Source organism: Mesorhizobium sp. M0768 (genome assembly GCF_040320195.1).
GTDB lineage: Bacteria > Pseudomonadota > Alphaproteobacteria > Rhizobiales > Rhizobiaceae > Mesorhizobium.
On sequence record NZ_JAMYPD010000014.1, the window covers coordinates 110,390 to 156,603 of the forward strand.

The following is a 46,214-nucleotide window of genomic DNA, read 5'->3' on the forward strand; positions in this document are numbered from 1 at the left end:
GAGCACGGCGATGCTCGGCTCATGGCGCACTTCTTGTGGCATTTTCGTCTCCGGATGCCTTGTGAGGCCCCTGACCGCTCAAACGCCGGCCTCGCTCGGGCGGCTTTACTATTTATTGAAGCTGTTAAGGCTAGGTTTAAACCGCACCGTATTCCTTCCAAAGGTCCCGATATGAGCACAGCCGACGATGGCGCCTCCATTTGGAGGTCCGATATCGCGCTGGCGCTGCTCGCCACGGCGCTGGCGCTTGCCGTCAATGCCTTTGCCGGCTTCCCGGCACTGACCAATGCCGGCGGCGACAACGACAATCTGCTGCGCCTCGTCGAAGTTCGCGACATGCTGGCCGGCCAAAGGTGGTTCGATCTCCACCAGTACAGGATGGGCCTGGAAGGCGGTTTCGTCATGCATTGGTCGCGGCTGGTCGATGCGCCGATCGCCGCCATCATCATCGCCGTATCGGCCCTGACCGGCAGCGCGGCCTTTGCCGAGAATGTTGCGCAAGTGCTGTGGCCGGCGCTGCTCTTCTGCCTGACCGTATTTTTCACGGCTCGCGCCGCGCGCAGCTTTGCCGGTGACAGCGCCGTGCTGCCCGCTGTCGTGATCGGCGCTGCCGCACTGTATTTCCTCGGCATTTTTTCGCCTGGCGCGCTCGATCACCACAATGTCCAGCTGATGCTGAGCATGGCCAGCCTGAGCCTGTTGCTTGAAGCGCCAACGCGCAGGCCGGCGGCATTGCTCTCCGGCCTGTGCACCGGATTGATGCTGGCCGTCGGCATGGAGGTCGCGCCTTATGTGGCCACCATCGGCGCCTCTGTTGCCATGCTGTTCGCCCTCGGCGCCAATGGCGAGAGGCTGATCGCCAGGGATTTCGGCCTCGGCTTTGCCGGCGTCTCCGCTCTCGTCTTTGTCGCCACCATTGCGCCGTCGGCCTGGGGTCAGGCGCAATGCGACGCCTTCTCGACCGTGCAGTTCGTCGTCGGGTCGATTGCCGGAACCGGCCTTGCGGCGATAGCGTCGATCGAGCCGGCCGGCCGCACGCGCCAACGGCGCATCGCCTCGCTTGGCCTGCTTGCCCTGGTATTGGCCGCTGTCATCGTCTTTTTGTTCCCACAATGCCTGGCAGCGCCCTACGCCAACCTCGATCCGCGCCTCAAGGAGCTATGGCTTGATCACATCGACGAGGCGCAGTCGCTGTTCAAGCTGCTCGCTGAAGATCCGGCCGGGGTGGTGGCGCGCTATGCCACGCCGCTCATCGCGCTCGTACTGATGGCGCTTCGCCTTGGCCGTGGCGGCTGGCGGCGGCAGGACAGCCTTGTCGGCGCGCTGCTTGTCGTGGCCTTCATCGTCAGTGCCTGGCAGGTGCGCGGTTCGACATTCTCGATCGCCTTCGCCGTCATCCCGCTTGCCGCCTGGATTGCCAAATGGCGTCAACGGGCAGAGGTCAGCCCGTCGCGCGGCGTGGCGCTGCGCATGGCCGCCGTCTGGCTGGTTTCAGTGAATGCCGTCTGGACTGGGGCTGCCGCGGCGACCTCGGTAGCCTTCGACGACAGCAACACCATGGCGGATAATGGCGACGGCGCCGATGTCGCTTGCCAGCGCATGGCCTCCTTTGCGGCGCTTGGCCGCCTGCCAGGCACCACCATACTGGCAATTTCCAATCTCGGATCGCCGATCCTGGCCTATTCCGGACATCGCGTCTTCGCCGGGCCCTATCATCGCAACGTCGCCGGCAACCTGTTGGCGCTCGATGCCTTCCTTGGGTCCGATGCCGATGCCAGGACCATCCTGGCGGATCATCACGTCGGCATCGTCGCGCTGTGCCCCGGCAGCGCCGAAAGCAAGCTCCTCGCAGCCAAGGCGCCGGCAGGCTTTCTTGCCGGGCTGATGCGCGGCAGCGTGCCGGAATGGCTTGAGCCGGTTGCCGGGACCAGCGGAGCCGCCGTCGAATTGTACCGCGTCCGGCTGGGCAGCTGATCGATCGGCGGCCCGTGCGGCCTTTTGTCGGACATAAGTCCTGACAATCCACTCTTTCGCCCTTGCCCGCCCGACACGGCTGGATAGGATGCGCGCCGGCCGACCGAGATCATTGGACCGGGAGAGAATTTCATGATGCCATCGGCACGCTTTGCCGACCTCGAAGGCGCTTCGGTGCTGATCACCGGTGGCGGCTCCGGCATTGGTGCTGCCTTGACCGAAGGTTTTGTCCGCCAGGGGGCAAAGGTCGCCTTCATCGATATCGCCGACCGTCCGAGTGTGGCGCTGGCCGATCGGTTAGACAAGGAACTGGGCCGGCGGCCGCTTTATCTCAAGACCGACATACGCGACATCGAGGCGTTGCGGCTATCGGCGGCTAAAGCCGCCAAGGCGCATGGCGACGTGACCGTGCTGATCAACAATGCCGCGCAGGATGACCGCCATGCCGTCGAAGACGTCACGGTGGAGTTCTGGGACAACAACCATGCCATCAACCTGCGCCCGCATTTCTTCAGCGCACAGGCGGTGGCGCCGGGCATGAAGCGGGCCGGCGGCGGCTCGATCATCAACTTCACCTCGACCTCGTTTCTCATCAACCATCCCGATATGCCGGCCTACACCGCCGCCAAGGCCGGCATCGTCGGTCTCACCAAGGGTCTTGCCGGCAAGCTCGGCGTCGACGGCATCCGTGTCAACGCGATCGCGCCCGGCTGGGTGATCACCGAGCGGCAGAGAAAGCTCTGGGTCACCGAAGAAGCGCTCGCCGCTCATGTCGCCAAACAGTGCATCAAAGAGGTGATGCAGCCGGAAGACATTGTCGGCACTGTGCTGTTCCTGGCGTCGGATGCCTCACGCATGCTGACCGCGCAGATGCTGATCGTCGATGGGGGATTCCTGTGATCTCATCGAGCAAGGCAGCTTCCGTCGCGGCCGTCGACTGGGGCACCACCCGCATGAGGGTCTGGCTGCTCGACGGCGCCGGCAAGGTTCTCGCCGAGCGGCGCGGCGATGACGGACTGATCACCGCCCAGGCTAAAGGATTTTCGTCCATTCTCGAAGGGCATCTGGCTGCCTTGGGCGCAGCCGAGGCGCTGCCGGTCATCATTTGCGGCATGGCCGGTTCGCGCCAGGGCTGGCTGGAGGCACCCTATGTCAGCGTGCCGGCGCCGATCGGCGCTATTCTCGCCGGCGCTGCCCGCATTCCCGGCCAGCGCCGCGACATCCGCATCGTGCCCGGCCTTGCCCAGCGTCTGGCCGACGCCCCGGATGTCATGCGCGGCGAGGAGACGCAGCTTGCCGGCGCCGGCTTGCCGGCAAAGGGACGCCATCTCGTCTGCATGCCTGGCACCCATTCGAAATGGGTGCTGGTCCAGGACGGCTCTGTTGCCGGTTTCGGCACCTGGCCGACCGGCGAGCTGTTTTCGGTACTGGCCGCGCACTCGATCCTGCGCCATTCGCTGGGCGAGCCGCCGAGGCCGGTTGCCGCCGAAAATCCATTTTTCCGGGAGTGGTGCCTGAAGGCGTTGGCCGAAGGCGGTGACATCGGTTCAAGACTGTTCTCGATCCGCGCCGCCAGCCTGCTGCAGGATCTGAAGCCCGAGGATGCCGCCGCCTGCCTGTCCGGCCTGCTGATCGGCGGCGAGATCGCTTCGGCAAATCGCCGTTATGGGGCGAGTGCCGTGCCCGTCGTGCTGATCGCGTCGGGCGCACTCGGCAAGCTCTATGCCGACGCCCTCGGCCTTGCCGGGCTCGCGGTCAGGGTGGTCGACGCCGACGAGGCGGTGCGTGCCGGTCTTGCCGAAGCCGCGCGCGAAAATGGCATGATCGCCGGAAATGGAGTTGCCGCATGACCGAAACCGCACCTTTTCCAAAGCTCGAGCGGGGTCTGGTCGCCATCCTGCGTGGCCTGAAACCAAACGAGGCGGTGGCGATCTGCCAGGCGATCTTCGGCGCCGGTATCGAAGCGATCGAGGTGCCGCTCAATTCGCCCGAGCCCTTTGTTTCAATCGCCAGCATTGTCGAAGCGCTTCCTCCGACGGCGCTGGTCGGTGCCGGCACGGTGCTCAGCGCCGCCGATGTCGACGGCCTGCACAAGGCCGGCGGGCGGCTGCTGGTCAGCCCCAATATCGATGCCGAGGTCATGGGCCGTGCCAAGCAGTACGGCATGGTGATGATGCCCGGCGTGTTCACGCCGACCGAGGCATTCCAGGCAATCCGGCTCGGCGCCTCGGCATTGAAATTCTTCCCGGCTAGCGTGCTTGGCGCGGCAGGCATTTCGGCGATGCGCGCGGTGCTGCCGGCCAGTGTGCTGGTCGGCGCGGTCGGCGGCGTTTCAGATAAGGATTTTGCCGGCTACAAGGCAGCCGGCGTCAGCGTCTTCGGTCTTGGCTCCAGCCTCTTCAAGCCGGGCATGAGCGTCGACGAAGTGGCAGCGCGAGCGAAAGCCGCAGTTCAGGCCTGGGACGCGGCGTTTGGAGTGGCATGATGAGCGAGACCATTGTTTCGGTTTTTTCCGACCATGTCTGCCAACTCGGCGAGGGACCAAGCTATGACCCTGCCACCGACACGCTCTACTGGTTCGACATCGTCAACGGCCAGCTCCTCGAACAGCGCCTGTCGGGCGGTGCCGTCAAAATCCACGAGCTCGGTCAGAGGGCCAGCGCCATCTGCATCATCGACGACCAACGCCAGCTGATCGCCACCGAGACCGGTCTGCATGTCCGCGACGTCGCGACCGGCAAGCTGACGCTGCACACGCCGATCGAGGCCGACAATACGGTCACCCGCTCGAACGATTCACGCGTTCACCCTTGCGGCGCGCTGTGGGTCGGCACCATGGGCAAGGGCGAGGAGAAGGGTGCCGGTTCGATCTACTGGTTCTTCAAGGGCGAGCTGCGCCGGCTCTATGCCGACGTCACGGTGCCCAATTCGATCTGCTTTTCCGAGGATGGGACGATCGCCTATTACACCGACACCAGCACCGGGCTGTTGATGCGCGTCGGCTGCGATCCGGTGACCGGACTGCCGGTTGGCGAACCGAAGGTCTTCGTCGACCACCGTTCGGCCAAGGGCTATATCGATGGTTCGGTGCTCGACCGTGACGGCATATTGTGGAACGCCTGCTGGGGCGGCAGCGTCGTCGAAGCCTATGGACCCGACGGCAAGCTCGTCCGTTCGGTGGCGATGCCGGCGACGCAGCCTTCCTGTCCGGCTTTCGTCGGCAGGAATGCCGACCGGCTGGCGGTCACCTCCGCCTGGTCGGGCAAGAGCGAGAAGCAGCGCCTGCTCGACCCGCAAGCCGGCATGACGTTCATGCTCGACATTCCAGTCAATGGTCGCTTCGAGCCGCGTGTGCTGATTGGCTAGACCCATATCTAGCACTGTCGTGCAGGCGTCCAGCTGACGTCGGTTCCGCGAAAGCCGAATGCGCTCGCCGTGCGATGCTTGAACGCTTCATCGTTTCGCAGGAACGCTGAACCGCTCTATCTCTTTGTTTTGACGCAATTCCGGACGGAAAACCGTTTCACGCTTTTCCTAGAATTGCTTTAGGCAATCGTGCTGCCGGGAAATCGTTTCGATCATGTCAAGCCGCGAGCCGAAGCTGATCCTTGTCTACGAGCCGGAAAAGGCTTGCTTCGATCGGCTGGTCGCCGATAATCACGTGCCGGAGCATGCCGCCGAAATCGCCTCCTATCTGGCGCAATCGACCGATATCGCTGCTGAATTCGACGCACTTGCCGCCGCTTGCCAGAAGCGCGGCCTGTCATTTGCGCCGGTGACGCTCGACGACGCCGCAAGCGTTCTCGGCGGCGAGGACCCGAAGACCACGCTTGTCTGGACGCTGACCGACGGCGTCGCCTATTTCCGCGGCGGCGCCGCACCGGCTCTGGTACGGCTGAATTGCCTGAAGGCGATCGGCGCCGACGATGCGCTGTTCGCGCTCTGTCAGGACAAGTTCCGGTCCGGCGCCGTGCTCGGCGCGCTTGGCCTGCCGGTGCCGCAGGCGGGCCTTGCCCGTGACGGCGCCTGGCTGGTCGCGCCACCGGCCTCGCCCGCCGGCTGGTTCGTCAAGCCGAACCGGCTCGGCGCCAAGATCGGCATCTGGCCGGATTCGCACTGCCACGATCTCGGCCACGCGCTGGAGCTTAGCCGACGCGTCTTCGCCGCCTATCGCGACGATGTCATCGTCCAGCCCTATGTCGCCGGCCGCAACGCGCGCGCCAGTTTTCTCGGATTGAGGACGGATACCGGCGTCGAGGCGCTGGGCATCGCCTTTGTCGATTCGGGCGGCGATTTCCAGACCATGCAGGACAGCCTGGCGCTTTACGGCGATACCGGCGCAGCGGCGAAAGCTGCGGGAAAATATACCGAGCCGGTGCTGCTGCCGGTCGCCGGCAGCCAGCCTGAAGCCGATGCAAGAATCCGTCGCATCGCCGAACGCCTGATGGTCGGGCCTGGCCTGCGCGACGTCTTTTCCATCGACCTCCGGGTCGAAGCCGACGACAGCGTCCACCTCATCGAGTTCGAGGTCTGCCCCGGCCTGCCCTGCTTCGATTTCCGCGATTACTGTCGCCAGCAATGGGGCTTGAGCCTCGCCGACGCGATGGCGGAGGCAGCGGCGAACCGGCTTCTCGCCTAAATCCCCTCGACCAGCACGATTTCGCCCTCGGCCACCTTCTGGCGGATCGCGACGGCGCGCTGGTATTCGGGCGAGTGGTAGCAGTCATGCGCCGCCGCAAGCGACGGAAACTCGATGATCACGTTGCGGTCGCGGCCCGGCCCCTCGGCCTTCTCATGCGCGCCGCCACGCGCCAGGAACTTGGCGCCGAAGCGGTCGAAGGCCGGTTTGGCAGCTGCGACATAGTCCTTGTAGCCTTCCGCATCGCGCACGTCGACGCGAGCGATCCAGTATCCCTTGGGCATGCTATTTCTCCTGGTTTTTGGCCGTGCGCGGACCGATTTTGAAAGTCGCTCCGGTGAAATGGCGGGGGGTGGTTTCGGGAACCGGAGCGGAGCGTACTTAAAGTACGTGAGCACCGGAAGCGGAGAAAACGCCGTCAGACGGCCGCCGGAGCAAGTTTCGGAATTGGTCCTCAGGCCGAGCGCATTTCATCGAGGATCGCTTCCGCCGCCGCCCGCCTGTCGGCCGCTCCGACGATCGGCCGGCCGATGACGAGATGGCTGGAGCCGTTGCGGATCGCCTGCGCCGGCGTCACCACCCGTTTCTGGTCGCCATGGTCGCTGCCCTTCGGCCGGATTCCCGGCGTCACCACGGCCAGGTCGGGGCCGACGATGCGGCGCACCGCCTCGGCTTCTTCGGCCGAGCAGACGATGCCGCCCATGCCGGCATGCAGCGCCTGCTCGGAGCGCCTCAGCACCAGTGTATGCGGATCATACTCATAGCCGGCGTCGATCACGTCCTGCTCGTCCATCGAGGTCAGCACGGTGACCCCGAGCAGGCAAAGGTCGCTGCCCCTGGCAGCCTCGACCGCCGCCTTCATCGTCTTCGGATAGGCATGGATGGTCAGCATGCTCATGCCCATCCTGGCGATGTTTTCGACGCCCTTGGCCACCGTGTTGTCGATGTCGAGCAGCTTCATGTCGAGAAAGATCCTGGTGCCGCCGCTGGCCAGCTCGCGGGCGAAGTCGAGCCCGCCGGCAAAGGCGAGCTGGTAACCGATCTTGTAGAAGGAGACGATCCCGTCGAGCTCGCGCACCGCGTTCTCGGCTTCCTTCAGCGTCGGCAGGTCGAGGCCGACGATCAGCCTTTCCTGCATCGTGTCGGCATGCGCGGCGTCCGGGATCATGCCTCGATCCGCGTCGACAGCATGCGCGAGGTTTCGATCAGCGTTCGGCATAGGTGCTCCATCGATTGGCGTAGTCTCTCGTCCCTGAACTTGCCCTCGTCGTCGAAGGCGTTGCCGCCCTCCGGCACCGAGCATTCCGGTGTCACCACCTCCATCCGGCAGCGTACCAGAACGGCGCGCAGATGGTTGATGCAGCGTATCCCGCCGAAGGGTCCGTTGGAAGACGAGCAGAGGCCGGCGACCTTGCCGGCAAGCGGCCTGAACGTCCGGCGGCCATCCTTGCGCAGCTGGCTAACCCAGTCGATGCTGTTCTTGAGCAACGGTGGAATGGAGCCGTTATATTCGGGCGTCGCGATCAGCAGCCCGTCATGGGCGGCGATCATCCGGCCAAGCTTGAAAGCATTGTCGGGAATGCCTTCTTCCTTTTCCAAATCCTGGTCGAGGATCGGCAACGGATAGTCGGCGAGCGAGATGCGGGTCACCTCCGCGCCCTGCATGGCAAGTTCCTTCTGGGCCACGTCGGCGGTCCTGCCGCTATAGGCGCCGCTGCGCACCGAACCGGCGACAACGAGAATTTTCGGGATCACGGCCATGGGTCTGCCTTGTCACCCGATGGGTATAAGACAAGTGCCATTCAAACCCAACGCTTCAATTCATGCGGCCCCGCGTCGGTAGATCCAAAGCTGCGTCGGCGGAATGTTGCGGATGACGAAATGGAAATGCTCGACCGTATAGTCGCCGCGGCCCGGCGGGATCGGCGACAGCGGCCCGTAAGTCAGCTGCACGATCGGCCGGCCCGCCGGGATGCGGTCGAGCAGGCTCTCGACATAGGCGATGCGCTGGGCGACAGGGAAATTGAGCAGCGGCACCCCCGATATCACGGAATCGAAGATCAGGTCGCGCTTGTCGCCAAGCGTCGCGTCGAGATTGAAGGCGTCGCCCTCGATGACGTTGACGCCTGGATAAAGCTGGCGCAGATGGCGCACGAAATCAGTGGAATATTCGACCGCGTAGAGATTCTCAGGCTTTATGCCCTGGGCGAGGATGGCGCGTGTGATGACGCCTGTACCGGGTCCGACCTCGAGCACCGGCAGGCCGGATGTCGGATCGACGATCGAGGCCATCTTGCCAGCGGTGATGGAACTGGTCGGGACGATCGAACCGACCGCCTTCGGCTTGTCGATCCAGCCCTTGAAGAACTTCAGCTCGTCGTCGAACTTTTCCGCCAGCGTCTTTCGCAGTCCGGGACTACGCGTCATTGAAAGTCCTCCTCAACGCTCCCTCGCATGCTACTTAGCAGTTACGAGGTGCAAGACAAGGCGAATCCCCGGATAAGGTGTTGATGACGCTCGGGAAGCGTTTTCCAGGGATCAGCTTCAGTGCTCGCCGAACGTTTCGAAAAAGTCTTTCATGCGGGCGAAAAATCCGCTCGACTGAGGCGAATTGTCCTTTGAGGAAAGCTGCTCGAATTCCTCCAGCAATTCGCGCTGACGGCGCGAAAGGTTCTGCGGCGTCTCAACCACGGTCTGGATGTAGAGGTCGCCGATATTGGGCTGGCGCAGCACAGGCATGCCCTTGCCCTTGAGGCGGAACTGGCGACCGTTCTGGGTGCCTTCCGGCACCTTCACCTTCGTCTGGGTACCGTCCAGTGTCGTCACCTCGAACGAGCCGCCAAGCGCTGCCGTCGTCATCGAGATCGGCACCTTGCAATAAAGATCGGCCCCGTCGCGCTGGAAGAATTCGTGCGGCTTGACCGCGAGGAAGATGTAGAGATCGCCCGACGGGCCGCCGCGCAGGCCGGCCTCGCCCTCATTGGCCAGCCGGATGCGGGTGCCATCCTCGATGCCGGCAGGGATGTTTACCGACAGCGAGCGCTCCTCGGTGACACGGCCCTGGCCGGCGCATTTCGGGCACGGATCCTTGATGGTCTGGCCGCGCCCCTGGCATTGCGGGCAGGTGCGCTCGATCGAGAAGAAGCCTTGCGTGGCGCGCACCTTGCCGTGGCCGTTGCACATCGAGCAGGTGACGGGCTGGGTGCCAGGCTTGGCGCCGCTGCCCGAGCATTCCGAGCAGGAAATCGAGGCTGGCACCCGAATCTGCGCGGTCTTGCCGGAAAATGCCTCTTCCAGCGTAATTTCCATATTGTAGCGCAGGTCGGCGCCGCGCTCGCGGCCGCCGGACGAGCGGCGCTGGCGCCCGCCCATCATGTCGCCGAAAATGTCTTCGAAAATGTCGGCGAAGCCGCCGGCGCCAAAGCCTTGCGCCCCGCCATTCATACCGCCGTGCTCGAAGGCGGCGTGGCCGAAGCGATCATAGGCGGCGCGCTTCTGCGGGTCCTTCAGTGTCTCGTAGGCTTCGTTGATTTCCTTGAACTTGTGCTCGCAGGCATGGTCGCCTGGGTTGCGGTCGGGATGGAACTGCATGGCGAGCTTGCGAAAAGCGCTCTTGAGCTCCTTCTCGTCGGCGCCCTTTTGCACGCCTAGCGTTTCGTAAAAATCAGCTTTCATGTTTTCCCGCAGTCCGGATAGTCAACGTCTTGAAGCATCGTTGCGTCGTTTGCCGGCACGCTGTTCCGATTTAGGTGTGATGGAGGCGCGATGCCAGTGTCTACGAGGCTTTGTCCGCATTTTTTCGGGCAGCGCAGCGTTTTTCCGGCAAAGGGTTGCAAAAAAGCCCGGCTGTGCGCCGGGCTTTCTCCCTTACCTGTACCGTCAGGCGGTTCAGGCCGACTTCTTCTTCTCGTCGTCTTCGTCGATTTCCTCGAAGTCGGCATCGACGACGTCACTGTCCTTGGCGGCATCAGCCTTGGCGTCGGCCTCGGCGGCTTCCTTCTGTGAAGCCTCGTACATGGCCTGGCCGAGCTTCATCGAGACTTCGGCGAGCGTCTGCGTCTTGGCCTCGATCTCGGTCACATCGTCGCCTTCGGCAGCGGTCTTCAGCGCCGCGATCGCATCGGCAATCGCCGTGCGGTCGGCCTCGGAAACCTTCTCGCCGTATTCCTTCAGAGACTTCTCCGAGGAATGCACCAGCGCCTCGGCCTGGTTGCGGGCCTCGACCAGCGCGCGCCGCTTCTTGTCGGCTTCGGCATTGGCCTCGGCGTCCTTGACCATCTTCTCAATGTCGGCGTCCGAAAGGCCGCCGGACGCCTGGATGCGGATCTGGTGCTCCTTGCCGGTGCCCTTGTCCTTGGCCGAGACGTTGACGATGCCGTTGGCGTCGATGTCGAAGGTGACCTCGATCTGCGGCACGCCGCGCGGCGCAGGCGGGATGCCGACCAGATCGAACTGGCCGAGCGCCTTGTTGTCGGCGGCCATTTCACGCTCGCCCTGGAAGACGCGGATGGTCACCGCCGACTGCGAATCCTCGGCCGTGGAGAACACCTGGCTCTTCTTTGTCGGAATCGTCGTGTTGCGTTCGATCAGCCGCGTGAACACGCCGCCCAGCGTCTCGATGCCGAGCGACAACGGCGTCACGTCGAGCAGCAGCACGTCCTTGACGTCGCCCTGCAGCACGCCGGCCTGGATAGCGGCGCCCAACGCGACGACCTCATCCGGGTTGACGCCCTTGTGCGGCTCCTTGCCGAAGAACTGCTTCACGATCTCCTGGATCTTGGGCATACGGGTCATGCCGCCGACCAGGACGACTTCGTCGATTTCGCCGGCCTTCAGGCCGGCATCCTTGAGTGCCGCCTTGCAAGGATCGATCGTGCGCTGGACGAGATCCTCGACCAGGCTCTCGAACTTCGCCCGCGTCAGCTTCAGCGTCAGGTGCTTGGGGCCGGTGGCATCGGCGGTGATGAAGGGCAGGTTGATCTCGGTCTGCGTGGTGGACGACAGCTCGATCTTGGCCTTTTCAGCCGCTTCCTTGAGGCGCTGAAGGGCGAGCTTGTCGTTCCGCAGGTCGATGCCCTGTTCCTTCTTGAACTCGGCCGCCAGATATTCGACCAGACGCATGTCGAAATCCTCGCCCCCGAGGAAGGTGTCGCCATTGGTCGACTTCACCTCGAACACGCCGTCGCCGATTTCGAGCACCGAAATATCGAACGTGCCGCCGCCAAGGTCATAGACGGCAATCGTCTTGCCTTCCTTCTTGTCCAGTCCATAGGCAAGTGCTGCCGCCGTCGGCTCGTTGATGATGCGCAGCACTTCGAGGCCGGCGATCTTGCCGGCATCCTTGGTCGCCTGGCGCTGGGCGTCGTTGAAATAGGCCGGAACGGTGATGACTGCCTTCTCGACCTTCTCGCCGAGATAGGCCTCCGCCGTTTCCTTCATCTTCTGCAGGATCATCGCCGAGATCTGGCTAGGCGACTGCTTCTTGCCGCCGGCCTCGACCCAGGCGTCGCCATTGTCGCCCTTGACGATCTTGTAGGGGACAAGCTTCTTGTCCTTCTCCGTCACCGGATCGTCGTAGCGGCGGCCGATCAGGCGCTTGACCGCGAAAATGGTGTTCTCAGGATTGGTAACCGCCTGGCGCTTGGCCGGCTGGCCGACGAGGCGCTCGCCGTCGCTGTTGATGGCGACGATGGAAGGGGTCGTGCGGGCGCCTTCCGCATTCTCGATCACCTTGGATTCCTTGCCGTCCATGATGGCGACACAGGAGTTGGTTGTTCCCAGATCGATACCGATTACTTTTGCCATTTCTCTAATCTCTCCGCTAAGCAGGCTCTCAGGACCCGTACAGGCGTTCCGACGAAAGCCCCTGTTCACAAGAAATTCCGCTCCGGCAACCGGCATTCGGCGCTGGACGGCTTGGCGCGTATATAAGAACAGGCTGCGTGGCGCGCAAGCATTCTGCGCAAGGCGTTCACCATTCATCGCGGTTGATCGGATTCGGGACCGGCAGGCCCGTATTTTCGGCGGTGATCCAGCCGGCCCGGCCCCCGGCCCATGAACCTTTCCGCCTCGCCCCGCGACTGACGCTCAGGTGCCGCGTGGTGCGGCCCCGGAAAGGAAAGCCCCATGACCACAGATCCAGAGGCTCCACGGTCTCCGGGAACAGCAGGAGCTCAGCGCGACCATCGCCTTCGGGACCGGGTCGATGCGCTGGGCTTTTCGCCGGTTCCGTTGACCCTGCGCGGACGCAGGCGTATCGTGACGTTGAGGAAAGCAGACAATTCGATCAGGGACGAACGTGCCGGAACGCCGCGCCTTGCCCTGATTTGCGCGCCGGGACCGGATGTTTCTCCCATGACCTGTGGGGGGAGATCCATGTCTTGCGACCACGGCGCGTTCGTGCGCTCTCGTGCCGGCCGTTTGCGCCGCGCCATCCAGGCTGCCAGCGGATTGTCGATCCTGGCGCTCGCCGCTGGGCTCTGGCTCGGTGGCTCGGCCCAGGCTCAGGAAACCCGGATCATCTATCCCGGCTCGATGGCAGTGACCGGATTCTCCGGCACCATCATTCCAAATTTCGAGGAAGGCCTGCCGCCGGGCGTCGATCCCGTCGACGAAACCTTCATCGACACGGCGCGCGCGACCTTGCGCATCTTCGACGTCTCAAGGCTGGGCGGGCCGGCGTCTGGCCAATTGGTCTTCACCCCGCCACCGTTCGAGGTCACAGCCGGGCAAATCGGCCAGGTGTTCGGCATCACCTACGACGACGGCGTGCGCGACGGCGTTCCATCGGCCATTCCAAACCTCTATGCCGGCGCCACGTCGCTGCACGGCATCCGCATAGTCACGCCAGACGGCGATGCCGACGGCCGGCCGGAGCGGCAGCGCCGCGGCACGGCTGACGCTGTCTTCATGGACGGCCAGTTCGGCACCGAAAACGGCGGCGGCCCCGGAACGATCTGGAAGATCGATGGCATCACCGGCGCCGTCTCGAAATTCGCCGATATCGACGCCAATAGCGGTCCCGGCATCGGCGACGTCACGTTCGACAATATCCACCGCCAGTTCTTCGCCAGCGATCTCGACACCGGCCTCATCCACCGCATCGACGCCAATGGCGCGCTGCTCGACACGTTCGACCACGGCATAGCCGGCCGCCCGGCGCACGGGCTTGCCGCCCTTGCCGACGACGGCTCGGTGATGGACATCCAGGGTGGTGCCTTCGACAGCGAGGACCCCGACAGCTGGGGCTACACGCAGGACGAGCGCCGCGTCTGGTCGGTCGCCTATCGTGGCGGCCGGCTCTATTATTCGGTCGGTGATAAGGCGGAGATCTGGTCGGTGGGCGTTGCCGGCGACGGCAGTTTCGCCGGCGACCCGCGCTGGGAACTGACGGTCAAGGCCGACAAGGATTACGCGGTCACCGACATCGCCTTCGACAACGAAGGCTTCATGTACCTGGCCCAGCGCGGCCCGGTGGAGAACCGCTACGACTACAGCCAGTTCGCCGATTCCGGCAAGGGTGAGGTCATCCGCTACTGGCGCGAAAATCCGGACGATCCGGCGACGGAATCGGCCTGGGTGGAAGTGCCGCAGGAATATGCGGTCGGCTTCCCGCAAAACAACCGACAGTCGGCCGGCGGCCTCGACCTGCAATATGGCTACGATGCCGAAGGCAATCTCGATACCGGCGTCTGCACCGACACGCTGGTCGATACCGGCGACAAGTTGCGCGACAACCCGGAGCTTGCCGAACAACTCGCAGCCGGCGGGCCGCTCGCCGTGCACGGCGTGCAAATCACGCCGACGGCACTGGTCAAGCCGGCCAACATGCCGCCTTTCGGCTCGTGGTTCGTCGACTTCGACAATTATTTCGAAGACCCGGAAGTCGAAGGCCATGTCGGCGACGTCGAGGTCTGGCGCCCCTGCGAAGGCCGTGCCGGCTATTACGAGCAGGTGCCGGGCGGCTATCTGCCACCGTTCTATCCGCCGGACTTTCCGCCCCCCGGCAATCTGCCTCCTTGCCTCGATGTCGAGGATGTCAGGTATTTCTGCACGCCCTCCGGCCTCGAGGCCGATCTCTATCTCCATGACCATGCCGGCTTTGGCGGCGATTCGATCAAGGCTCTGTCCAGGACGCCTGGCGTTGGGGTGACTTCACCTCTGTCGCATGCGCCCGGCGCGCCATACACGATCGGCATCACCGGCCATTACCCTGGCGATACGGTCGATGTCGGGCTCTGCTTCTACAGGCAGTCCGATAGCGACAAGGGTGGCTACTATCCTTGCTGCAAGATGACCTTGCCGCTCAGAACCCCAGCCGTCAGCTGCGAGCCGTGAGGAGGGGAAGATGAGCAATCTCGCATTTTTCCCGCCTGCGACAAGCAGCCAGTCAACCGGCAAACAATCATTCGTCATGGAGACCATCGTGAAACCCCTGTCACTCGCCAGGCGCGGCGCGCGCTGGCTGATGGCGGCCGGTATCGCGGTCGCCATGCTGAGCCCGCTGCAAGGCTTCGCTGAAGACCTTGCTCCGGCCAAGACCAAGCCTGCCGATGCGGGCACTGTCATTCCCGATACCAAGCTCGATTTTGACAATCCTCGCATCGTCAATCCGGAGCCGGGCCGGATCGTGCCCTTCTTCACCAAGAAAGGCACCCAGAGAGGCTGCGACTATGTCGTATACTCGCTGAGCTTTGGCTTGCGCGGCAATCCGCAGGGTTTTGCCAGCCCGGACCTCGCCGCCATGCTGAAAAAGGTCAGGCTCGATTTCAGGGACCAGCTCCCGCACGGCCTGCGCATCGTCGGCGTGCATGTGACCGGCGACGGCACCGATGCGTCCGGCGGACCGCTGCCCGCTGCTGCGATCAGCAGTTCGGCTACACCGGACGATACCGCGACGGTACCCGATTTCCGGATTTCCGCCAGCGATCTCGACGGCATCGGCGCTGCGAACGAGCGCGTCGTCACGTTCCAGATCACCGCCAAGATTGACCATGCGGCGTTTCCGTCGCCGACGACCGTTCACAACCAGGGCGTGGTCAAGGTCAGCCGCGAACGCGGCGCCGGCATCGAAATCCTGTCGCAGGATCCGGGCAAGCCGGACGACGGCAATTATCTCACGGGTGCAAAGGCGTCGATCAAGATCGACGTCACCAGGTGCAACCCGCCGCCTCCACCTCCCGGCAAGGAATGCTTCAAGGTGGAGCGCGGCACGGTCGATTGCGTGCCCGGCGGCGGCGCCTTCATCTACCACATGCCGGTCGGCCCGGAGATGGCTGGCAAATGGGTGCAGCTTTCGACGACGACACCCGGCATCACCATCATTCCCGACACGCAATTGGTGCCGGCGGGCGGCGGTGTGCTCAATTGGAAGATCGTCGGCGCTTCACCCGGCGACGTCATCCACATCATCGTCACCGGTGTCGAAACCTATGCCGGCCCGAGGGAGGGGTGGGGCCTGTGCTGTACGCAGACTGTCGATATCGTCATCCCGCGTGATCAGCGCTGCCCACCGAAGGACAAGGAACCGGATCTGAAAGTCGAAAAGCGCGCCGACGTGCAACGTTGCACGGTGGGTGGCGGCTGCGACTTCACCATCAGGGTCACCAATGTCGGCGATGCACCCTACCACGGCAAGATCGTGCTCAACGAAGTCACCCTGCCGGCTGGCTCCACCCTCGATTCAGGGCCGAACCCGCCTTGGGTCTGCGCGCCTGGAACCACCCCGATGATTTGCACTCATCCGGTGACCACGCTCAATCCGGGTGCCTCTGTCGACCTCAAGCTCGGCTTCAAGCCGGCCGCAGGCTGGCGAGGCAGCGCCTTGCGCAACTGCGCCACTTACAATTACGGCGCCAGCGGCAAGCCGCTTTTCGGCAGCCAGCAAAACGATCGCGGCTGTGCTTCGATCCCGGTCTGCCGGCGTGGCGATCGTGACCGCAACTGCCGGCCGCCGGTGGAGAAGAAGGTCGACCTGATCCTGAAGAAGCGCGCCCGCACCGAATTCTGTTCGGCCGATGGCGTCTGCACCTTCGTGGTCGACATAATCAACAATGGCAGCGTCCCCTATAATGGGCCGCTGACGGTCGTCGATACCTATCCGGGCGGCGTGCCGGCATCCTCGACCTTCGGCCCGACGCCGCCATGGACATGCGGACCGAACGGCCCCGGCCAGTTCCGCTGCGACAATGCCGGCATCGTGCTGTTGCCTGGCGCCTCGACGCCGATCTTCGTCAGGGCGGTGATGCCGGCCAACTACCGGCCCGACAGTGTCGAGAACTGCGCCGAGGTGAAAGCTATTCCCGGTGAGAACGACATCACCAACAACAGGGCCTGCGCCAAGGAACGCATCCGTCATCCGAATGCCGGCCAGCCGGCCCTGCGCATCACCAAGGTTTGCAATGGTTCGCTGGCCGGTGCTGCGGTCGTTTCCTGCCGCATTACCGTCATCAGTCTCGGCACCACTGCCCCGACCGGTCCGGTACGGGTCAACGATGCCGCGACGCTGATAGCCGGCGGAGCGCCGGTCCAGATCCAGACCGTCACCCCAGACGGCGCGGAATGGGCTTGCGGACCGGTTCCGGCCAATGCGCTGTCGTGCCAGATTCCCGGCGCCGTCATGACGCCTGGAACCAGCCGCCATTTCGACGTGACGGTTGCCGCGAACGGCGAATTCGAGAACTGCGCACGCGGCTCCTACGGCCCGGCTCCGGGAGACGACATCGTCTATCCGATCGGCCAGGCCTGCGCCAAGGGCAGCGGCGCCTCGACCATCCGCGTCGAGAAGACCGGTGATGCCGAGTGCAAGCCCGGCCAGCCCTGCTCGTTCGAGATCGCCATCACGAACGATGGCGCGAGCGCCTTCTCCGGTCCGGTTCGCCTCGGCGATGCGATCGGCGTCGAAGGCCTCGGCCGGCTGGAAGGCGTTGCGATCACCTCGATCGATCCGCCCTTCGGCTGCTTGCCGGAGCCGGCAATCTTGCCTCTGTCCTGCATCGCCCAACTCACGCTCGGCGCCGGGGAAAGCCACGTGCACACAGTGACCGTGACTATTCCCGACGACGGCCGTCTGGCCAATCTGCAGGGCATTGTCAACGGCCAGAACTGCGTCGGCGTGCTGTCTCCGAACACGCCGGTGCAAGGCGGTGGCGACGTGCTGTCCCGCGGTGCGGCCGACGTGCAGGGCGATCGCGGCAAGGCCTATGCCTGCCATCCCTTCACCATCAGGAATGAGGTGAAGAAGGAATGCTCGCAAGGCTTCGTCATGAACGACGCCGGCAACTGCGTCTGCCCGCCCGGCACGACCTTCCGCAATGGCCAATGCTCGTCCGGGGGCGGCACAGTCATCGTGCCGAAGCCAAAACCTTGCGTTCTGCTCAAAGGCCAGATCCGTACCGAAGACGGACGCTGCGTCTGTCCGCGCGGAACCGAGCTGGAGAACGGCGCTTGCGTGGGCAGCAAGCCGCAGCCCGAGCAGTGCACCATCCGTGGCCAGATCCACGACGCTGCCGGCGATTGCGTCTGCCCGCGGGGCACCGAAGTCAAAGGCAATGCCTGCCGGCCAATCCAGCCGAAACCCGAGCAGTGCACCATTCGGGGCCAGATCCATAACGCCGCTGGCGATTGCGTCTGCCCGCGGGGTATGGAAGTCAGGGGCAATGCCTGCCGGCCAATCCAGCCGAAGCCGGAGCAGTGCACCATCCGCGGGCAGATCCACGACGCCGGAGGCGATTGCGTCTGCCCGAAAGGCACGGAAGTGCAAGGCAATGCCTGCAGGCGCAAGAAGCCTGTTGTGGTGGAGTGCTCGATACCTGGTCAGATCCACAACAAGCGTGGCGTCTGCGTCTGCCCGCGTGGGACAGAGCTGCGCGACGGCGCCTGCCGCAAACCGCGGCTGGAGTGCGCACCGGGCGCGCGGCCGATTAATGGCCAGTGCCAGCCGATCCGCAAACCGAGCCTGCTGCTGAATCCAGATGTTCTTCAGCAGCTGCCAAGGCGCAAGCCGCAGCTCGAGCAATAGGATCGCACGCGAACTTCAAAACGGTGATCATTCGATCAAGAAAACCCCGCCGGAGCGATCCGGCGGGTTTTTCTTTGGCTGGCAGATGAAAGAGCAGCGAAAACCTGAAGCCGTGGCATCAGCGGAAGGACAAACCGGCTTCCACTTTCCGGACTCGACTCATGGTCTAGGCAGGCGATACAGAGGGGCCGTAAACCGAGGCGTTCGGGGAGACCGCGTCATGAGCAAAAAAACCCTGATCGCGCCATCGGTGCTGGCTTCCGATTTCTCGAAGCTCGGCGACGAGGTCGAGGCGGTGGCGGCCGCCGGCGCCGACTGGATCCATCTCGACGTCATGGACGGGCATTTCGTCCCCAACATCACCTTCGGGCCGCCGGTGATCAAGGCGATCCGCAACCGCACCAAGGCTTTCTTCGACTGCCATCTGATGATCGCCCCCGCCGACCCCTATCTGGCCGCCTTCGCTGAGGCCGGGTGCGACGGCATCACGGTGCACGCCGAAGCCGGGCCACATCTCGACCGGTCGCTGCAAACGGTCAAAAACCTTGGCAAGAAGGCCGGCGTGTCACTCAACCCCGCGACACCGGAGACGATGATCGAATACGTGCTCGACCGGCTCGATCTTATCCTGATCATGACGGTCAATCCGGGCTTCGGCGGCCAGGCCTTCATTCCGGCGATCGTAGACAAGGTGAAGCGGGTGAAGGCGCTGATCGGTGACAGGCCGATCCGGATCGAGATCGACGGCGGCATTTCGCCGGAAACTGCGCCCCTGGTCACCGCCGCCGGCGCCAGCGTGCTGGTCGCCGGTGCGGCCATTTTCAAGGGCGGCAGCGTCGCAGCCTATCGGGCAAACATCGAGGCAATCAGGGCAGCGGCGGACAAGGCGGCCGGCTGACCGCCGCCGTTCGGCCGGAGACAGCCGCTCGGGGGGACTTTTGAGCAACCATCTGTTCGATACTTTCCGTGCCCGGATGCCCACGCCCGGACGCCTGTTGATGGAGGCAGAGGACGGGCGCTCGATCAGCTATGGCGAAATGCTGGCGCGCTCCGCTCAACTGGCACATGTGCTGTCGCAGCTGGGCGTCGAAGCCGGCGACCGCGTCGCCGTTCAGGTCGAGAAGAGCCCGGAGGCCATTTTCCTCTATCTCGCCTGTCTGCGTGCCGGCGCGATCTTCCTGCCGCTCAACACCGCCTATACGCTGACCGAGCTCGACTATTTCTTCAGGGATGCCGAGCCGCGACTGATCGTCTGCGACCCGGCGCGAGTGACCGAGATCGGCGCTTTGGCGCAGACCTCGGGCGCTGCGGTCGCGACACTCGGCAGCAAGGGCGAGGGTTCGTTGACCGATCGGGCCTCTGAGGCGGCCATGGACTTCCACGACGTGGCGCGCGGACCGGACGACCTTGCTGCGATCCTCTACACATCCGGCACCACCGGCCGTTCGAAAGGCGCCATGCTCAGCCACGAAAACCTCGCCTCCAATGCGCGGGTGCTGGTCGACCTCTGGCGCTTCACTGCCGCAGACGTGCTGATTCACGCGCTGCCGGTTTTCCATACGCATGGCCTTTTCGTCGCCACCAATGTCGTCCTGATGGCCGGCGCCTCGATGCTGTTCGAAACCAAATTCGACCCGGCCCGCATCGTCTCGCTGCTGCCGCGCGCCACCGTGCTGATGGGCGTGCCGACATTCTACGTCCGCCTGCTGCAGCAGGACGGTTTGAACCGGCAAGCGGCGAAAAACATCCGCCTGTTCATTTCCGGCTCGGCGCCGCTTTTGGCCGAGACGCACAGAGCCTGGCGAGAGCGCACCGGCCACGCCATCCTCGAGCGCTACGGCATGACCGAGACCAACATGAACACGTCGAATCCTTATGATGGCGAGCGGCGTGCCGGCACGGTCGGGTTTCCCCTGCCCGGCGTCTCCCTGCGCATCACCGACCCCGAGAGCGGCGAAACACTTGCCAAGGGCGATGTCGGCATGATCGAGGTGAGGGGTCCCAATGTCTTTTGCGGCTACTGGCGCATGCCGGAAAAGACCAAAGCGGAGTTCCGTGACGACGGTTTCTTCATCACCGGCGATCTCGGACTGATCGATGCTGACGGCTATGTCCACATCGTCGGCCGCGGCAAGGACCTGATCATTTCCGGGGGCTACAATATCTATCCAAAGGAAGTCGAGAGCGAGATCGACGCGCTGCCTGGCGTCGCCGAAAGCGCTGTCATCGGCGTTGCCCATCCGGATTTCGGCGAAGGCGTCACCGCTGTCGTGGTGAGGGCGCCGGGCTCGACCATCAGCGCCGCAGGGATCGTCGAGGCCATCGCCGGGCACCTCGCCAGGTACAAGCATCCGAAACGGGTGATCTTCGTCGACGAACTGCCGCGCAACACGATGGGCAAGGTGCAGAAGAACCTGCTGCGCGAAGCCTACAAGGACCTCTATACGTCCAAAGCCGGCTAACCCTAACGAGCAGGGCTGCCTGCAAAAACCCTGGCACCATCGATCCAGACGCTTTTAATGTCCAGATCGTCCGACAGCGAAACGATGTTGGCCGCGGTACCGTTGGCGAAGCGCCCGAGCCGGTGCGACTGGCCGATCGCCTGCGCCGGATAGAGCGAGGCCATGCGCAAGGTTTCGTCGAGGTCGAGGCCGACGACGCGGTGCATGAAGCGCACTGCGGAAATCATGTCGAGGTCCGCGCCCGCCAACGTGCCGTCGGCAAGTGTCAGCCTGCCATCCTTGCGGTGGATGGTGCGGCCGTTCAGCGTGAACGAGGTCATGTCGGTGCCGATCGTCGCCATGGCATCGGTAACGAGCAGGATCTTGCCCGGCCCCTGCTTGGCGCGCAAGGCGATGGCCATGGTGGCCGGATCGACATGGATACCGTCGGCGATGATGCCGGCATAGAATGTGCCTGTATCGATTGCGGCGCCCGCCAGCCCCGGCTCGCGATTGCCGATCTGGCTCATCGCATTGAACAGATGGGTGACCACCGTTGCGCCGGCCTCGGCAAAGGCGCGAGCCGTGGCATAGCCGGTATCGGAATGGCCGATGCTGACGACAATGCCGGCCTTGCTAAGCGCCGACACCTGGCTGGCCTCGACGGATTCGGGCGCCACCGTCGTCAGCAGCACGGGCAGGTCTTTCCGTGCGGCGATCAGCATCGTCTGGTCGGAGTCTAGCATCGGCCGGATCAAAGCCGGGTCATGTGCGCCCTTGCGGGCGATCGACAGATGCGGCCCTTCGAGGTGCAGGCCCAGGAACCCCGGCACCTTCCTCCGTGCCGCCTCGGCTCCGGCCGCAGCCGCCGCGGCGGTGATCTCGGACGTGTCGGTGATCAGCGTCGGCAACAGCGCCGCCGTGCCGAAGGGTGCGTGCGCCCGGCAGATGGTCTCGATCGAGGCGACGTCCGGATGGTCGTTGAGCATGACGCCGCCGCCGCCATTGACCTGCAGATCGACGAAGCCAGGCGCCAGCATGCCGCCGCCGGTCTCGATACGCGCAACATCGGATGGAATGGCACCGGCGGCAACAATGGCCTCGACGAGGCCGTCGCGCACGACAAGCGCCGCATTGTCGTGCCAGTCCTCGCCATCGAAAATCCGGGCGCCAGTCAGGGCAAAACGGTCGCTCATAGGGTTTCCGTTACCTTGCGCAGATTGGGCGGCGTGTCGGGGTCGAGGCCGCGATGGCGGGCAAAAGCCTCGACGAAACCATAGAACGACACGATCAGCGTCAGCGGGTCGGTCAGCGGATGACCGGTTGCGACATGCGGCAGGCGCTGAGCGCTCTTTGCCTTGTTCGACGTCACAAAGACGGCAGCGCCCTTGCCGGCCAGGCTGTCGGCGGCATCGGCCACCGATGGCTCGGACGCATCGCGAGCAGCCAGCGCCAGCACCGGGAAACCGGGACCGACCAGCGCCAGCGGGCCGTGCATGACCTCGGCGGCACTATAGGCTTCCGCATGCATGGCGCAGGTTTCCTTGAATTTCAGCGCCGCCTCGTTGGCGATCGCCGCCGACGGGCCGCGGCCGAGAATGAACAGCGACTTTTGCGTCTTCAGCGCCCCGGCCAGCGCCATCCAGTCGCAGGCGATCGCCTTGCGAAAATGCTCCGGCAAGCGCGCGAGCGCCACCAGGAGTTTCTCGTCGCCGGTGCAATGCGCCATCAAGGCGAGTCCTGCGACGGCTGAATTGACGAAGGTCTTCGTCGCCGCGACGCTGCGCTCCGGTCCGGCCAGGATGTCGATCGCGTAGTCCGAAGCCCGCGCCAGCGGCGAATCGGCGGTGTTGGTGATGGCGACGATCAGCGAACCGCCGGTCCTCGCCGCTTGCGCCATTGCAACGATGTCCGGGCTCTTGCCGGACTGCGAGATCGCCAGGCAGGCCGAGCCGCCCAGCTTCAGCTTGGCGCCATAGATCGAGGCGATCGACGGGCCGACCGATGCAACCGCCAGCCCGGCGGTCAACTCCACGGCATATTTCATGAAGGTCGCGGCATGGTCGGACGAGCCGCGCGCCACGGTGACGACGAAATTCGGGTCGCGCTCGCGAATGCCGCGTCCAGCTTCCGTCAGCACCGCGGCCGAGCCATCGAGCAGACGGGCGGTGGCCTCCGGGATCTCCTCGATCTCGCGCCGCATATGGGTCGTTGTCGCGGTCATGGCCGGCCCTCTTCGCCCGGCCCGCTCAGCCGGAGTTCGGCGACAAAATCATAGGCGTCGCCCCTGTAGATGGAGCGGGTAAACTCGATCACCTTGCCGCTCGCCAGATAGGAGATACGCTCGATGTGCAGGCCGGCAATGCCCGGCGGTACTTCCAGCAGCTGTGCGTCGCTATCGCCGAGATTGGTGGCGGAAATGCGCTGCACCGCCCGCACCGGCCTGTTGCCGGTCTTTTCCAACGCGGCGTAGAGCGACGAACCAATCGCCGCCGGATCGGGCAGCACGCTTGTCGATAGCGAGGCGCGCTCGATCGCCAGCGGCGTGTCGTTGGCGATACGAAGGCGCGCCACGCGCGCCACCAATTCGTTCGACGCCAGGCCGAGCACCATCATCTCGTCGGGCGACGGCGGATAGAGGCCGCGGTCGAGCCAAGCCGAACGCACCGCCATGCCGCGCCGTGCCATGTCCTCGGTAAACGAGGTCAGCATCGACAGCGACTGCTCGACGCGCTCCATACGTGGCGCAACGAAGGTACCGGAACCATGGCGCTGGACGAGGATGCCGCCCTTGACCAGGTCCTGCACCGCCTTGCGCACGGTGACGCGCGAAATGTCGGCCTTGCTAGCGATGTCGCGCTCGGAAGGCAGCGCATCGCCAGGTCCGATCAGCCCGCGTTTGACGGCATCCTCGATACTCTTCCTGAGCTGCAGATAGAGCGGCGCGCCACTCTGCGACGATTGTTTCAGCGCCGCGAATATCTGGTCGGCGGCCTCACTCATCGAGCTGCCTCCGCCGTGTTTGCGAAAATCCGAGCCGCCATCTGAACCGCGCCGCCCAGCGCGTCGTCCAGCGGCGGTTTCAGCAGCGCCCGGTAGCGGGCCGACAGGCGCGGCGCGTAAAGCGGCGCCAACCCGCCGAGCAGGCAGAGCGGATCGCCGCCGCCCAGGTCGAGCACGCCAAGCGCTGCTTCGACATCGGCGACCGCCTTGTCGAGGATCCAGATAGCGACGACGTCGCCTTTTTCGGCATGTTCGAACACCTTGGGCGCGAAGCCGCCGAAATCGCCGGGCTTGGCGTTGGTGGTGAATTCGACCAGATCCTCGGGATTGTTGCGGAAGATGGCGAGCATGGTCTCCGTCAGCGGTGATCCCTGGCGGATGCCGTCATAGGCGAGCAGCGTCTGCTCGAGCAGGTCGCGGCCGATACGGGCGCCGCTGCCCTGGTCGCCGACCTGGAACCCCCAGCCGCCGATGGCGCGCGACTTGCCTTGTTTGCGTGCCATATAGGCGGTGCCCGTGCCGAGGATGGCCATGGCGCCGTCGCCGGAGCCAACCGCGCCTTCCAGCGCGATCTCGGCGTCGGTCTCGACACGGCTGATGCGAAACGGCAGGATCGCTTCGAGCTGCTGCCGGTAGGTGCCGACATTGGCGCCGGCAAGACCGAGAACGGCCGGAGTTTGCGGGATCAGTGCGGGATCCCTGCCCGCGGCGACAAAGGCCTGCTGCGCTGCGTCGACGATGTTCGTCCTGGCGCCGGTGAGATCGGTTCGGATGTTGGCGGCACCGCTTTTGGCGCGGCCGAGGACGATGCCGTCGGCCGTTGCAAGAGCCGCCCTGCAGCTGGTGCCGCCGCCATCGATGCCGAGCACGAATTTCACGCGATTTCTCCTCCGGGCGGATAATACCAATAAAATACCAATAGCCAAGGATTAATTTCCGTTTCAAAAAAGTTAAGGCGTAGTTTGTTGGAAAATCAGCCAATTTCGTTCGCAAGCCTGCACTGCCGCAAGGATTTCATTAATGCGTGTGGACAAGTGGTATTTTTTTGGTATGGTTTTCTCGATTGGAGGAAAGCGGATGGCCGAAACGCGCACCGAAGCGCTTCACCAGAATGCCGAGGGACTGGATATCCAGGCCCCGGAAGCCGTCCTTTCCTCTTTGGCCAACGCACAGATCGAGGCCGCCAAGGCCGTGCACGGCGCCATTCCTGCCATTGCCGCGGCAGCCGAAATCATCGCAAGCAGACTGAAAAGCGGCGGCAAGCTCGCCTATGCGGCTGCCGGCAGTTCGGGCCTGATGGCACTGGCCGACGCGCTTGAGCTGCCGGGCACTTTCGGCATCCAACGCGACCGCATCGCCATCCTGATCGCCGGCGGCGACGAGGCCTTCAAGACACTGGCCGGCGGGCCGGAGGACGACACCGAGGAAGCTTCGGCAGCAGTTGCCGCCGCCCGCATCGGCAAGGGCGACTGCCTGATCGCCGTCTCGGCCAGCGGCTCGACACCTTATGCAGTCAGGGCGATCGAGGACGCCAGGCGCCGCGGTGCGGCGACCATTGCCATCGCCAACAACAGGGATGCGCCGCTGTTGCGGCTGGCCGACATCGCCATCATGCTCGAAACGCCGCCGGAGCTGATTGCCGGCTCAACGCGCATGGGCGCAGGCACCGCCCAGAAGATCGCGCTCAACATGCTGTCGACGCTCGCCGCCATCCATCTCGGCCATGTCCATGACGGCTACATGGTCAACCTCATGGCCGACAACATCAAGCTGCGCGACCGCGCCGCACGCATCGTCGCCGCCGTCAGCGGGCGCGACAAGGACGAGGCGGCGCGCCTGCTCGAAAGGAGCGGCGGCGTCGTCAAGACCGCTATTCTGCTCGCCGCCGGCGCCGCCAGCGCCGATGCAGCCGAGAAGATATTGGAAGGGACTGGCCACAAGCTGCGGCCGGCCCTTTCCGCGATCGAGGGGAGCAAGGGGCGCAATGCCTCTGTTCTCATCAAAACCGAACCTGAAAAAGGTCAACAGGGAGACTGAGCATGACAACGAAGCTACTGACGGCACTTCTTCTCGGCACCAGCATTCTCGGCTCCGCCGGGGTGGCTTATGCCGACGACGTAACGCTCAACATCGAAAGCTGGCGCGGCGACGACCTTGCCATCTGGAAGGACAAGCTGATCCCGGCCTTCGAAGCCAAGAACCCGGGCATCAAGGTGGTGTTCGCGCCGTCGGCGCCAACCGAATATGACGCCGCCCTCGGCGCCAAGCTTGCCGCCGGCTCGGCCGGCGACCTGATCACCTGCCGCCCGTTCGACAAGTCGCTGGAACTCTTCAAGAAGGGCAACCTCGCCGACATCTCGACCCTGCCCGGCATGGAGAACTTCTCCGACGTCGCCAAGGCTGCCTGGCAGACCGACGACGGCAAGTCGAGTTTCTGCGTGCCGATGGCCTCCGTCATCCATGGCTTCATCTACAACAAGGACGCCTTCGACAAGCTCGGCATCAAGGTGCCGGAGACGCGCGACGAATTCTTCGCCGCGCTCGACAAGATCAAGGCCGACGGCACCTACATCCCGATGGCGATGGGCACCAAGGATCTCTGGGAAGCGGCGACCATGGGCTACCAGAACATCGGCCCGAACTACTGGAAGGGCGAGGAAGGCCGCCTGGCGCTGATCAAGGGCGAGCAGAAGCTGACCGATCCGCAGTGGGTCGAGCCCTTCAAGGAACTGGCCAAGTGGAAGGACTATCTCGGCGACGGCTTCGAGGCGCAGACCTATCCGGACAGCCAGAACCTGTTCACGCTCGGTCGCGCCGCCATCTACCCGGCCGGCTCGTGGGAGATCGGCCTGTTCAACACGCAGGCGCAGTTCAAGATGGGCGCCTTCCCGCCGCCGGTGCAGAAGGCCGGCGACACCTGCTACATCTCCGACCACACCGACATCGGCATGGGCCTCAATGCGGCCTCGAAGAACGCGGATGCGGCCAAGACCTTCCTGTCCTGGGTGGCCTCGCCGGATTTCGCCACCATCTATGCCAACGCGCTGCCGGGCTTCTTCAGCCTGAACAACACCCCGGTGAAGATGGAAGACCCGCTGGCCCAGGAATTCGTCTCCTGGCGCGGCAAGTGCAAGTCGACGATCCGCTCGACTTACCAGATCCTGTCGCGCGGCACGCCGAACCTCGAAAACGAGACGTGGGTTGAATCGGCCAACGTCATCAACGGCACCGACACGCCGGAAGCTGCCGCCAAGAAGCTGCAGGACGGCCTCGACAGCTGGTACAAGCCGGCGAAGTAAGAGCGCGGCGAAGCGTTGTCTCCCCCCTCGAGGGGGAGATGTCGCCGAAGGCGACAGAGGGGGTCGGTCGAGGCAGGCTGCGGCTTGATCGCTGCTGGAAAGCACGGTCGAACGACGATGGCGCTGCCTCTGCCGACCCCACCCGCCTCGCTTTGCGAGGCACCCTCCCCTCGAGGGGGAGGGAGGCGCCGCGCCCTTTGGCGGCAATAGCAAGACCTGATCGGCGGGGACCGAACGCATGGCCGCAGCACCGAAAAGACCGTTCCGTTGGCATATCGGCGTTTTCCTGGCGCCGGCGCTGCTGGTCTATACGGCGATCATGATCCTGCCGCTGGCCGGCACGCTGCAGCTGTCGCTGTTCCGCAACATCAACCAGTCGCAGGTCTTCGTCGGACTGGAAAATTTCCGCATGCTGTTCGGTGATCCAAACTGGTCGGTCAATTTCTGGAACGCGCTCAGGAACAATGTCTGGTTCTTCATCATCCACATGCTGGTGCAGAACCCGATCGGCGTCCTTTTGGCCGCACTTCTGTCCAGCCCCAGGCTACGGTTTTCCGCCTTCTACCGCACGGCGATCTTCGTGCCGACGATCCTGTCTTTCGTCATCGTCGGCTTCGCCTGGAAGCTGATCCTGTCGCCGCTATGGGGCGTGGCGCCGCATATGATGGACCTTGTCGGCCTGAAAAGCCTGTTCACGCCCTGGCTCGGCAAGGCGCAATATGCGCTGACCGCGCTCAGCCTGATCTCGGTGTGGCAGTTCGTCGGCATCCCGATGATGCTGATCTATGCGGCACTGCTGTCCATTCCCGAAGAGGTGATCGAAGCGGCCGAATGCGACGGCATCACTGGGATGGCGCAGTTCTGGAAGATCAAGCTGCCGCTCATCCTGCCGTCGATCGGCATCATCTCGATCCTGACCTTCGTCGGCAACTTCAACGCTTTCGACCTGATCTACACCGCGCAAGGCGCGCTGGCCGGGCCGAATTATTCAACGGATATTCTCGGCACCTTCCTCTACCGCGCCTTCTTCGGTTTCCAGCTGCAGGTCGGCGATCCCAACATGGGCGCGGCGATCGCCACGATGATGTTCCTGATCATCCTCGGCGGCGTCTGCGTCTATCTATTCCTCGTACAGACGCGCTTGCGTCGCTACCAGTTTTAGGGGAGCGCGACCATGAGCACCGCAACCCGCTCGCTGCCCCGCACCATCGGCGCGCATGCGATCCTTCTGACCTACACGGCGATCGCGCTGTTTCCGGTAATCATCGTTATCGTCAACTCATTCAAGTCGCGCGCCGCCATCTTCGGTGCGCCGCTGGCGCCGCCGACGCCAGGGACCTTCGACCTGATCGGCTACACCACGGTGATCGGCCAGGGCGATTTCATCCACTATTTCCAGAACAGCCTTGTCGTCACCGTCGCCTCGCTGTTCTTCGTGCTTTTGTTCGGCGCCATGGCGGCTTTCTCGCTGTCGGAATACCGCTTCCGCGGCAATTCGCTGATGGGGCTCTATCTGGCGCTCGGCATCATGATCCCGATCCGCCTTGGCACCGTCGCCATCCTGCAATTGATGGTGGCGAGCGGGCTGGTCAACACGCTGACGGCGCTGATCCTGGTCTACACGGCGCAGGGCCTGCCGCTTGCCGTCTTCATCCTGTCGGAATTCATGAAGCAGGTCTCGGACGATCTGAAGAATGCGGGCAGGATCGACGGCCTGTCCGAATACACCATCTTCTTCCGCCTGGTGCTGCCGCTGGTGCGCCCATCGATGGCGACGGTCGCGGTCTTCACCATGATCCCGATCTGGAACGATCTGTGGTTCCCGCTGATCCTGGCGCCGTCGGAGGAGACCAAGACAGTGACGCTCGGCGCGCAATTGTTCCTCGGCCAGTTCGTCACCAACTGGAACGCCATCCTGGCGGCACTTTCGCTGGCGATCATGCCGGTGCTGATCCTCTACGTCATCTTCTCGCGGCAGCTGATCCGCGGCATCACTTCGGGAGCGGTCAAGTGAATTCGCAAACACCCCTTCGCGTCGTCGTCGCCGGCCTCGGCAATATGGGGCGCAGCCATGCGCTGGCCTATCACACCAATCCGGGATTCCAGATCGCCGCACTGGTCAACCGCTCCGACGTGCCGCTGCCGGAAGGGCTTTCGACCTACGCCACCCGGCGTTCCTTCGACGAGGCGCTACGCGACGAAAAGCCCGATGTCGCCTGCATCGCCACCTATTCCGACAGCCATGCCGACTATGCGGTCAAAGCATTCGAGGCCGGCTGCCATGTCTTCGTCGAAAAGCCGCTGGCAACCACCGTCGCCGATGCAAAGCGCGTGGTCGCGGCAGCCAAGGCCAACGGCAAAAAACTGGTGATCGGCTACATCCTGCGCCATCACCCGTCCTGGATCCGGCTGATCGCCGAGGCGCGGAAGCTCGGCGGCCCTTACGTGTTCCGCATGAACCTCAACCAGCAATCCTCCGGCCATAGCTGGGAGACGCACAAGCAGCTGATGCAGACGACATCGCCGATCGTCGATTGCGGCGTGCATTATCTCGACGTGATGCTGCAGATCACCGACGCCAGGCCGGTCGAGGTGCGCGGCATGGGGCTGAGGCTGAGCGACGAGATCGCGCCGTCGATGTACAATTACGGTCATCTGCAGGTGCTGTTCGACGACGGTTCGGTCGGCTGGTACGAGGCCGGCTGGGGGCCGATGATTTCGGAGACGGCTTTCTTCGTGAAAGACGTGATCTCGCCCAATGGCTGCGTGTCGATCGTCATGAAGGAGGGTGTCAGGTCCGACGACATCGACACCCACACCAAGACCTCGACCATCCGCCTGCACAGTGCGGCGACCGGAGCCGACGGCAAATTCGCCAAACCGGACGAGATGCTGTCGATGCAAGGCGAGCCCGGCCATCAGGACCTCTGCGACCTGGAACAGGCGTTTGTGCTGAAGGCGGTCCGCGAGGATCTGGACTTGACCCGTCACATGGACGACGCGGTGAAGTCGCTCGCCGTCTGCCTTGCCGCAGACGAGAGCGTGCGCAGCGGCCTCGCCGTGAAACTCTAGAACAGGGACGAAGCCGTGGGCTCGCTGAACATCGAAAATGTGAAGAAGGCCTTTGGGCCGGTCGAGGTGCTGAAGGGCATCAACCTCGAGGTGACGGATGGCGAGTTCGTCGTCTTCGTCGGTCCATCCGGCTGCGGAAAGTCGACGCTGCTCAGGGTCATTGCCGGGCTGGAGGACTCGACCTCGGGCCGCGTGGTGATCGACGGGGCGGACGTCTCCGCCACCCCGCCGGCTAAACGCGGCATCGCCATGGTGTTCCAGACGTATGCGCTCTATCCGCATCTGACGGTGAAGAACAACATGGGCCTCGGCCTCAAGCAGGCGGGCACACCGGCGGCCGAGATCGACCGCCGCATCGGCATCGCCTCGTCGATGCTGTCGCTGGAGCCCTACCTAGAGAGGCGGCCGGCCGAGCTTTCCGGCGGTCAGCGCCAGCGCGTCGCCATCGGCCGCGCCGTGGTGCGCGAGCCCAAGCTTTTTCTGTTCGACGAGCCGCTGTCCAACCTCGATGCCGCGCTGCGCGTCAACACCAGGCTGGAGATCGCGCAATTGCATCGCCGGCTGAAGGCCACGATGATCTATGTCACCCACGACCAGGTCGAGGCGATGACGCTGGCCGACAAGATCGTCGTGCTGAACGCGGGAAAGATCGAGCAGATCGGCGGACCGATGGAGCTTTACAATTCGCCGGCAAATGAATTCGTCGCCGGCTTCATCGGCTCACCGAAGATGAATTTCGTCGACGGCGCCAGGCTTGGCGAGACGGCCAAGACCATCGGCGTCCGTCCCGAACATCTGACCGTCGATCCCAAATCCGGCGCCTGGAAAGGCACGGTCGTCCATGCCGAGCACCTTGGCGCCGACACCAACCTCTATCTCGACTGCGAGAAGGCCGGCTTGATCACAGTGCGCATCTTCGGCGTCTATAACGCTGAACCGGGTGCCACGCTCTATGCGACGCCGGATCCGGCAAAGACATACCGGTTTGGAGCCGATGGGAAGGTGCTGAAGTAGCGCAGGCGCCGACTCCCCTTCTCCCCTTGTGGGAGAAGGTGGCCGAGCGAAGCTCGGTTGGATGAGGGGTGTTGGACGGATCGCTACGCTGAAGGCGTAAGTGCCTAAAATCCCCTGATGTTTTCACGCCTCGTTTTCTTGCAGCACCCCTCATCCGTCTCGGCGCTGCGCGCCGATCCACCTTCTCCCCCAAGGGGAGAAGGAAGAGCGCCTACAAATCCGCCTTGAACGTCTGCTTCTGGATGCCCAGCCCTTCGATGCCGAGCTCGACCACGTCGCCGGGCTTCAGGAAGACCGGCGGCTTCATGCCGAGGCCGACGCCGGGCGGCGTGCCGGTCGAGATGATGTCGCCCGGGTGCAGCGACATGAACTGGCTGAGATAGGAGACGAGATAAGCGACGCCGAAGACCATGGTCTTGGTCGAGCCGTTCTGCATCGTCTTGCCGTTGACCGTCAGCCACATCGGGATGTTCTGCGGGTCCTTGACCTCGTCCTTGGTCACCAGCCACGGGCCGATCGGCCCGAACGTGTCGCAGGACTTGCCCTTGGTCCACTGGCCCTGGCGCTCGGCCTGGAAGGCGCGCTCGGAGACGTCGTGCGCGACGCAATAGCCGGCGACATAATCCAGCGCCTCGGCCTCGGTGACATACTTTGCAGTCTTGCCGATCACCACGCCGAGCTCGACCTCCCAGTCGGTCTTCACCGAGCCGCGCGGGATCAGCACGTCGTCGTTCGGCCCGACAATAGCCGAGCTTGCCTTCATGAAGATGATCGGCTCCGGCGGCACGGTAGCACCGGTTTCGGCGGCGTGGTCGGAATAGTTGAGGCCGATGCAGATGAATTTGCCGGTGCCGGCGACGCAGGCGCCGATCCGCGGCTTGCCGGAAACCGCCGGCAGCGTCTTCGGGTCGAGCTTCGACAATATCTCGAGCGATGCCGGGTCAAGCGCCTTGCCGGCAATGTCGGTGACATGGGCGGAGAGGTCGCGGATCGTTCCATCGGCATCGAGCAGGCCGGGGCGTTCGCTCCCCGCCTCGCCATAGCGCAGCAGTTTCATGCAGTTTTCTCCCAGTTGCGACCAGAGGCCGTTTGCAAACTCGCTCCGCTGCGGCGAATGGCGTGGGTTTCGAGAACCGGAGCGGAGCGTACTTAAGTACGTGAGCACCGGAAGCGCAGAAAGCCGCATCAGGCGCCCGGCGGAGTAGGGTTTTTAAATGGCCTCTTAGATAGACCAGCCACCGTCGATATTATAAGCCTGCCCCGACGTATAGGTGGCGCCGGCCAGATAGACGGCGAGATCTGCGATTTCCTCGGGCGTGCCGAGGCGGCCCATCGGCTGGCGGGCGATGAAGGCGGCGCGAGCTGCTTCGTAGTCGCCCTGCGCATGCATGCGGTCCTGCAGCGACGGGCTTTCGACCGTGCCCGGACAGATCGCATTGCAGCGTATGCCCTTGCCGACATAGTCGGCGGCGACCGACTTGGTCAGGCCGATGACGGCTGCCTTGGTTAGGCCATAGACGAAGCGGTTCGGCACGCCCTTGGTCGAACTGGCCAGCGACGCCATGTTGATGATCGAGCCGTCGCCGCGCTCCAGCATGCCGGGCAGCACGGCGCGGATGGTGCGGATCATCGAGCGGACATTGAGATCATAGGCAAAGTCGAGATCGCCGTCCTTCATCTCGAGGATCGAGCCGGAATGGACGAAGCCGGCGCAATTGAACAGCACGTCGACGGCGCCGATCTCGGCAAACGCGGCGTTCACCGCCTCGTCGTTCAGCACGTCGAGCTTGCGGGTCTTGATACCGGGCGTCTTGCCGAGGTCGGCGAGCACCACCTCGTTGATGTCGGTGGCATGGACGACGGCGCCGGCCTTGGCGAAAGCCAGCGCACTTGCCCGGCCGATGCCTTGCGCCGCCGCCGTGACGACAACGATCTTGCCTGTCAGATCCGCCATGCTTCTCTCCTCGCCCGTCTGTGATCGTTCGGCTTTTTACCGGCACAAGGCCGGGGCGCAATGTGCCAGCCGGGCAGTACCATCCCGCCTGTTTCGATATTCGCCCTGCCAACCAAATGTTTTTTCTCGGTAAAGAACATTTGTTGGCCCGTCAAGCCCGGACGTCCCTCCGGGACACTCAGTCGCCGTAGGGCACCCAGACGTTCTTGACCTCGATCGCACGGCGCAGCAAGGCATCGCCGGCTGCTTCGTTCGAGGGCCAGTCGAGGCTGTGGCCGTTGCCGGTCCAGACGCGTTTGAGATTGCCGATGGACTCGGCCTCGGCCTTGGCGCAAGTCTCGGCATCGGCGAACACCCAGAGCCCGTCGACATCGTCATGCTTGGCCAATACGCCGGCAAGCTCGGCGCTACGGCCGGTAACGATATTGATGGCGCCTGCGGGAACGTCGGAATATTCGATGACCTGGTAGAGGTCGGTGGCAAGCAGCGGGTATTTTTCGGATGGCACTGCGACTACGGTGTTGCCCATGGCAAGCGCCGGCGCCACCAGCGAGATCAGGCCAAGCAGAGGCGCATTATCCGGCGCGATGATGCCGACGACGCCGACTGGCTCGTGCAGCGCCAATGTGACGGCGCGGGCCGGCGGCTGGTGGACGCGGGCCTCGAATTTGTCGGCCAAGCCGGCATAGAGGAAAAGGCGCTCGATCGACAGCTCGACCTCGTCACGCGCCGCCTTGGCGGTCGCGCCGGTGAGCTGGGTCAAACGGGCGGCAAACTCGTCGGCGCGGCCGGAAAGGTTTTCGGCCAGGTAATAGAGCACCTGGCTGCGGTTGTAGGCGGTCGCCTCCGGCCAGGCCTTGCAGGCGCGCGCGGCCGCGACGGCGTCACGGATATCCTTGCGGTTGCCGAGACCCATCTCGCCGGCAAGCTTGCCCTTGGCGCTGGCGATGGCGAAGGAATAATTGCCGTCCGGCCGGACCTGCTTGCCGCCGATGAACAGCTTTGCCGTGCGGTCGATGGCGCCACCTTCCGCCTGCTCGACAGGTCGGGCCGAAGACGTTGCCGGTTTGATGATCGGGCCGAGCGGCAGTTTTGCCGAGAGATATTCGAACATGCCCTCGCGCCCGCCTTCGCGGCCAAAGCCGCTCTCGCGGTAGCCGCCAAAGCCGCAGGAGGCGTCGAACATATTGGTGCCGTTGACCCAGACGACGCCGGCCTTCAATTGCGGCGCGACGTGCAGGGCAAGATTGATGTTCTCGCTCCACACCGAAGCGGCCAGGCCATAGCGTGTGTTGTTGGCGAGCTCGATCGCTTCCTCGGTGTTGCGGAAGGTCATAGTGGCGAGCACCGGCCCGAACACCTCTTCCTGTGCCAAGATGTTAGCCGGCGAAACACCGGTCGCCAGCGTTGGCAGATGGTAATAGCCCGCGGCGGGCAGTGCCGAGTCCGGCTGCCAGCAGATCGCGCCCTGCTTGGCGCCTTCGGCGATCAGGCCCTTGACGCGATCGAGCTGAGTCAAATCGACCAGCGGGCCGATATCGGTGTTCTTGTCGAGCGGACTGCCGATGCGCAGCCGGCTCATCCGCGTCTTGACCTTGGCGATGAAGGCGTCGGCGATGCCTTCTTGCACCAGAAGGCGCGAGCCGGCACAGCACACCTGGCCCTGGTTGAACCAGATGCCGTCGACCAGACCCTCGACGGCGCTGTCGAGGTCGGCATCCTCGAAAACGACGAATGCCGACTTGCCGCCAAGCTCCAGCGACAGTTTTTTGCCCGAGCCGGCAGTGGCCTTGCGGATGATCTTGCCGACCTCGGACGAACCGGTGAAGGCAATCTTCTGGACGCCGGGATGGTTGACGATGGCTGCGCCCGCCTCCGGCCCGCCCTGGACGATGTTGACGACGCCCTTCGGCACGCCGGCGCGTCCGCAGATCTCGGCAAACAGGATCGCGGTGAGCGGCGTGAATTCCGCGGGTTTGAGCACCACGGTGCAGCCCGCAGCGAGCGCCGGCGCGATCTTCCAAGCGAGCATCAAGAGCGGGAAGTTCCACGGGATGATCTGGCCGACGACGCCGACGGCCTTGTGGCCGGGAAAATCCCTGTCCAGCGCCTGCGCCCAGCCGGCATGATGGATGAAATGGCGGATCGCCAGCGGCACGTCGATGTCGCGGCTTTCGCGGATCGGCTTGCCATTGTCGATCGATTCCAGCACCGCGAACAGCCGTTGGTGGCGCTGCATGGCGCGGCCGATGGCGTAGAGCACTTTGGCGCGTTGATATCCGGTGCTGGCGCTCCATTTCGGCTGCGCTTTTGTGGCCGCCGCAACCGCCGCGTCGATATCGGCGGCACGGGCATACGACACCTTGGCCAGCAGCTTTCCCGAGGACGGATCGCTGGTGTCGAAGGTTTTGCCTCCGCTGGCTGCCTTCCAGTCGCCGCCGATGAACAGCGCTTTGCCGAAATCCCGCGCGGCAAGCCACGCATCGGCCTCGTTGCGCGCCTCCGGCGCCGGGCCGTATTCCATGGCGTGATAGCGTTCGAGGATGTTCATGAAGTGCTCCGAATCACGCCATCGCGTGGCGATGATTGGCCGAGTAGTGGCCGGTCAGATGATGCTCGAGCTGGCGCTCGATATCGGTCAAAAGGCTCGATGCTCCGAAGCGGAACAGCTCCGGCTCCAGCCACGGCCGGCCCAGTTCTTCTTTCATCAGCACCAGCCAATCGAGCGAGGCTTTTGCCGTGGAAATGCCACCGGCCGGCTTGAAGCCGATGAGATAGCCGGTTTCCTCGAAATAGGCGCGGATAGCGCGCACCATGGCAAGGCCGACCGGCAGCGTCGCGTTGACGCTTTCCTTGCCGGTCGAGGTCTTGATGAAATCTGCACCCGCCATCATCGCCACCATCGAGGCGAGCATGACGTTGCGCAGCGTGGCGAGGTCGCCGGTACCGAGGATCACCTTCAGATGCGCCTCGCCGCAAGCGGCGCGCATCGAGACGATCTCGTTATAAAGCTCCTGCCATTTCGCCGCGAATACCAGGCCGCGCGGGATGACGACGTCGATCTCGTCGGCGCCGTCGCGGACCGATGCTTCGATCTCTTGCAGGCGCGTCGAAAGCGGTGCAAGGCCATGCGGGAAGGCGGTCGAAACGGCGGCGACATGGACGCCGCTGCCGCGCAGCGCTTCTACGGCGGTGGCGACGAAGGGATGATAGACGCAGATCGCCGCCGGGCGGATCTTTTCACCAGTAATGCCCAGCCCCTCGACGATGTCGCGACGGAACGGGTTGACTGCCTTGGCACAGAGCCTGCGCACGCGCTCTTCCGTGTCGTTCGAGTTCAGCGTCGTCAGGTCCATGCAGGCGACCGCGCGCAGCAGCCAGGCCGCCTGGTTATCGGCCTTGATCGAGCGTCTTTTGGTCAGGCTGGCGACGCGGCGTTCCAGCGCCGAGCGGTTGACGCCGCGCATCGATTCCATGAAGCCGAGATCGAGCCTCATGCCGGGATTGCGAGCAATGCCATGGGCTTGCGGCATCGGCGCATTGGCGGCGGCGCGCGCCGGCAGCGGCGTGATCTTGGACGTGCCGAGATCGGTTTCGCGGATTGTGCTGCTCATCTCCTGCCCCTTGTTCAGCGACTTATGCCGAAGATAGACCGTGAAGCAGCGCTTCACGAGTCCTTCAAGCGGTCATAACGGAAAAAGACAGTCAAGGCAGCCGATTTTTGACCGCATGATCAAAATCAGGGTCTCGAACCAGTGGACGCTGAACTGCGCGTCTCAGCCGACGAAGGCGCGCTCGACGACGAAGCTTGCCGGATGGTGCAGCGAGCCTTCCTGGAAGCCGAGGCTTTCGGCCAGTTCCTTGACGTCCTTGAGCATATGCATCGAGCCGCAGATCATGATGCGGTCGGTCTCGGGATTGAGCCTGTCGATGCCGAGATCGGTGTAGAATTTGCCCGAGCCGATCAGCGCGGTGATGCGGCCCATGCGCACGGAGGTCTCGCGCGTCGTCGAATTATACAGCGTGACGCGGCCGCCGGTCAGTTCGCCGATCAGCGGGTCCTTCTCAAGCGCTGTCACCAGCTCCTGGCCGTAGGTGAGCTCGGCATTGTCGCGGCAGGTATGGGTCAGGACCACCTGCTCGAACTTCTCATAGGTGTCGGGATCGCGCAGCAGGCTGGCGAAGGGTGCGATGCCGGTACCTGTCGAGATCATGAACAGGCGCTTGGCCGGCGTCAGCGCGTCGACCACCAGCGTGCCGGTCGACTTCTGCCGCATGATGACTGTATCGCCGATCCCGATTTTCTGCAGCTCCGAGGTAAGCGGGCCGTCCGGCACCTTGATCGAGAAGAATTCGAGTTCGTCGTCCCAGGACGGGCTGGCGATCGAATAGGCGCGGAACACTGGCTTCTCGGCATTGGGCAGGCCGATCATGACGAATTCGCCGGAGCGGAAGCGCAGCGACTGCGGCCGGGTGATGCGGAACGAAAACAGCCGGTCGGTATAATGCTTCACCGAGACGACGGTTTCGGCATAGACATTGGCCGGTATCGGGAACTGCAGCGGCCGGGCGCCGGCTGTGTTGAACGCGGATGTGGTGTTCATCAAACCTAACCTTCTGGGCCGGCTCAGCGCCGGCGCCAAATCTCCACCTGCGCGCCCGAACCGGTCAGGTTCCAGCGTGCCGTTTGCACACTCCGAAGCGGTAAGCTCTTGTGTCCGGAATTTATTAGTATACAAACGATATTTGCGTCAAGACGCCACCGTAAAACAGCTTTCCAAACTAAGGCATCTAGGCAGTTCGGGCATTTCGGGTTTCGACAATGGGACAGAATTTTTCGGCGCAAGCGCTGGATTCGACTGGCGGCGTCGTCGCCGGCATCGATGTCGGCGGAACTTTTACCGACCTGCTTCTGATCGACGGCCGTGACGGTGGCCGGGTGCATATCGCCAAGACCCCGACCACGGTCGACAACCAGGCGTTCGGCGTCGTTGCAGCACTTGGCGCCACCGGCTTTCCGGTCGACGGCATCGACCTCATCGTGCACGGCACGACGACCACCACCAACGCGGTCCTGGAGCGCCGGCTGGCCAAGACCGGCATGATCACCACGCGCGGCTTTCGCGACGTCATCGAGCTTGGCCGGCGGACACGGCCGCAGGCCTATGGCATGACGGGCACGTTCGTCCCGATCATTCCGCGCAATCTGCGGCTCGAAGTGTCGGAGCGGGTCGAGGCCTCGGGCGCGGTGCGCATCCCGCTCGACGAGGCCGATATGCGGACAGCGATTTCACAACTGATCGCAGCCGGCTGCGAATCCCTGGTCATCCATTTCCTGCATTCCTACGCCAACCCGGCGCATGAGCGGCGCGCCGCCGAGATAGCGGCCGAGCTTTGGCCGAACGGCTACATCACGACAGGCCACGCCCTGCTTTCGGAAGCGCGCGAATTCGAGCGCGGGGTGACCGCTTCGGTCAACGCTTCGGTGCAACCGATCCTCGAACGCTATGTCGAGCGGCTGCGCAAGGAGCTGGCGTCAAAAGGCTACGCCCGCGACTTCCTGATCATGAACGGCAATGGCGGCATGATCTCGGCCCGCTTTGTCACACGTGAGTCGGCCAAGACCGTCATGTCCGGCCCCGCTTCCGGCGTCATCGCTGCCGCCTATACCGGAAAACGCGCCGGCTTCGAAAACCTGGTCACCTATGACATGGGCGGCACCTCGACCGACGTGGCGCTGATCCGCAACGCCGAGCCGGCGGTGTCGAACGAGATCGAGATCGAGTATGCGATGCCGATCCACGTGCCGATGGTGGCGGTGCATACGGTCGGCGCCGGCGGCGGCTCAATCGCCCACGTCGATGCGGCAGGCCTGATCCAGATCGGCCCGGAAAGTGCCGGCGCCAATCCCGGCCCGATATGCTACGGACGCGGCGGCTTGGAGCCGACCATCACCGACGCCAATCTGGTGCTCGGCAGGCTGGCGCCGAAGAAGCTGCTCGCGGTGGAAAACCCGGTCACCGTCGAACGGGTCACCGGCATATTCGAGGACAGGATCGGCCGCGCCACAGGCTTGTCCGGCGTCGAGGCGGCGGGTGCGGTGCTGCGGCTCGGCAACGTGAAGATGGCCGGCGCCATCCGCATGGTCTCGGTGTCGCGCGGCCACGACCCGCGCGATTTCGCGCTGTTCGCCTTCGGCGGCGCCGGGCCGCTGCATGCGACGGCATTGGCGCGCGAACTAGGCCTGCCGAAAGTGCTGGTGCCGGCGCGGCCAGGCATCACCAATGCTCTCGGCTGCGTCGTCGCCGATCTGCGCCATGATTTCGTCAACACGGTCAATCAGTCGGTGCCCAGTCTCGATGAAACCCAGCTTCATGAGACATTGGAACGGCACCGAAACGAAGGCGAGGAGCTGATCGGCAAGGAGGCGGTGAAGCCGGAAATGATCCGCGTCACGCATTCCGCCGACATGCAGTTCGTCGGCCAGACGCATATCATCAACGTGCCGCTGCCGTCGTCTGCGGTGACACGCGAGGGACTGCAGCACCTGTTCGAGAAGGCCTATTTCGCCCGCTTCAAGGTCCAGTTGCCGGAAATCCGCGCCAATCTGGTCAACCTCAACACCTCGGTCACCGGCGTGCGGCCGGCAATCGATCTGTCCCGGCTGATCGACCCGGCTGGGCGCGCCAAAACGCTCGAAGAGGCGCGGCGCGAGATCCGGCCTGTCTGGTATGGCGGGCGCTGGTACGACACGCCGGTCTACAGCAGGGAAAAGTTGCCGCTCGACGCAACAATCGAAGGTCCGGCGATCCTCGAACAGATGGACGCGACGACTGTGCTGGAGCCCGGCGACCGGGCGCGATCGGATGCCGACGGCAACATCATCATCGACATCGGTGAGGCCTGAGATGGCGCAGCTCGACACCATTACGCTTTCGGTCCTCCAGGCGGCCCTGCAGCAGGTCTGCGACGAAATGGACCTGACGTTTTCGCGCGCCGCCTTTTCGCCTGTCATCGCCGAGGCCAATGACCGTTCGGATGGCATCTATTCGGCAGTCGATGGTTCGCTGATCGCGCAAGGCAGCCAGGGCCTGCCGGTGTTCGTCGGCGTCATGCAGTATTCGACCAAAACGGTGATCGAGATGATCGCCGAAGGACGCTGCCTGCCGCCCGAGCCGGGCGATATCTACATCGTCAACGATCCCTATCTCGGCGGCACCCATCTGATGGATGTGCGCTTCGCCATGCCGGTCTACCGGGACGGGAAGATCTTCTGCTGGCTATCGAACACCGGCCATTGGCCCGACATTGGCGGTTCGGTGCCGGGCGGATTCTCCGCCTCGGCAACGGCGGTCGAGCAGGAAGGCTTGCGGTTGCCGCCGGTGAAACTGTTCAAGAAGGGCGTGCTCGACCCGGAGATCTACGCCATCATCTGCTCCAACATCCGTGTCGCCGACCAGCGTATTGGCGATATCCGCGCGCAGGCGGCTGCACTGCTGATCGGCCAGGACAGGCTTAACGGAATCCTGGATCGTTACGGAGATGGAACGGTTGTCGAAGCGATCGACGAATTGCGGCGCCGCGCCGCTGAACAGATGCGCGTCAACATATCGGCCATTCCCGACGGAATCTATCGCTCGCGGGCCTTCGTCGATTCAGACGGCGTGGTAAACGAGCCGCTGACTATCGCGCTGGCGGCCGAAAAACAGGGCGACACGCTCAGCTTCGACTTCTCGGGCTCATCACAGCCCTGCGCTGGGCCGATGAACAGCGTGCTGGCGACGACCTTGTCCTCGGTCTATCTCGCCATGCGGCACATTTTCCCCGATGTGCCGATCAGCGCCGGCGCCTTCGAGCCGCTGATCGTCAAGCGGCCGGAAGGCACCTTCCTCGACGCCAAATATCCGCGGCCGGTATCGGGCTGCGCGGCTGAGGTTTCGCAGCGCATCGCCGAGGCGGTGTTCGCGGCGATGGTGCAGGCCCTGCCGGACAGGGTGACGGCGGCTCCGGCTGGCTCCAGCGGCAATTTCGCGCTCGGCGGCAACGATCCGGTCCGTGGCCGCGATTATGTCATGTACCAGATCTCCGGCGGCGGCTATGGCGGCAATGCCGGTCACGACGGCCTGACCAATGGCTGCTCTACCATCGGCATCTCCAAGTCGCCGCCGGTCGAGATCATGGAGCAGGCCTTCCCGGTGCTCTACCGGCATTATGCGCTGCGCGAAGGCTCGGGCGGCGCCGGCAAGCACCGCGGCGGGTTTGGGCTCGCCTATGAGGTAGAGATCCTGCGCGGCGACGCCCGCGCCTCTTTCGTCATGGATCACGGCCGCTTCGGCCCGCAAGGCGCGCTCGGCGGCAAGGACGGCGCGGTCAACACGGTCACCGTGTTCCGCAACGGCGAGGAACATGTGCCGCCGCACCTCTCCAAGGAGCAGGACATCGCGCTGAAGGCAGGCGACCGCGTGCGGGTCGGCACACCGGGCGGCGGCGGCTACGGCGATCCGTTGCAGCGGGACGCCGATCTGGTGTCGAGGGATGTCGCGCTGGGCTATTACACGCCCGCAGAAGCCGCCGAAAAGTTCGGCGTCGCTCTCTCGGCGGATGGATTGGGGATCGACCGGGCAGCCACGGAAAAGAGGCGCGCCGGCTGACGGCGCGGCCCCGGATTTCCCTCATTTGCGGCCAACGATCAGTTGCGGTGGTCCAGCCTCGCGACCAGCCGGTCGCCGGCCCACTGGATGCCGCAGACCAGGATGATCAGCACAATGACAACGGCGATCATGACGGACGTCTCGAAGCGCTGGTAGCCGTAGCGGATGGCGAGGTCGCCGAGGCCGCCGGCGCCTCGGGCGCCGGCCGGGGCCGCGGCGCCGATCAGCGTCACCAGCGTCACCGTGAAGCCGGCGACGATGCCCGGCAACGCTTCCGGCACCAGCACCTCTCGAATAATCGTCCAGCGGTTGCCGCCCATGGCGCGTGCTGCCTCGATCAGCCCGTGGTCGACCTCGCGCAGCGACACTTCGGCGATCCGGGCATAGTAGGGCGTCGCCGCGATCGACAGCGGCACGATCGCTGCCCAGGTGCCGATCGAGGTGCCGACGATCAGCCGCGTCACCGGGATCAGCGCGACCAGCAGGATGATGAAAGGCACCGAGCGGAAGCCGTTGATGACAGCGCCAAGCGCGCGGTTCACCCACAGGTTTTCGGCGATGCCGCCGCGGTCGGTGGCGACCAGCGCCAGGCCGAGCGGCAGCCCGAAAATCAGCGAGACGAGGCCGGAGGCGGCCGTCATCAGGATCGTTTCCCAGATTGAACGGACGAGAAGCTCAAACAGAACCGGCGACATGGCCAAGCACCTCCACCCGCGCTTGGCGGGCTTTCAAGAACGCGATCACCTCTGCCAGGTGAGCTTCATTGCTGCCGGCGACCGCCACGAACAGTGTCCCGACAGGCTGCTGCTGGACGTGATCGATGCCGCCATGCACGAGGCGGAACGAGCCGGGAACTGCCGAGGCAAGATCGGACAAAAGCGGGCTTCGCGCGGCCTCACCGGCCACGTCGATCCTGAGGATCGCCTCCACGCCGGCGTTCTGCGTTAGCTGGCTTGCGATCTCCGCCGGCAATTGCGGCCGGATGCCGCCGAGCAGGCTTTGTGTGATCGCCGATTTCGGGTCGGCAAAGACCGACCACACCGGCCCTTGCTCGACGATCCGCCCAGCGTCGATCACCGCGACCCGGTCGGCGATCGAGCGGATCACCTCCATCTCATGCGTGATCAGCAGGATGGTCAGGCCAAGCTGCCGGTTGATGTCCCTCAGCAAGGCAAGGATGGAGCGCGTCGTCTCCGGGTCGAGCGCCGAGGTCGCTTCGTCGGACAAAAGTAGCGCCGGGCGCGCCGCAAGCGCCCGGGCAATGCCGACACGCTGCTTCTGCCCGCCCGACAGCGACGCCGGATAGGCTTTCGCCTTCTCCGACAGGCCGACGAGCTCGAGCAGCTCGGCGGCGCGCGCCAGGCGTTCGGCCCTGGGCCGGCCTTCGATCTTGAGCGGCAGCGCTACGTTGTCTTCGACCGTCTTGGCGGACAGCAGGTTGAAATGCTGGAAGATCATGCCGATGCGCCGGCGCAGCGGCTGCAATTCGCGCTCGCCGAGCCGGCTGATGTCGCGGCCTTCGATGTAGACCTGTCCTGAATCCGGCCGCTCCAGGCCGTTCAGGCAGCGTATCAGCGTCGACTTGCCGGCGCCGCTGCGGCCGATGATGCCGAGGATCTCGCCCTGGCGCACGCTGAGCGACACGCCGTCCAGCGCCGCTGTCGCGCCGAAGCGGCGTTTCAGCTCGATGAGGCGCACGACATCGTTCGGTCCGGCGGAGCGGCCGCCGACGGGACGCATGACTTCGGTGACCGAGGCGAAATGCTGGTTCATGAAAGTTCCTGTATTGGTGTCCCGCAAACGCGATCGCGGTCCGCGTTGAAGCGCGGACCGCTTTACCATGCCGGGCTTCGGCGCCCAGTCGAGCTCGGCATCAATAGGCGCTGATGCCGGTTCCCTTGTAGACCCGATCGAATTCGGCCTTCACCTTTTCGTTCTGATAGGAGGCGACCAATGTCTTTACCCAGGGCTGGTTTTCATTGCCGGCCTTGACCGCGATGAAATTGCGGTAGGGATTGTCGGCCACCGCCTCCTGGGCGATGCGATTCTCCGGTGTGAGGCCGCTTTTAAGCGCCCAATCCGTGTTGACTACGGCCGCGTCGAGGTCTTCCACCGAGCGCCCGACGATGCCTGCGTCCAGCTCCTTGATGACCAAGTGCTTCGGGTTTTCGGCGATGTCGGTGGTCGTCGCCAGAATGCCGGTGCCTTCCCTGAGCTTGATCAGATGTTCGCTCTGCAGGACGCGCAGTGCGCGGCCCTCATTGGACGGGTCGTTCGGCACGCCAATGACCGCGCCTTCTGGCAGGTCGGCAATCTTCGCGTACTTCTTGGAATAAAGGCCGATCGGCCAGACCCCGGTATAGCCGACCGGGACGATGTGATAGCCCTGCGTCTTGATCTGGTTGTCGAGATAGGGCTTGTGCTGGAAGGCGTTGGCGTCGATTTCGCCACGCTCGAGCGCTTCATTCGGCTGGGTATAGTCGTTGAACACCACGGTCTCGATTGTCAGGCCCCTATCCGCCGCCTGGGCGGTGACGACGCGCCAGACGTCCTCGTCCTCGCCGCTCATGATGCCGACCTTGACCGCCGTCTTGTCCTCGGCGAGCGACGGCGCAGCAAGGCTGACAATCGCAACCGCTGATGCGAGAAGTACAGCGAGACCGGCGCGCCGGTTTATACTTGCGGAGAAAAATGAGTGCAAAGTGTTGGTGTTCCCAGACATGATCTATCCCGTCGGTTCTGAAGTCGTTGCGGCCAGGCGGAGTGCCAAGCCTTGTCGGCATCATCGGGAATGCTGACCGTCGGATCAAAGCACCGTATTTCCCGCGAGATGCGAAGCCAGGAATATTCTCTCAAAGTTTCGGGCCTGGCGAGCACAGGGCGTGCTGGGATCATGCGTTCTAAGCCAATGCTGGTTCAGAAATTGTCCGGACCTCGTCTCCGCTATGAGGCCCGCCGTGCTTCGAAACGGCGGGCCTTTCTGCGTCGGGATGTCGACAATGCTGGACGCGCCGCATGTCCCTTCAAAGCGACGCGCTTGCTCACTCGATGACCTTTACAATCCTGCGCGTGCCAGGATCGACCAGGACGGTCCGATTGTCGACGACGACATAGCGGTATTTGACGTCGGGAACCTCATGAAGCTCGACGGTATCGGGCAGGGTCGAGCCGACATTGAGCTCCACGCCGGGAAGCTGGACGGACGCCAGAGGCTGCTTTTTCACATACTCGCGTACGATCGTCTCCTGCTGCGGTTCGATGACCACGTCCTGAGCGGCAGCGGCGCCGACACCCGCAAGCAGCAAAAACCCAGCCGCGGCCGCCGAAAGATGCATTCTCATGATTGTCTCCTTTCCTCGTGAGCCACCTCTGCGCTGCGCCGCGTCATGCTGTTCGCAGCGGGGTCGCTATAGGCCGGTAACGTCATCAGGTGGAGCTTGTTCCGCCACTCGGATCGCTTGCCGTTTCCCTCCATTAGTTTGGAACAAAGTTTTTTAGACGCAGTTTTGCGGGGTGAAGGGACGCGTTTTCCAAGGAGATCTCTCATGAAAGGCGTTCTGATCACCAGCATGTTAGCAATCAGCGTCAGCTGCGGGGCCGCACTTGCCCAGACGCAGCAGTCGACCGACGATCAGTCCGGCGCCAATTGTGCAGCCGGCACTGCCAATTGCCAGAACGGCGCCAAGATGGGCGAGCAGGCTCAGGGCAAGGCCGGCGCCACCACTGATCAACAGGCGCAGGGCAAACCGAAGCTGAAGACCGGCGAGCAGGCTCAGGGCAAGGCTGGCGCTACGACTGAGCAGCAGGCCACGGGCAAACCGAAGATGAAGACTGAAGAGCAGGCCCAAGGCAAGGCTGGCGCCACGACTGACCAGCAGGCTACGGGCAACACGAAGATGAAGACCGAGGAGCAAGCCCAGGGCAAGGCTGGAACCACCACCACCGAGCAGGCTCAGGGCAGCTCCAAGATGCAGACCGAACAGCAGGCTCAGGGTAAGGCTGGGACCACGACCACAAACCAGGCTCAGAGCAATACTTCTACCCAGCAGGACCAGAGTTCGACCGCTTCCATCAGCAATGTGACCGTTGAGCAGAAGACAGAGATCACTCAGGTCATCAAGGAGACGAACGTCCAACCCGTTTCCAAC

At 64.0% G+C, this 46,214-nt stretch carries 39 protein-coding genes (1 of these 39 cut by a window edge); 19 read left to right on the plus strand and 20 right to left on the minus strand.

Annotated features, from left to right (window positions below; all coding sequences use genetic code 11):
- Positions 1-42, minus strand: the 5' portion of a protein-coding gene (locus NKI08_RS19095) for a glycosyltransferase (RefSeq protein WP_352472814.1). It extends 966 nt beyond the left edge of the window; 42 of the gene's 1,008 nt are visible here — the first part of the coding sequence; it begins with the start codon at positions 40-42; its stop codon lies beyond the left edge, outside the window.
- A gap of 129 nt (positions 43-171) precedes the next feature.
- Here NKI08_RS19095 and NKI08_RS19100 point away from each other — a divergent pair, with 129 nt between their 5' ends.
- From NKI08_RS19100 to NKI08_RS19125, 6 genes are all read left to right on the plus strand, one after another.
- Positions 172-1,974: a GtrA family protein gene (locus NKI08_RS19100; RefSeq protein ID WP_352771439.1), complete on the plus strand. Its 1,803-nt coding sequence runs from the start codon at positions 172-174 to the stop codon at positions 1,972-1,974.
- Between the two features lie 132 nt (positions 1,975-2,106).
- On the plus strand, positions 2,107-2,874 hold the full coding sequence (locus NKI08_RS19105; protein ID WP_352614229.1) for an SDR family NAD(P)-dependent oxidoreductase: 768 nt from the start codon (positions 2,107-2,109) through the stop codon (positions 2,872-2,874).
- Entirely contained in the window at positions 2,874-3,824 is a 951-nt protein-coding gene (locus NKI08_RS19110) for a 2-dehydro-3-deoxygalactonokinase (RefSeq protein ID WP_502899648.1), read from the plus strand. Before NKI08_RS19105 ends, NKI08_RS19110 begins: the two co-directional genes overlap by 1 nt.
- Positions 3,821-4,459 (plus strand): 2-dehydro-3-deoxy-6-phosphogalactonate aldolase, encoded by a 639-nt coding sequence (locus NKI08_RS19115; protein WP_352771442.1) that lies wholly within the window; start codon positions 3,821-3,823, stop codon positions 4,457-4,459. The genes NKI08_RS19110 and NKI08_RS19115 overlap by 4 nt, the downstream gene beginning before the upstream one ends.
- On the plus strand, positions 4,459-5,340 hold the full coding sequence (locus NKI08_RS19120) for an SMP-30/gluconolactonase/LRE family protein (protein ID WP_352771444.1): 882 nt from the start codon (positions 4,459-4,461) through the stop codon (positions 5,338-5,340). The genes NKI08_RS19115 and NKI08_RS19120 overlap by 1 nt, the downstream gene beginning before the upstream one ends.
- 214 nt (positions 5,341-5,554) lie before the next feature.
- Positions 5,555-6,613 carry a D-alanine--D-alanine ligase family protein gene (locus NKI08_RS19125; protein WP_352771446.1) on the plus strand — a complete coding sequence of 353 codons (1,059 nt, stop codon included), beginning with the start codon at positions 5,555-5,557 and terminating at the stop codon, positions 6,611-6,613.
- On the opposite strand, the gene NKI08_RS19130 is transcribed toward NKI08_RS19125, so the two are convergent.
- From NKI08_RS19130 to dnaK, 6 genes are all read right to left on the minus strand, one after another.
- Entirely contained in the window at positions 6,610-6,897 is a 288-nt protein-coding gene (locus NKI08_RS19130; RefSeq protein WP_023679856.1) for a DUF1330 domain-containing protein, read from the minus strand. The genes NKI08_RS19125 and NKI08_RS19130 overlap by 4 nt on opposite strands.
- A gap of 170 nt (positions 6,898-7,067) precedes the next feature.
- The gene (pyrF, locus tag NKI08_RS19135; protein WP_352771448.1) at positions 7,068-7,781 is read right to left on the minus strand and encodes an orotidine-5'-phosphate decarboxylase; all 714 of its coding nucleotides are present in this window, start codon (positions 7,779-7,781) and stop codon (positions 7,068-7,070) included.
- A complete protein-coding gene (locus tag NKI08_RS19140) occupies positions 7,778-8,374 on the minus strand; it encodes an NADPH-dependent FMN reductase (protein WP_352771449.1) in 597 nt (198 codons plus the stop codon). The genes pyrF and NKI08_RS19140 overlap by 4 nt, the downstream gene beginning before the upstream one ends.
- A gap of 60 nt (positions 8,375-8,434) precedes the next feature.
- Positions 8,435-9,040 carry a phospholipid N-methyltransferase PmtA gene (gene pmtA, locus NKI08_RS19145; RefSeq protein ID WP_023679853.1) on the minus strand — a complete coding sequence of 202 codons (606 nt, stop codon included), beginning with the start codon at positions 9,038-9,040 and terminating at the stop codon, positions 8,435-8,437.
- 117 nt (positions 9,041-9,157) lie between these two features.
- Complete coding sequence (gene dnaJ / locus NKI08_RS19150; protein WP_023679852.1) at positions 9,158-10,288, minus strand: molecular chaperone DnaJ; 1,131 nt, start codon at positions 10,286-10,288, stop codon at positions 9,158-9,160.
- Between the two features lie 213 nt (positions 10,289-10,501).
- Positions 10,502-12,418, minus strand: coding sequence for a molecular chaperone DnaK (gene dnaK, locus NKI08_RS19155; protein WP_023679851.1), 1,917 nt, complete (start codon positions 12,416-12,418; stop codon positions 10,502-10,504).
- A gap of 570 nt (positions 12,419-12,988) precedes the next feature.
- Between dnaK and NKI08_RS19160 the strand changes: the two genes are divergently transcribed.
- The 4 genes from NKI08_RS19160 (at position 12,989) to NKI08_RS19175 (ending at position 21,094) form a co-directional block, all read left to right on the plus strand.
- Positions 12,989-14,950 (plus strand): hypothetical protein, encoded by a 1,962-nt coding sequence (locus NKI08_RS19160; RefSeq protein ID WP_352771451.1) that lies wholly within the window; start codon positions 12,989-12,991, stop codon positions 14,948-14,950.
- Positions 14,951-14,960: 10 nt separating this feature from the next.
- The gene (locus tag NKI08_RS19165) at positions 14,961-18,632 is read left to right on the plus strand and encodes a DUF7929 domain-containing protein (protein WP_352771453.1); all 3,672 of its coding nucleotides are present in this window, start codon (positions 14,961-14,963) and stop codon (positions 18,630-18,632) included.
- 220 nt (positions 18,633-18,852) lie between these two features.
- The gene (rpe, locus tag NKI08_RS19170) at positions 18,853-19,530 is read left to right on the plus strand and encodes a ribulose-phosphate 3-epimerase (RefSeq protein WP_352472804.1); all 678 of its coding nucleotides are present in this window, start codon (positions 18,853-18,855) and stop codon (positions 19,528-19,530) included.
- Positions 19,531-19,570: 40 nt separating this feature from the next.
- Positions 19,571-21,094, plus strand: a complete 1,524-nt coding sequence (locus tag NKI08_RS19175; protein WP_352771455.1) for a malonate--CoA ligase — start codon at positions 19,571-19,573, stop codon at positions 21,092-21,094.
- A 2-nt stretch (positions 21,095-21,096) separates the two neighbouring features.
- Here NKI08_RS19175 and nagA read toward each other — a convergent pair whose 3' ends face one another.
- Genes nagA through NKI08_RS19195 form a run of 4 tightly spaced genes read right to left on the minus strand, consistent with a single transcriptional unit; the run spans position 21,097 to position 24,954 of the window.
- Complete coding sequence (gene nagA / locus NKI08_RS19180; RefSeq protein WP_352771457.1) at positions 21,097-22,269, minus strand: N-acetylglucosamine-6-phosphate deacetylase; 1,173 nt, start codon at positions 22,267-22,269, stop codon at positions 21,097-21,099.
- The gene (locus NKI08_RS19185; protein ID WP_352771459.1) at positions 22,266-23,297 is read right to left on the minus strand and encodes an SIS domain-containing protein; all 1,032 of its coding nucleotides are present in this window, start codon (positions 23,295-23,297) and stop codon (positions 22,266-22,268) included. The genes nagA and NKI08_RS19185 overlap by 4 nt, the downstream gene beginning before the upstream one ends.
- Positions 23,294-24,076 carry a GntR family transcriptional regulator gene (locus NKI08_RS19190; protein ID WP_352472800.1) on the minus strand — a complete coding sequence of 261 codons (783 nt, stop codon included), beginning with the start codon at positions 24,074-24,076 and terminating at the stop codon, positions 23,294-23,296. Before NKI08_RS19190 ends, NKI08_RS19185 begins: the two co-directional genes overlap by 4 nt.
- On the minus strand, positions 24,073-24,954 hold the full coding sequence (locus NKI08_RS19195) for a glucosamine kinase nucleotide-binding domain-containing protein (protein WP_352771460.1): 882 nt from the start codon (positions 24,952-24,954) through the stop codon (positions 24,073-24,075). The genes NKI08_RS19190 and NKI08_RS19195 overlap by 4 nt, the downstream gene beginning before the upstream one ends.
- A gap of 199 nt (positions 24,955-25,153) precedes the next feature.
- Here NKI08_RS19195 and NKI08_RS19200 point away from each other — a divergent pair, with 199 nt between their 5' ends.
- The 6 genes from NKI08_RS19200 (at position 25,154) to NKI08_RS19225 (ending at position 31,461) form a co-directional block, all read left to right on the plus strand.
- Positions 25,154-26,113, plus strand: coding sequence for an N-acetylmuramic acid 6-phosphate etherase (locus tag NKI08_RS19200; RefSeq protein WP_352771461.1), 960 nt, complete (start codon positions 25,154-25,156; stop codon positions 26,111-26,113).
- A 2-nt stretch (positions 26,114-26,115) separates the two neighbouring features.
- Positions 26,116-27,375 (plus strand): ABC transporter substrate-binding protein, encoded by a 1,260-nt coding sequence (locus NKI08_RS19205; RefSeq protein ID WP_352449606.1) that lies wholly within the window; start codon positions 26,116-26,118, stop codon positions 27,373-27,375.
- A gap of 238 nt (positions 27,376-27,613) precedes the next feature.
- Positions 27,614-28,537, plus strand: coding sequence for a carbohydrate ABC transporter permease (locus NKI08_RS19210; RefSeq protein ID WP_023718922.1), 924 nt, complete (start codon positions 27,614-27,616; stop codon positions 28,535-28,537).
- 12 nt (positions 28,538-28,549) lie between these two features.
- The gene (locus tag NKI08_RS19215; protein WP_352771463.1) at positions 28,550-29,389 is read left to right on the plus strand and encodes a carbohydrate ABC transporter permease; all 840 of its coding nucleotides are present in this window, start codon (positions 28,550-28,552) and stop codon (positions 29,387-29,389) included.
- A complete protein-coding gene (locus NKI08_RS19220; protein ID WP_352771464.1) occupies positions 29,386-30,447 on the plus strand; it encodes a Gfo/Idh/MocA family protein in 1,062 nt (353 codons plus the stop codon). The genes NKI08_RS19215 and NKI08_RS19220 overlap by 4 nt, the downstream gene beginning before the upstream one ends.
- A 15-nt stretch (positions 30,448-30,462) precedes the next feature.
- Positions 30,463-31,461: an ABC transporter ATP-binding protein gene (locus tag NKI08_RS19225; RefSeq protein ID WP_352749536.1), complete on the plus strand. Its 999-nt coding sequence runs from the start codon at positions 30,463-30,465 to the stop codon at positions 31,459-31,461.
- A gap of 211 nt (positions 31,462-31,672) precedes the next feature.
- Here NKI08_RS19225 and NKI08_RS19230 read toward each other — a convergent pair whose 3' ends face one another.
- The 5 genes from NKI08_RS19230 to NKI08_RS19250 all read right to left on the minus strand — a co-directional run bounded on the left by NKI08_RS19230 (position 31,673) and on the right by NKI08_RS19250 (position 38,019).
- Positions 31,673-32,518, minus strand: a complete 846-nt coding sequence (locus NKI08_RS19230; protein WP_352771467.1) for a fumarylacetoacetate hydrolase family protein — start codon at positions 32,516-32,518, stop codon at positions 31,673-31,675.
- Between the two features lie 165 nt (positions 32,519-32,683).
- A complete protein-coding gene (locus NKI08_RS19235) occupies positions 32,684-33,415 on the minus strand; it encodes an SDR family oxidoreductase (protein ID WP_254815741.1) in 732 nt (243 codons plus the stop codon).
- A gap of 178 nt (positions 33,416-33,593) precedes the next feature.
- Complete coding sequence (locus tag NKI08_RS19240; RefSeq protein WP_352771468.1) at positions 33,594-35,966, minus strand: aldehyde dehydrogenase family protein; 2,373 nt, start codon at positions 35,964-35,966, stop codon at positions 33,594-33,596.
- A gap of 13 nt (positions 35,967-35,979) precedes the next feature.
- On the minus strand, positions 35,980-37,029 hold the full coding sequence (gene deoC, locus NKI08_RS19245; RefSeq protein ID WP_352771470.1) for a deoxyribose-phosphate aldolase: 1,050 nt from the start codon (positions 37,027-37,029) through the stop codon (positions 35,980-35,982).
- 162 nt (positions 37,030-37,191) lie between these two features.
- Positions 37,192-38,019 carry a ferredoxin--NADP reductase gene (locus NKI08_RS19250; RefSeq protein WP_352771472.1) on the minus strand — a complete coding sequence of 276 codons (828 nt, stop codon included), beginning with the start codon at positions 38,017-38,019 and terminating at the stop codon, positions 37,192-37,194.
- A 218-nt stretch (positions 38,020-38,237) separates the two neighbouring features.
- Here NKI08_RS19250 and NKI08_RS19255 point away from each other — a divergent pair, with 218 nt between their 5' ends.
- Positions 38,238-40,322, plus strand: a complete 2,085-nt coding sequence (locus tag NKI08_RS19255) for a hydantoinase/oxoprolinase family protein (RefSeq protein ID WP_352771474.1) — start codon at positions 38,238-38,240, stop codon at positions 40,320-40,322.
- A gap of 1 nt (position 40,323) precedes the next feature.
- Positions 40,324-42,066, plus strand: coding sequence for a hydantoinase B/oxoprolinase family protein (locus tag NKI08_RS19260; protein WP_352771476.1), 1,743 nt, complete (start codon positions 40,324-40,326; stop codon positions 42,064-42,066).
- 38 nt (positions 42,067-42,104) lie between these two features.
- Here NKI08_RS19260 and NKI08_RS19265 read toward each other — a convergent pair whose 3' ends face one another.
- The 4 genes from NKI08_RS19265 to NKI08_RS19280 form a co-directional block, all read right to left on the minus strand.
- Entirely contained in the window at positions 42,105-42,761 is a 657-nt protein-coding gene (locus tag NKI08_RS19265; protein ID WP_352771478.1) for a methionine ABC transporter permease, read from the minus strand.
- A complete protein-coding gene (locus tag NKI08_RS19270) occupies positions 42,742-43,839 on the minus strand; it encodes a methionine ABC transporter ATP-binding protein (protein ID WP_502893761.1) in 1,098 nt (365 codons plus the stop codon). Before NKI08_RS19270 ends, NKI08_RS19265 begins: the two co-directional genes overlap by 20 nt.
- Before the next feature lie 100 nt (positions 43,840-43,939).
- Entirely contained in the window at positions 43,940-44,788 is an 849-nt protein-coding gene (locus tag NKI08_RS19275; RefSeq protein ID WP_352473092.1) for a MetQ/NlpA family lipoprotein, read from the minus strand.
- A gap of 319 nt (positions 44,789-45,107) precedes the next feature.
- Positions 45,108-45,407 (minus strand): DUF1236 domain-containing protein, encoded by a 300-nt coding sequence (locus NKI08_RS19280; protein WP_352473090.1) that lies wholly within the window; start codon positions 45,405-45,407, stop codon positions 45,108-45,110.
- A gap of 204 nt (positions 45,408-45,611) precedes the next feature.
- On the opposite strand from NKI08_RS19280, the gene NKI08_RS19285 reads away from it, so the two are divergent.
- A partial coding sequence (locus tag NKI08_RS19285; protein ID WP_352771481.1) for a hypothetical protein occupies positions 45,612-46,214 on the plus strand: 603 nt, incomplete at its 3' end.

Coding starts and splice junctions, on each gene's coding strand:
- NKI08_RS19100 (WP_352771439.1), top strand. CDS start 172: ATGAGCACAGCCGACGATGGCGCCTCCATTTGGAGGTCCGATATCGCG.
- NKI08_RS19105 (WP_352614229.1), top strand. CDS start 2,107: ATGATGCCATCGGCACGCTTTGCCGACCTCGAAGGCGCTTCGGTGCTG.
- NKI08_RS19115 (WP_352771442.1), top strand. CDS start 3,821: ATGACCGAAACCGCACCTTTTCCAAAGCTCGAGCGGGGTCTGGTCGCC.
- NKI08_RS19120 (WP_352771444.1), top strand. CDS start 4,459: ATGAGCGAGACCATTGTTTCGGTTTTTTCCGACCATGTCTGCCAACTC.
- NKI08_RS19125 (WP_352771446.1), top strand. CDS start 5,555: ATGTCAAGCCGCGAGCCGAAGCTGATCCTTGTCTACGAGCCGGAAAAG.
- NKI08_RS19130 (WP_023679856.1), bottom strand. CDS start 6,897: ATGCCCAAGGGATACTGGATCGCTCGCGTCGACGTGCGCGATGCGGAA.
- pyrF (WP_352771448.1), bottom strand. CDS start 7,781: ATGATCCCGGACGCCGCGCATGCCGACACGATGCAGGAAAGGCTGATC.
- NKI08_RS19140 (WP_352771449.1), bottom strand. CDS start 8,374: ATGGCCGTGATCCCGAAAATTCTCGTTGTCGCCGGTTCGGTGCGCAGC.
- pmtA (WP_023679853.1), bottom strand. CDS start 9,040: ATGACGCGTAGTCCCGGACTGCGAAAGACGCTGGCGGAAAAGTTCGAC.
- dnaJ (WP_023679852.1), bottom strand. CDS start 10,288: ATGAAAGCTGATTTTTACGAAACGCTAGGCGTGCAAAAGGGCGCCGAC.
- dnaK (WP_023679851.1), bottom strand. CDS start 12,418: ATGGCAAAAGTAATCGGTATCGATCTGGGAACAACCAACTCCTGTGTC.
- NKI08_RS19160 (WP_352771451.1), top strand. CDS start 12,989: ATGTCTTGCGACCACGGCGCGTTCGTGCGCTCTCGTGCCGGCCGTTTG.
- NKI08_RS19165 (WP_352771453.1), top strand. CDS start 14,961: ATGAGCAATCTCGCATTTTTCCCGCCTGCGACAAGCAGCCAGTCAACC.
- rpe (WP_352472804.1), top strand. CDS start 18,853: ATGAGCAAAAAAACCCTGATCGCGCCATCGGTGCTGGCTTCCGATTTC.
- nagA (WP_352771457.1), bottom strand. CDS start 22,269: ATGAGCGACCGTTTTGCCCTGACTGGCGCCCGGATTTTCGATGGCGAG.
- NKI08_RS19185 (WP_352771459.1), bottom strand. CDS start 23,297: ATGACCGCGACAACGACCCATATGCGGCGCGAGATCGAGGAGATCCCG.
- NKI08_RS19190 (WP_352472800.1), bottom strand. CDS start 24,076: ATGAGTGAGGCCGCCGACCAGATATTCGCGGCGCTGAAACAATCGTCG.
- NKI08_RS19200 (WP_352771461.1), top strand. CDS start 25,154: ATGGCCGAAACGCGCACCGAAGCGCTTCACCAGAATGCCGAGGGACTG.
- NKI08_RS19205 (WP_352449606.1), top strand. CDS start 26,116: ATGACAACGAAGCTACTGACGGCACTTCTTCTCGGCACCAGCATTCTC.
- NKI08_RS19210 (WP_023718922.1), top strand. CDS start 27,614: ATGGCCGCAGCACCGAAAAGACCGTTCCGTTGGCATATCGGCGTTTTC.
- NKI08_RS19215 (WP_352771463.1), top strand. CDS start 28,550: ATGAGCACCGCAACCCGCTCGCTGCCCCGCACCATCGGCGCGCATGCG.
- NKI08_RS19230 (WP_352771467.1), bottom strand. CDS start 32,518: ATGAAACTGCTGCGCTATGGCGAGGCGGGGAGCGAACGCCCCGGCCTG.
- NKI08_RS19235 (WP_254815741.1), bottom strand. CDS start 33,415: ATGGCGGATCTGACAGGCAAGATCGTTGTCGTCACGGCGGCGGCGCAA.
- NKI08_RS19240 (WP_352771468.1), bottom strand. CDS start 35,966: ATGAACATCCTCGAACGCTATCACGCCATGGAATACGGCCCGGCGCCG.
- deoC (WP_352771470.1), bottom strand. CDS start 37,029: ATGAGCAGCACAATCCGCGAAACCGATCTCGGCACGTCCAAGATCACG.
- NKI08_RS19250 (WP_352771472.1), bottom strand. CDS start 38,019: ATGAACACCACATCCGCGTTCAACACAGCCGGCGCCCGGCCGCTGCAG.
- NKI08_RS19255 (WP_352771474.1), top strand. CDS start 38,238: ATGGGACAGAATTTTTCGGCGCAAGCGCTGGATTCGACTGGCGGCGTC.
- NKI08_RS19260 (WP_352771476.1), top strand. CDS start 40,324: ATGGCGCAGCTCGACACCATTACGCTTTCGGTCCTCCAGGCGGCCCTG.
- NKI08_RS19265 (WP_352771478.1), bottom strand. CDS start 42,761: ATGTCGCCGGTTCTGTTTGAGCTTCTCGTCCGTTCAATCTGGGAAACG.
- NKI08_RS19270 (WP_502893761.1), bottom strand. CDS start 43,839: ATGAACCAGCATTTCGCCTCGGTCACCGAAGTCATGCGTCCCGTCGGC.
- NKI08_RS19275 (WP_352473092.1), bottom strand. CDS start 44,788: ATGTCTGGGAACACCAACACTTTGCACTCATTTTTCTCCGCAAGTATA.
- NKI08_RS19280 (WP_352473090.1), bottom strand. CDS start 45,407: ATGAGAATGCATCTTTCGGCGGCCGCGGCTGGGTTTTTGCTGCTTGCG.